Annotated in this window: 54 protein-coding genes and 1 tRNA gene (2 of these 55 cut by a window edge); 37 read left to right on the top strand and 18 right to left on the bottom strand. The window is 63.0% G+C overall.

Annotated features, from left to right (window positions below):
• Nucleotides 1-603 carry the 3' portion of a two-component system response regulator KdpE gene (gene kdpE / locus B058_RS0106795; RefSeq protein ID WP_018507726.1) on the top strand. The gene continues 102 nt to the left of window position 1, outside the view, so the window shows 603 of its 705 coding nt (coding positions 103-705); the start codon falls outside the window, past its left edge; its stop codon occupies nt 601-603.
• A 130-nt stretch (nt 604-733) separates the two neighbouring features.
• Here kdpE and B058_RS0106790 read toward each other — a convergent pair whose 3' ends face one another.
• The 4 genes from B058_RS0106790 to recQ all read right to left on the bottom strand — a co-directional run bounded on the left by B058_RS0106790 (nt 734) and on the right by recQ (nt 4138).
• Nucleotides 734-1192, bottom strand: a complete 459-nt coding sequence (locus tag B058_RS0106790; protein ID WP_018507725.1) for an SRPBCC domain-containing protein — start codon at nt 1190-1192, stop codon at nt 734-736.
• 43 nt (nt 1193-1235) lie between these two features.
• Complete coding sequence (locus tag B058_RS0106785) at nt 1236-1742, bottom strand: SRPBCC family protein (RefSeq protein ID WP_026240711.1); 507 nt, start codon at nt 1740-1742, stop codon at nt 1236-1238.
• Nucleotides 1702-2226, bottom strand: a complete 525-nt coding sequence (locus B058_RS17505) for an ArsR/SmtB family transcription factor (protein WP_281166667.1) — start codon at nt 2224-2226, stop codon at nt 1702-1704. Before B058_RS17505 ends, B058_RS0106785 begins: the two co-directional genes overlap by 41 nt.
• A gap of 115 nt (nt 2227-2341) precedes the next feature.
• On the bottom strand, nt 2342-4138 hold the full coding sequence (gene recQ / locus B058_RS0106775; RefSeq protein WP_018507722.1) for a DNA helicase RecQ: 1797 nt from the start codon (nt 4136-4138) through the stop codon (nt 2342-2344).
• A gap of 194 nt (nt 4139-4332) precedes the next feature.
• Between recQ and lysS the strand changes: the two genes are divergently transcribed.
• From lysS to acnA, 3 genes are all read left to right on the top strand, one after another.
• Entirely contained in the window at nt 4333-5889 is a 1557-nt protein-coding gene (gene lysS, locus B058_RS0106770; RefSeq protein ID WP_018507721.1) for a lysine--tRNA ligase, read from the top strand.
• 40 nt (nt 5890-5929) lie between these two features.
• Nucleotides 5930-6280, top strand: a complete 351-nt coding sequence (locus tag B058_RS0106765) for a DUF3147 family protein (protein WP_018507720.1) — start codon at nt 5930-5932, stop codon at nt 6278-6280.
• Between the two features lie 95 nt (nt 6281-6375).
• Nucleotides 6376-9180, top strand: a complete 2805-nt coding sequence (gene acnA / locus B058_RS0106760) for an aconitate hydratase (protein WP_018507719.1) — start codon at nt 6376-6378, stop codon at nt 9178-9180.
• 66 nt (nt 9181-9246) lie between these two features.
• On the opposite strand, the gene B058_RS0106755 is transcribed toward acnA, so the two are convergent.
• On the bottom strand, nt 9247-10530 hold the full coding sequence (locus tag B058_RS0106755; RefSeq protein WP_018507718.1) for a sigma-54 interaction domain-containing protein: 1284 nt from the start codon (nt 10528-10530) through the stop codon (nt 9247-9249).
• Nucleotides 10531-10708: 178 nt separating this feature from the next.
• Here B058_RS0106755 and cydP point away from each other — a divergent pair, with 178 nt between their 5' ends.
• The 6 genes from cydP (at nt 10709) to B058_RS0106725 (ending at nt 15495) form a co-directional block, all read left to right on the top strand.
• Nucleotides 10709-10927: a cytochrome oxidase putative small subunit CydP gene (cydP, locus tag B058_RS0106750; protein ID WP_157265634.1), complete on the top strand. Its 219-nt coding sequence runs from the start codon at nt 10709-10711 to the stop codon at nt 10925-10927.
• Nucleotides 10917-12509 carry a cytochrome ubiquinol oxidase subunit I gene (locus B058_RS0106745; RefSeq protein WP_018507716.1) on the top strand — a complete coding sequence of 531 codons (1593 nt, stop codon included), beginning with the start codon at nt 10917-10919 and terminating at the stop codon, nt 12507-12509. Before cydP ends, B058_RS0106745 begins: the two co-directional genes overlap by 11 nt.
• Nucleotides 12510-12518: 9 nt before the next feature.
• Nucleotides 12519-13655: a cytochrome d ubiquinol oxidase subunit II gene (gene cydB, locus B058_RS0106740; protein WP_018507715.1), complete on the top strand. Its 1137-nt coding sequence runs from the start codon at nt 12519-12521 to the stop codon at nt 13653-13655.
• 11 nt (nt 13656-13666) lie between these two features.
• A complete protein-coding gene (gene cydX, locus B058_RS17500) occupies nt 13667-13804 on the top strand; it encodes a cytochrome bd-I oxidase subunit CydX (protein ID WP_018507714.1) in 138 nt (45 codons plus the stop codon).
• A 28-nt stretch (nt 13805-13832) separates the two neighbouring features.
• Nucleotides 13833-14120, top strand: coding sequence for a cyd operon YbgE family protein (locus tag B058_RS0106730; protein WP_018507713.1), 288 nt, complete (start codon nt 13833-13835; stop codon nt 14118-14120).
• 103 nt (nt 14121-14223) lie between these two features.
• On the top strand, nt 14224-15495 hold the full coding sequence (locus B058_RS0106725; RefSeq protein ID WP_018507712.1) for an NAD(P)/FAD-dependent oxidoreductase: 1272 nt from the start codon (nt 14224-14226) through the stop codon (nt 15493-15495).
• 4 nt (nt 15496-15499) lie between these two features.
• Here B058_RS0106725 and B058_RS17255 read toward each other — a convergent pair whose 3' ends face one another.
• The 4 genes from B058_RS17255 to B058_RS0106705 form a co-directional block, all read right to left on the bottom strand.
• Nucleotides 15500-17710, bottom strand: coding sequence for a putative bifunctional diguanylate cyclase/phosphodiesterase (locus B058_RS17255; RefSeq protein ID WP_051082049.1), 2211 nt, complete (start codon nt 17708-17710; stop codon nt 15500-15502).
• A gap of 14 nt (nt 17711-17724) precedes the next feature.
• On the bottom strand, nt 17725-17988 hold the full coding sequence (locus B058_RS0106715; protein ID WP_018507711.1) for a hypothetical protein: 264 nt from the start codon (nt 17986-17988) through the stop codon (nt 17725-17727).
• Nucleotides 17989-18014: 26 nt separating this feature from the next.
• Entirely contained in the window at nt 18015-19118 is a 1104-nt protein-coding gene (locus tag B058_RS0106710; RefSeq protein ID WP_018507710.1) for an FIST signal transduction protein, read from the bottom strand.
• Nucleotides 19119-19179: 61 nt separating this feature from the next.
• On the bottom strand, nt 19180-19569 hold the full coding sequence (locus tag B058_RS0106705) for a hypothetical protein (protein WP_018507709.1): 390 nt from the start codon (nt 19567-19569) through the stop codon (nt 19180-19182).
• Nucleotides 19570-19807: 238 nt separating this feature from the next.
• Between B058_RS0106705 and pip the strand changes: the two genes are divergently transcribed.
• The 3 genes from pip to B058_RS0106690 are packed head-to-tail and all read left to right on the top strand — an operon-like array spanning nt 19808 to nt 22397.
• A complete protein-coding gene (gene pip, locus B058_RS0106700; RefSeq protein ID WP_018507708.1) occupies nt 19808-20770 on the top strand; it encodes a prolyl aminopeptidase in 963 nt (320 codons plus the stop codon).
• Nucleotides 20770-21633 carry a tetratricopeptide repeat protein gene (locus tag B058_RS0106695; RefSeq protein WP_018507707.1) on the top strand — a complete coding sequence of 288 codons (864 nt, stop codon included), beginning with the start codon at nt 20770-20772 and terminating at the stop codon, nt 21631-21633. Before pip ends, B058_RS0106695 begins: the two co-directional genes overlap by 1 nt.
• Entirely contained in the window at nt 21630-22397 is a 768-nt protein-coding gene (locus tag B058_RS0106690; RefSeq protein WP_018507706.1) for a DUF3025 domain-containing protein, read from the top strand. Before B058_RS0106695 ends, B058_RS0106690 begins: the two co-directional genes overlap by 4 nt.
• Nucleotides 22398-22432: 35 nt before the next feature.
• On the opposite strand, the gene B058_RS0106685 is transcribed toward B058_RS0106690, so the two are convergent.
• Genes B058_RS0106685 through B058_RS0106675 form a run of 3 tightly spaced genes read right to left on the bottom strand, consistent with a single transcriptional unit; the run spans nt 22433 to nt 24866 of the window.
• Complete coding sequence (locus tag B058_RS0106685; protein ID WP_018507705.1) at nt 22433-22801, bottom strand: SpoIIAA family protein; 369 nt, start codon at nt 22799-22801, stop codon at nt 22433-22435.
• A gap of 27 nt (nt 22802-22828) precedes the next feature.
• Nucleotides 22829-23695 carry a DMT family transporter gene (locus B058_RS0106680; RefSeq protein ID WP_211208646.1) on the bottom strand — a complete coding sequence of 289 codons (867 nt, stop codon included), beginning with the start codon at nt 23693-23695 and terminating at the stop codon, nt 22829-22831.
• Between the two features lie 58 nt (nt 23696-23753).
• A complete protein-coding gene (locus B058_RS0106675; protein ID WP_018507703.1) occupies nt 23754-24866 on the bottom strand; it encodes an aromatic ring-hydroxylating oxygenase subunit alpha in 1113 nt (370 codons plus the stop codon).
• A 278-nt stretch (nt 24867-25144) separates the two neighbouring features.
• On the opposite strand from B058_RS0106675, the gene B058_RS0106670 reads away from it, so the two are divergent.
• From B058_RS0106670 to folE2, 4 genes are all read left to right on the top strand, one after another.
• Complete coding sequence (locus tag B058_RS0106670; protein ID WP_018507702.1) at nt 25145-25387, top strand: exodeoxyribonuclease VII small subunit; 243 nt, start codon at nt 25145-25147, stop codon at nt 25385-25387.
• Nucleotides 25380-26267 (top strand): polyprenyl synthetase family protein, encoded by an 888-nt coding sequence (locus tag B058_RS0106665; RefSeq protein WP_018507701.1) that lies wholly within the window; start codon nt 25380-25382, stop codon nt 26265-26267. Before B058_RS0106670 ends, B058_RS0106665 begins: the two co-directional genes overlap by 8 nt.
• Before the next feature lies 1 nt (nt 26268).
• On the top strand, nt 26269-28125 hold the full coding sequence (dxs, locus tag B058_RS0106660) for a 1-deoxy-D-xylulose-5-phosphate synthase (RefSeq protein WP_018507700.1): 1857 nt from the start codon (nt 26269-26271) through the stop codon (nt 28123-28125).
• Between the two features lie 63 nt (nt 28126-28188).
• Nucleotides 28189-29001, top strand: coding sequence for a GTP cyclohydrolase FolE2 (gene folE2, locus B058_RS0106655; RefSeq protein ID WP_018507699.1), 813 nt, complete (start codon nt 28189-28191; stop codon nt 28999-29001).
• Nucleotides 29002-29140: 139 nt separating this feature from the next.
• On the opposite strand, the gene B058_RS0106650 is transcribed toward folE2, so the two are convergent.
• Nucleotides 29141-29788 carry a retropepsin-like aspartic protease family protein gene (locus tag B058_RS0106650; RefSeq protein WP_245539272.1) on the bottom strand — a complete coding sequence of 216 codons (648 nt, stop codon included), beginning with the start codon at nt 29786-29788 and terminating at the stop codon, nt 29141-29143.
• 1 nt (nt 29789) lies between these two features.
• On the opposite strand from B058_RS0106650, the gene B058_RS0106645 reads away from it, so the two are divergent.
• From B058_RS0106645 to B058_RS0106600, 10 genes are all read left to right on the top strand, one after another.
• On the top strand, nt 29790-30500 hold the full coding sequence (locus B058_RS0106645; protein ID WP_018507697.1) for a type 1 glutamine amidotransferase: 711 nt from the start codon (nt 29790-29792) through the stop codon (nt 30498-30500).
• Between the two features lie 122 nt (nt 30501-30622).
• The gene (locus tag B058_RS0106640) at nt 30623-31036 is read left to right on the top strand and encodes a hypothetical protein (RefSeq protein WP_018507696.1); all 414 of its coding nucleotides are present in this window, start codon (nt 30623-30625) and stop codon (nt 31034-31036) included.
• Nucleotides 31037-31201: 165 nt separating this feature from the next.
• Nucleotides 31202-32410 carry a sulfate adenylyltransferase gene (gene sat / locus B058_RS0106635; protein WP_018507695.1) on the top strand — a complete coding sequence of 403 codons (1209 nt, stop codon included), beginning with the start codon at nt 31202-31204 and terminating at the stop codon, nt 32408-32410.
• Between the two features lie 182 nt (nt 32411-32592).
• Nucleotides 32593-33066, top strand: a complete 474-nt coding sequence (gene aprB, locus B058_RS0106630) for an adenylyl-sulfate reductase subunit beta (RefSeq protein WP_018507694.1) — start codon at nt 32593-32595, stop codon at nt 33064-33066.
• 21 nt (nt 33067-33087) lie between these two features.
• Nucleotides 33088-35109, top strand: coding sequence for an adenylyl-sulfate reductase subunit alpha (gene aprA, locus B058_RS0106625; RefSeq protein ID WP_018507693.1), 2022 nt, complete (start codon nt 33088-33090; stop codon nt 35107-35109).
• Nucleotides 35110-35349: 240 nt separating this feature from the next.
• Complete coding sequence (locus B058_RS0106620) at nt 35350-36261, top strand: YkgJ family cysteine cluster protein (RefSeq protein WP_018507692.1); 912 nt, start codon at nt 35350-35352, stop codon at nt 36259-36261.
• 8 nt (nt 36262-36269) lie between these two features.
• Nucleotides 36270-36746, top strand: a complete 477-nt coding sequence (locus tag B058_RS0106615) for a DUF4124 domain-containing protein (protein ID WP_018507691.1) — start codon at nt 36270-36272, stop codon at nt 36744-36746.
• 14 nt (nt 36747-36760) lie between these two features.
• Entirely contained in the window at nt 36761-37573 is an 813-nt protein-coding gene (locus tag B058_RS0106610; protein ID WP_018507690.1) for a CbbQ/NirQ/NorQ/GpvN family protein, read from the top strand.
• Nucleotides 37573-39693 carry a nitric oxide reductase activation protein NorD gene (locus B058_RS0106605; RefSeq protein WP_018507689.1) on the top strand — a complete coding sequence of 707 codons (2121 nt, stop codon included), beginning with the start codon at nt 37573-37575 and terminating at the stop codon, nt 39691-39693. Before B058_RS0106610 ends, B058_RS0106605 begins: the two co-directional genes overlap by 1 nt.
• Entirely contained in the window at nt 39690-39962 is a 273-nt protein-coding gene (locus tag B058_RS0106600) for a hypothetical protein (RefSeq protein WP_018507688.1), read from the top strand. The genes B058_RS0106605 and B058_RS0106600 overlap by 4 nt, the downstream gene beginning before the upstream one ends.
• Here the strand turns inward: B058_RS0106600 and cgtA are convergent.
• From cgtA to rplU, 3 genes are all read right to left on the bottom strand, one after another.
• On the bottom strand, nt 39959-41023 hold the full coding sequence (gene cgtA / locus B058_RS0106595; protein ID WP_018507687.1) for an Obg family GTPase CgtA: 1065 nt from the start codon (nt 41021-41023) through the stop codon (nt 39959-39961). The two genes, B058_RS0106600 and cgtA, sit on opposite strands and share 4 nt — an antisense overlap.
• A 95-nt stretch (nt 41024-41118) precedes the next feature.
• A complete protein-coding gene (gene rpmA, locus B058_RS0106590; RefSeq protein WP_018507686.1) occupies nt 41119-41382 on the bottom strand; it encodes a 50S ribosomal protein L27 in 264 nt (87 codons plus the stop codon).
• Between the two features lie 12 nt (nt 41383-41394).
• Nucleotides 41395-41706, bottom strand: coding sequence for a 50S ribosomal protein L21 (rplU, locus tag B058_RS0106585; RefSeq protein WP_018078920.1), 312 nt, complete (start codon nt 41704-41706; stop codon nt 41395-41397).
• Nucleotides 41707-41876: 170 nt separating this feature from the next.
• Here rplU and ispB point away from each other — a divergent pair, with 170 nt between their 5' ends.
• From ispB to B058_RS0106535, 10 genes are all read left to right on the top strand, one after another.
• On the top strand, nt 41877-42845 hold the full coding sequence (gene ispB, locus B058_RS0106580; RefSeq protein WP_018507685.1) for an octaprenyl diphosphate synthase: 969 nt from the start codon (nt 41877-41879) through the stop codon (nt 42843-42845).
• Nucleotides 42846-42919: 74 nt separating this feature from the next.
• Nucleotides 42920-42996: transfer RNA gene (locus B058_RS0106575), tRNA-Pro, on the top strand.
• A gap of 248 nt (nt 42997-43244) precedes the next feature.
• Nucleotides 43245-43847, top strand: coding sequence for a TetR/AcrR family transcriptional regulator (locus tag B058_RS16555; RefSeq protein ID WP_081616746.1), 603 nt, complete (start codon nt 43245-43247; stop codon nt 43845-43847).
• Complete coding sequence (locus B058_RS16550) at nt 43844-44938, top strand: efflux RND transporter periplasmic adaptor subunit (RefSeq protein WP_051082047.1); 1095 nt, start codon at nt 43844-43846, stop codon at nt 44936-44938. The genes B058_RS16555 and B058_RS16550 overlap by 4 nt, the downstream gene beginning before the upstream one ends.
• Before the next feature lies 1 nt (nt 44939).
• The gene (locus B058_RS0106560; RefSeq protein WP_018507682.1) at nt 44940-48041 is read left to right on the top strand and encodes an efflux RND transporter permease subunit; all 3102 of its coding nucleotides are present in this window, start codon (nt 44940-44942) and stop codon (nt 48039-48041) included.
• Nucleotides 48034-49446: an efflux transporter outer membrane subunit gene (locus B058_RS0106555; protein WP_245539271.1), complete on the top strand. Its 1413-nt coding sequence runs from the start codon at nt 48034-48036 to the stop codon at nt 49444-49446. Before B058_RS0106560 ends, B058_RS0106555 begins: the two co-directional genes overlap by 8 nt.
• Before the next feature lie 91 nt (nt 49447-49537).
• Nucleotides 49538-49789 carry a CDGSH iron-sulfur domain-containing protein gene (locus B058_RS0106550; protein ID WP_018507680.1) on the top strand — a complete coding sequence of 84 codons (252 nt, stop codon included), beginning with the start codon at nt 49538-49540 and terminating at the stop codon, nt 49787-49789.
• Between the two features lie 16 nt (nt 49790-49805).
• Entirely contained in the window at nt 49806-50408 is a 603-nt protein-coding gene (locus B058_RS0106545) for a DUF924 family protein (protein WP_018507679.1), read from the top strand.
• Nucleotides 50409-50475: 67 nt separating this feature from the next.
• Nucleotides 50476-52554: a methionine--tRNA ligase gene (gene metG / locus B058_RS0106540; protein WP_026240708.1), complete on the top strand. Its 2079-nt coding sequence runs from the start codon at nt 50476-50478 to the stop codon at nt 52552-52554.
• Between the two features lie 4 nt (nt 52555-52558).
• The gene (locus B058_RS0106535) at nt 52559-52828 is read left to right on the top strand and encodes an acylphosphatase (protein ID WP_018507677.1); all 270 of its coding nucleotides are present in this window, start codon (nt 52559-52561) and stop codon (nt 52826-52828) included.
• Between the two features lie 221 nt (nt 52829-53049).
• Here B058_RS0106535 and dnaE read toward each other — a convergent pair whose 3' ends face one another.
• Together dnaE and efp are read right to left on the bottom strand one after the other, a co-directional pair.
• On the bottom strand, nt 53050-56475 hold the full coding sequence (gene dnaE, locus B058_RS0106530) for a DNA polymerase III subunit alpha (protein WP_018507676.1): 3426 nt from the start codon (nt 56473-56475) through the stop codon (nt 53050-53052).
• Nucleotides 56476-56641: 166 nt separating this feature from the next.
• Nucleotides 56642-56976: the 3' portion of an elongation factor P gene (gene efp, locus B058_RS0106525; RefSeq protein WP_018507675.1), read on the bottom strand. 226 nt of this gene lie beyond the right edge of the window; 335 of the gene's 561 nt are visible here — the last part of the coding sequence; its start codon lies beyond the right edge, outside the window — the gene reads right to left on this strand; its stop codon occupies nt 56642-56644.

The following is a 56976-nucleotide window of genomic DNA, read 5'->3' as shown; positions in this document are numbered from 1 at the left end:
GTGGTGGAAGCCGGCGAAGGGGAACGAGGACTGGTTGAGGCCGGCACGCGCAAGCCCGACCTGGTCATTCTCGACCTGGGCCTGCCGGACCGGGACGGCGTCGACGTGGTACGCGACCTGCGCAGCTGGTCTGCCGTTCCCATCCTGATTCTGTCCGCCCGCGTCGACGAGACCGACAAGGTGGCCGCCCTCGATGCCGGGGCAGACGACTACCTGACCAAGCCCTTTGGCGTGGCGGAACTGCTGGCACGGGTGCGCGCGCTGTTGCGGCGCGCCCGCCTGGCCGGCGGCGAAGGGCCACTGGTCACATTCGGCGAGGTCACGGTGGACCTGGCCCGCCGCCAGGTCCACCGTGGCGACTCGGAGGTCCATCTCACGCCTATCGAATACCGGCTGCTCGCCCTGCTCATCGCCAATGTCGGCCGGGTGCTCACTCACCGGCAGCTGCTGCGGGAAGTCTGGGGCCCCAGTCATGCCGAGGATACCCACTACCTGCGCGTCTACATGACAGGGCTGCGTCGCAAGCTGGAGGCGAACCCGACTCTGCCTCGCCACATCCGCACCGAATCCGGCGTGGGCTATCGCCTCGTGGCCGACACATAATTGGAATGTATTTCCACTACTCGCCATGCTCGCGCAGACCGAGCGACCCGCAGCCGGAAAGTGGACTGTAGCGGCGACTATCCTGATCCGCCACTCTCGGTTGCACCCAGCCATAATTGGCTGCAACGTTTCAAACCCTGTTCGCCCCGAGATAAACCTCAAGCTTCGCCAGGTGCTGCTTGCCCCCCTCGATGGCACCGTATTTCTCAACCACTTCGTCGCGGGATTCCCTGCTGGGGAAAAGCTGGCGCAGCGTGATCAGGGTACCGCTGCCGGTTTCCTGCAGGGTGATACAGGTCTCGAACCATATCCGCTGGCCATCGCCGTGGTCGAAGACCAGCCTGGACGGCGGGGTGATTTCCTTGAATACGGCGTGGTTGGGGTAGCGGGTGCCCTCGGGTCCGACCATCTCGAATGTCCACGCGCCGCCGACCCGGAAATCCATGGTCACGTTTTCGTTCCTGAAGCCGTCCGGACCCCACCAGCGGTTCTGGTGTTCGGGCACGGTCATGGCTTTCCAGACCCGTTCCCGGGCAAATGGTACTTCGCGCTGAAGGACCAGCTCGCGTTCGTTTTCGCTCGGTTTCATCGTTTATTTCCTTAAAAGATCCGGATCGTGCGGGGCCGCATGATCAAATGCCTCGCTTGACCATGGCGACCAGTTGGTCGAGCGCCACGCCCCAGCCTGCTTCAAAGCCCATGGCGGCGTGCGTCCGGCACCCTGCCTCGTCTGCATGAATGACGGTGGCGCGGTAGCGGGTGCCGTTTTCGCCATGTGGGGCCATTTCAACCTTGGCGGTGAACATGAATTCGGCGGATTCATCGCCGCAGGGGGCGTTCATCAATGCGGGCCGGAAGCCGGGCAACAAGGCATTGGTCCAGACGAGTTTTTCGTTTTTGACCGTCTCCAAGTAGCAGCCGGTATTGGGAAACGCCTTGCCCTCGGGCGACTGCATGGTGGTGCGAAAAATGCCGCCGGGGCGCACATCGACTTCGGCATCGATCGTCTTCCATGGCAAGGGGCAGAACCATTGCTTGATCAACTCGGGTTCGGTCCAGGCGCGCCAAACCAGCTGGGGCGGCACATCGACGATGCGCTCAAAAGTCAAATCCAATTTGCTGTTGAAGTTCGTTGTCATCTGTTTTCTCCTTGGTTGTGGGCTGGTTGCCTGCGGATCGTAGGGCGTGCTCGGGTTGTTTAGGGCTTGAGGCAGATTGGGATCGCTTGCCGGCACTTCTTTTGGCCTTGCCCGGCGTATCGATGGGCTTGCCTGCATCGGGGTTGGAAGCCGTTTCCTGTGCCGGCCTGGCCGCGGATCCACTGGCGTGCAGTTCCTGCAGATAGGCATCCAGACGGTCCAGGCGTCCTTCCCACAGTTGCCTGTACTGCTCGATCCAGTCAACCGCCTGCTTGAGTTGCTCGCCATCGATCTTGCAGGGGCGTTGTTGCGCATGGCGGGTCTTGATCAACAAACCTGCTTTTTCCAGCACCTTGATGTGTTTCGAGACGGCGGGCAGGCTCATCTTGAAGGGCGCGGCAAGCTCGTTCACCGAGGCCTCGCCCTGCACCAGACGCGCCAGCATTGCCCGCCGGGTGGGGTCTGACAGGGCCGCAAAGGTCATGCTCAAGGTGTCGGTTGCAGGGCTCATCGTACTTTCTCGCAAGGTTAATTAACCTTTTGGTTAACTATAGGACGAAGGAAGTCATTCGTCAAAGGCCGCGGCCAGCGGCCGGGGGTCAGCCCTCCGCCACCACCCCCAACACCGCCTCCCCATACGCTTCCAGTTTCTTCGTCCCCAATCCCGATATCTCGCCCAGTTCCGCCAGCGTGGCGGGGCGGCGGGCAGCGATTTCGCGCAGGGTGGCGTCGTGCAGGATGACGTAGGCGGGCACTCCCTTTTCGTTGGCGGTTTCGCGGCGCCAGGTGCGCAGGGCAAGGAAGAGCGGATCTTCGTCGTCGTGGACGCCTGCGCCGGAACTGGGGGCGAGACGCGACTTCCTGCGGGACGACGCGGCGGCAATGGCGCGCAGCATGACGGTTTCTTCACCCTTCAGCACAGGCCGGGCGGCGGCAGTGAGTTTCAAGGCGCCGTAGGTAGTGTGGTCCACTTCGAGCAGGCCGCGCACGACGAGTTGCCGCAGCACGGCGCGCCAGACCTTGTCGGTCTGGCCGGCGCCGATGCCGAATACGCTCAACTGGCCGTGGCCGAAGCGCTCGATTTTCTCGGTGGTCTTGCCGAGCAGCACGTCGATGACGTGGCCGGCGCCGAAGCGCTGGCCGGTTCGGTAGACCGTGCTCAAGAGCTTCTGCGCGGCTTCGGTGCCGTCCCACAGCGTCGGCGGGTTGAGGCAGACATCGCAGTTGCCACAGGGCTGGCTGGCTTCGCCGAAGTAGCTCAGCAATGCGACGCGACGGCAGCTGGCGGCCTCGCACAGGCCGACCAGGGCATCGAGCTTGGCATGGCCGATGCGCTTGTGCGCGTCCTCGGCCTCGCCCTCGTCGATGAAGCGGCGCTGGGTGACGACGTCCTGCAGTCCCCACGCCATCCACGCTTCCGCCGGCTCGCCATCACGACCGGCGCGGCCGGTTTCCTGGTAGTAACCCTCGACCGAACGCGGCAGGTCGAGGTGCGCGACGAAGCGCACGTCGGGCTTGTCGATGCCCATGCCGAACGCGAGGGTGGCGACCATGACGACGCCGTCCTCGCGCAGGAATTTTTCCTGGTGGCGGCGGCGCGTGTCGTTGTCCATGCCGCCGTGGTAGGGCAGCGCGGTGAAGCCGGCCTGCTTGAGTCCGTCCGCCGTCTCCTCGACCTTCTTGCGCGTGCTGCAATAGATGATGCCCGCCTCGCCTTTGTGCTCGTCCAGGAAATCCAGCAACTGCCGGCGCGGGTCGGATTTTTCGGCAATGCGATAACGGATGTTGGGGCGGTCGAAGCTGGCGACGAACACGCGTGCGGCGCCGAGATCGAGCCGGGTGAGGATTTCGGCGCGCGTCGCGGTATCGGCCGTGGCGGTGAGCGCGATGCGCGGCACGGCGGGAAACCTCTCGTGCAAGGCCGAGAGGCCGAGGTATTCCGGGCGGAAGTCGTGTCCCCATTGCGACACGCAATGCGCCTCGTCAATGGCGAACAGCGACACGCGGGCCTGTTCGAGCAGGCTTTGAAAGCGCGGGGTAAGGAGGCGCTCGGGCGCGACATACAGGAGCTTGAGCTGCCCGGAAACGAATTCGCGTTCAACTTGCGCGGCCGTTGCGCCCTCCTGGCTGGAGTTTAAAAACTCGGCGGCGATGCCCAGTTCTTTGAGCGCCGCGACCTGATCCTGCATCAGCGCGATCAACGGCGACACCACCACGGCACAGCCGTCGCGCAGTAGCGCCGGAATCTGGAAGCACAGCGATTTGCCGCCGCCGGTGGGCATCAGCACCAGGGCGTCGCCGCCCGCCACAACGGTGTCGACAATGGCCGCCTGCTCGCCGCGAAATGCGGGGTAGCCGAAGATGCGGTTGAGCAGGCTTAAAGGGGTATCGGGCATGTAGGAAACGGGCTTGCGGACGGGCGATTCTGACCGCCCAGCTGGGAAATCAGGGAGTTACATCGGATATAATTGTGTCACGTTTTGCTCGGTTCTTTGCCGTGCCCCAAGGTTTGCCACGAAGAAAACCCCGCACCGAGGCTGCTGTCCTTTCCGGCTTCAACCTCCATACCGATACCCACTCAGACCCCGACATGAACACCGAAACCAACGCCCCTGCCCTCGACGTAAACGGAGTTTCGACGAAACCGGCAAATGCCGAATCAGAAAACCTGAGTCAAAACCAGATCATCGCCGAGCGCCGCGCCAAGCTGGCCGCGATTCGCGAGGCGGGCGTCGCCTTCCCCAACGACTTCGAGCGTCACGACTACGCCGGCAAGCTGGCCGCTGCCCACGGCGACAAGTCCAAGGAGGCGCTGGAAGCCGAGGCCATCCAGGTCCAGCTCGCCGGACGCATGATGCTGAAGCGCGTGATGGGCAAGGCCAGTTTCGCCACACTGCAGGACATGAGCGGTCGCATCCAGGTCTATGTGTCGAACGACCTCACCGGGCTTGATGCGCACGATGCCTTCAAGCACTGGGACCTCGGCGATTTCATCGGCGCCACCGGAACCCTGTTCAAGACCAACAAGGGCGAGTTGACCATTCAGGCGAAGTCGATCCGCCTGCTGTCGAAGGCGCTGCGCCCGCTGCCGGAAAAATTCCACGGTCTCGCCGACCAGGAACAGAAATACCGTCAGCGTTACCTCGACCTCATCACCAACGACGACGCGCGCGAGACCTTCAAGCGCCGCTCGAAGATCATCCAGGCCATTCGCGCCTTCATGGTCGAGCGCGACTTCCTCGAAGTCGAGACGCCGATGATGCACCCCATCCCCGGCGGCGCGGCGGCCAAGCCTTTCGCCACGCACCACAACGCGCTCGACATGGAACTGTTCCTGCGCATCGCACCCGAGCTGTATCTCAAGCGCCTGGTGGTCGGCGGCTTCGAGAAGGTGTTTGAGATCAACCGCAACTTCCGCAACGAAGGACTGTCGACACGGCACAACCCCGAGTTCACCATGATGGAATTCTATGAGGCCTATCGCGACTACCGCTACCTGATGGACCTCACCGAGTCGCTGATCCGCGCCGCCGCGGTCGCCGCCACCGGCTCGACCACGGTCACCTATCAGGGCAACGAAATCGAGCTCGGCAAGCCGTTCGATCGCCTCACCATCGTCGAGGCGATCCAAAAATACAATCCTCACTACACGGTCGAACAGTTGAACGACCGCGATTGGCTGGTCTCGCAGTTCACCGCGATGAAAGCCAAGTACCGCCCGCAGGACGGCATCGGCGGCCTGCAGCTGTCGTTCTTCGAGGAAACCACCGAGGCGCTGCTGATCCAGCCCACCTTCATCATCGACTACCCGGCCGAGGTCTCGCCGCTGGCGCGTCGCTCCGACAGCCAGCCCGACATCACCGAGCGCTTTGAACTGTTCATCACCGGGCGCGAAATGGCCAACGGCTTCTCCGAGCTCAATGACGCCGAAGACCAAGCCGAGCGCTTCATGGAGCAGGTGCGGCAGAAGGAAGCCGGCGACGAGGAGGCGATGCACTACGACGCCGACTTCATCCGCGCGCTGGAGCATGGCCTACCACCCACCGGCGGCTGCGGCATCGGCATCGACCGCCTGGTGATGCTCTTGACCGACTCGCCCTCCATCCGCGACGTCATCCTCTTCCCGCAAATGCGGCGGGAAAGTTAAATGAGCCCGCAGATGCGGCGCGAAGGCTGATCCAGCCGCCATGTGGCAATACGCGCTCAAGATCGGCCTGTCCGCGCTGATCCTCGTCGCAGTGGCCGAAGTGGCCAAGCGCAGCACCTTCTGGGCAGCCGCCTTGGCCTCGCTGCCGCTCACCTCGCTGCTGGCCTTTGTCTGGCTGTATCTCGACACCGGCGACGTGCAGAAGGTCGCCACGCTTGCCGGCGGCATCTTCTGGCTGGTGTTGCCCTCGCTGCTGCTGTTCGTGCTGCTGCCCATTCTGCTGCGCCTCGGGTGGGGATTCTGGACGAGCCTGGCCGTGTCCAGCGCCGCCACGGCGCTGGCCTACGTCGGCATGATCAGACTGCTGAGCCTGTTCGGCGTGCGGCTGTAAAGCGAGTCTGCAGGCGCGTCCGTGCGTGATCGCTTCCGGTAAAATCAAGCCTCCAAACCTTTTCGCAGCCATTCATTTTTACGAGTCGCCCCAACATGACCGACGTCTTCAATTCCAATGATTCCTTTTCCACCGGCACCGGGACGGTCCGCTTCGCCTCGCTGAAAAAGCTGGAGGCCGCGCTCGGCATGTCGGTGGCACGCTTGCCGGTGTCGCTCCGCGTCGTGCTGGAGTCGGTGCTACGCAACTGCGACGGCGTCAAGGTCACGCCCGAACATGTCAAGCAGCTGGCGGGCTGGAAGCCGAACGCCGCGCGCACCGAAGAAATCCCCTTCACCGTCGCGCGGGTGATCCTGCAGGACTTCACCGGCGTGCCGCTGCTGGCCGACCTTGCCGCGATGCGCTCGGCTGCGGAAAAAATGGGCAAGAACCCGAAGAAGATCGAGCCGCTGGTTCCGGTCGACATGGTGGTCGACCACTCGATCCAGGTCGATGCCGCGGGCACGCATGACGCGCTCGACCTCAACATGAAGATCGAATTCGAGCGCAACCGCGAGCGCTACCAGTTCCTCAAGTGGGGCATGCAGGCGTTCGACACGTTCAAGGTCGTGCCACCCGGCGTCGGCATCGTGCACCAGGTCAACATGGAATACCTGGCACGCGGCGTGATGGAAAAGGACGGCATGGCCTACCCCGACACACTGGTCGGAACCGATTCGCATACCACGATGATCAACGGCCTCGGCATCGTCGCCTGGGGCGTCGGCGGCATCGAGGCGGAAGCGGCGATGCTCGGCCAGCCGGTGTATTTCCTCACCCCCGATGTCGTCGGCGTCAACCTCAAGGGCGCGGCCAGGCCCGGCGTCACCGCCACCGACGTGGTGCTGACCGTCACCGAGATGCTGCGCCGCGCGAAAGTCGTCGGCAAGTTCGTCGAGTTCTTCGGCGAGGGCGTGGCCGCCATGTCGGTGACCGACCGCGCAACCATCGCCAACATGGCGCCGGAATACGGCGCGACCATGGGCTTCTTCCCGGTCGACGAAGCCACCTGCCAGTACTTCGCCGCCACTGGGCGCCCGGTCGCACAAGTGGACACGATCCGCGCCTACTACCAGGCGCAGGGCCTGTTCGGCATCCCCAAGGCGGACGACATCGATTATTCGCAGGTGCTGGAGCTCGACCTCTCAACCGTTGAACCCAGCGTCGCCGGCCCCAAGCGGCCACAGGATCGCATCGCGCTGGCCGGCCTGAAATCCGCATTCGCCAGCCTGATGGATAAGGCTGTGGGCGACGGCGGCTACGGCAAGGCCGGCGAACTGGGCCGGCGCCATGCCCTGCCCGCCTCGAGCCACAACCTTGTTGATCTCGCCGGCGGTGGCAACCAGGACGAAATCGCCCCGGTACCGGCGGCGGAAGAGGAAATGCTGGACAGTCACCCCTCGCCCGACCACGTCGTGGCCGACCCCACCACCGTGTTCAAGGACGGCAACGACAGCCTCGGCCATGGCGACGTCGTGATTGCCGCGATCACCTCCTGTACCAACACCTCCAACCCCGGCGTGATGCTGGCCGCCGGCCTGCTGGCGAAGAAAGCCGCCGCACTCGGCCTGAAGCCGCCCGCGCACGTCAAGACCTCGCTCGGCCCCGGCTCGCGCGCGGTCACCGAATACCTGAACAAGGCCGGGCTGATGGACGCGCTTGAGGAGGTCGGCTTTTCCGTGGTGGGCTACGGCTGCACCACCTGCATCGGCAACTCCGGCCCGCTGAAGCCGGAGATCGACAAAGCCATCGCCGACAATGACCTCGTCGTCGCGTCGGTGCTGTCGGGCAACCGCAACTTCGAGGCGCGCGTGCACCAGGCGGTCAAGGCCAACTTCCTGATGTCGCCGCCGCTGGTCGTCGCCTTTGCGCTGGCCGGCCGCGTCGACATCGACTTCGAGAAAGAGGCGCTCGGCACCGGCAAGGATGGCCGGCCGGTGTACCTGAAAGACTTGTGGCCCAGCGCCGCCGACGTCGCCGCGGTGATGGGCGCCGCCACCGATGCCGCCGCCTACCGCAGGATCTACGCCGACGTCGGCGCCGACAATCCGCTGTGGGATGCCGTCTCCGCCCCCACCGGCACGGTCTACGAGTGGGACGCGAAATCGACCTACATCCAGCAGCCGCCGTTCTTCGCGGGCAGCAAGGCAGCCAGCGGCGGCATCCGCGGCGCCCGTGCGCTGGCGATCTTCGGCGATTCGGTCACGACCGACCACATCAGCCCCGCCGGCGGCATCAAGCCGACCTCACCGGCCGGCGTGTACCTCACCGGGCACGGCGTGCAGAAAGTGGATTTCAACAGCTACGGCGCGCGCCGCGGCAACCACGAAGTCATGATGCGCGGCACCTTCGCCAACGTGCGCATCAAGAACCTGATGATCCCCGGCTCCGAGGGCGGAATCACGCTGAAAGGCAGCGAACAGAAACCGATCTACGACGCCGCCATGCAATACCAGGCTGAGGGCATGCCGCTGATGATCTTCGCCGGCGAGGAATACGGCACGGGCTCTTCCCGCGACTGGGCGGCCAAGGGCACCACCCTGCTCGGCGTGAAGGCCGTCGTCGCCAAGAGCTTCGAGCGCATCCACCGCGCCAACCTCGCCGGCATGGGCGTGCTGCCCTGCCAGTTCAAGGACGGCACCGATGCGGCCACGCTCAAGCTCGACGGCAGCGAAACCTTCGATCTCGAAGGCACCGAGGCGGGCATCACGCCACAGCAGGACGTGACGCTGGTGATCCACCGCGCCAACGGCAAAATGGAACGCGTCGCGCTCACGCTGCGCATCGACACGCCGATCGAAGTCGAGTACTACAACAAGGGCGGCATCCTGCCCTTCGTGCTCGAACAACTAGTGGGATAAATCCGGTATGCACAGCTCCCAAGGACAAGGGGCCGCCAGCGAAATAAACTGGCCCAGTGACACGCGTCACTGGGCCAGTTTTCGGTAAAGCGTCCGTTCACTGATCCCCAGTTGCGCGGCCAGCGATTTTCGATCGCCGCCATGGTGCGCCAGCGCCCATTGCAGATAGCGCAGTTCCGCCGTTTCCAGCGGCACGATGTCGTCCACGCCCGGCATGCCTGTCTCGTCGCTTTTCAGTTCGGGCGGCAGATGCTCCTCCAGCAGGGTATCGCCGTCGGCCATCAGCATCGCGCGTTCGATGATATTGCGCAGTTCGCGGATGTTGCCCGGGTAATCGTAGTCCTGCAGCCGGGCCCGTGCGGCTTCGCTCAGCGTGTAGGCCCGCCCCGGCGCCAGCCGGGCCAGCAGGGTGTCGGCCAGCAGGCCGATGTCGCCGCGCCGCTCGCGCAAGGCAGGCAGGTGAATCGGGAACACGCTCAACCGGTAATACAGATCGCGACGGAAACTGCCGCGTTCGACCATGGTCTTGAGGTCACGGTGGGTGGCGGCGATCAGACGAAAATCCGCACGTAGCATCTCCACGCCCCCGACCCGGCGAAAGGTCCCCGTTTCCAATAGACGCAACAGCTTGACCTGCAGGCTGAGTGGAATATCGCCTACTTCATCCAGAAACAGCGTCCCGCCCGACGCCGATTCGACCAGGCCGATCTTGCGCTGATTGGCGCCGGTGAACGCACCCTTCTCGTAACCGAACAGTTCACTCTCGAACAGGGTTTCGGTCAGCCCCGAACACTCCACCACCACGAACGGCCCGTGCTCGCGCCTGCTCTGCTGGTGAATGGCCTGCGCGACCAGTTCCTTGCCGGTGCCCGATTCGCCCAGCAACAGGGCGGCGGTGTCCGAAGGCGCCACGCGCCGGACCAGTTCGAGCATGCGATTGAAGGCTGACGATTTGCCGACCAGGCCGCTTTCGGCCGGGAAACTGCTGGCCTCGCGTACCGTCAGCATGCGTTCGACGAAATACTCGGTCTTTCCCGACGTACCGACGATCGGCGTCAGTTCGACGTCGACATGCTCCTCGCCGCGCGGCGTATGGTGCAGATGCAGTACACGCCGCGGCTCGCCGCTGACCCGGCTGGCAGCGAGCGGGCAGGATTCGCCGCATTCGTCGCAGGGCCGGTTGTAGCCATGCGATATCGCGTAGCAAAACTGCCCGACCACATTCCGTTCGCCGGCATACACACGGCGATAGGCCGCATTGGCCGCCAGAATCCGGTAGTCGATCCCCATGACGATCTGGGGGTCGGGATGGGTCTCGAGAAAACGGATGAGTTCGTTGGCAGGTGGCATGGCCTTGTGCCACTTATGTCATTTACGTCACAGAACATTAGCAGATTTTGTCATAAATGGCAGTCAGCGTTTCCAGTGCCTGCCGCAAAATTGATCTATTCTTTTGAAACCAAAGAGAAATAAAAGCCCCGCCTATCCCAGGGAGTTGGCACGGCACTTGCGAATATTCGGAGTACTCATGAAACCGCCCATGCCCACTTTCCTGCACCATCCGCTGGCCAAAGAAATCTCGCTCGCCATCGCGATCAAGCTGCTGGTGATCGCGGCCATTTTTTATGCGTTCTTCGACGGCCATGCGCTGCACCCCGACGCCGATGCCGTAGCCGAGCGTCTGGCCAACCCCAATCAACCCGCCCACACATCTCAATCCTCACCCGGGAGCCCCCATGCTGACTGAAGAACTCGTCGATCTGTCGCGGCTGCAATTTGCAGTCACCGCGCTTTATCACTTCCTGTTCGTACCGCTCACGCTGGGGCTGGCGTTCATCCTGGTCATCATGGAACTGACCTACGTCATCACCGACCGCACCATCTACAAGGACATGGTGCGCTTCTGGGGCAAGCTGTTCGGCATCAACTTCGCGCTCGGCGTCACCACCGGCATCACCATGGAATTCCAGTTCGGCACCAACTGGGCGTATTACTCGCACTACGTCGGCGACATCTTCGGCGCGCCGCTGGCGATCGAGGGGTTGATGGCCTTCTTCCTCGAATCGACCTTCATTGGCCTGTTCTTCTTCGGCTGGGACCGCTTGAACAAGTGGAAGCACTTCATGGTGACGGTGCTGATGGCCGTCGGCTCCAACCTCTCGGCGCTGTGGATCCTGATCGCCAACGGCTGGATGCAGGATCCCGTCGGCGCGACGTTTTCCTTCGTCACCATGCGCATGGAAATGAGCGATTTCTGGGCCATCGTCTTCAACCCCACGGCGCAGGCCAAGTTCGTGCATACGGTGTCGGCCGGCTACGTCACCGCCTCGCTGTTCGTGCTCGGCATTTCCAGCTACTACCTGCTCAAGGGCCGCGACCTCGACTTCGCGCGGCGTTCCTTCCGCATCGCCGCCGGCTTCGGCTTTGCCTCCGCATTGTCGGTCATCGTGCTGGGCGACGAATCGGGCTACACCGTGAGCGAATCGCAGAAGACCAAGATGGCGGCGATCGAGGCGATGTGGGAAACCGAACCGGCCCCGGCGGCATTCACCGTGTTCGCCGTGCCTAACGAAAAAGCCGAGCGCAACGATTACCAGCTGCAGATTCCCTATGCGCTTGGCCTGATCGGCACGCGCTCGCTCACCAAGACCATGCCCGGCATCAAGGAAATCAAGGCCAGGAACCGCGAGCGCATCGAAAACGGCATCCACGCGGTAATCGCGCTTGAGCAGTTGCGCAGGAACCACGACGACAAAACGGCGCTCGCGCAGTTCGAAGCACACAAAGCCGACCTCGGCTTCGGCCTACTGTTGAAGAAATACATCGTCGACGTGTCGCAGGCCACGCCCGAGATGATCCAGCAGGCGGTCGACGACACCATCCCGCGCGTCGCCCCGCTGTTCTGGAGTTTCCGCATCATGGTCGCGCTGGGTTTCCTGTTCCTCGCGCTGTTCACGCTGGCGCTGTTCTATTCGGTGAAAGGCAGCTTCATCGAGAAGAAATGGCTGCTGCGCTGGGCGCTGTGGTTCATTCCCATGCCCTGGGTCGCCGCCGAGCTCGGCTGGGTGGTCGCCGAATACGGCCGCCAGCCGTGGACGATCTACGGCGTGCTGCCGACGCACATCTCGGTGTCCAACATCAGCGTCGGCAATATCTACGGTTCGCTGGCCGGCTTCGTCGGCTTCTACACCGTGCTGCTGATCGTCGAGATGGTTCTGATGACGAAGTACGTGCGGCAAGGCCCGGCCAGCCTCGGCACCGGCAAGTACCACAACGAGAAGGCAGCTGGCGGCGCACTGCCCGCCCACGCGCCGGCTAACCGGATCTAAGGAGCAAGCATGGACTACGAAACCCTGAAACTCGTCTGGTGGCTGCTGATTGGCGTCCTGCTTGTCGGGTTCGCCATCATGGACGGCCACGACATGGGCATGGGCGTACTGTTGCCCTTCGTCGGCCGCAACGACCTCGAGCGCCGCGCCGTCATCAACACCGTCGCGCCGCACTGGGACGGCAACCAGGTCTGGTTCATCACCGCCGGCGGCGCGGTCTTCGCCGCCTGGCCGATGGTCTATGCCACCGCCTTCTCGGGCTTCTACTGGGCGATGATGGCTGCACTCTGGGCGCTGTTCTTCCGCCCGGTCGGCTTCGACTATCGTTCCAAGATCCAGAACCCGACCTGGCGCAGCACCTGGGACTGGGGCCTGTTCATCGGCGGCGCCGTGCCACCGATCATCTTTGGCGTCGCCTTCGGCAACCTGTTGCAGGGCGTGCCCTTCCAGTTCAACGACATCCTGATGTCGACCTACACTGGCAGCTTCTGGCAACTGCTCAACCCGTTCGCGCTGCTCGCCGGTGTCGTCAGCCTCGGCATGATCACCTTCCAGGGCGCGAATTACCTGATGATGCGCACCGAGGGCGACATCTACCGCCGCGTCCGCACCGCCAGCCTGATTTTCGGCACCCTGACCTTCGTCACCTTCGCGCTCGCAGGCTGGTGGGTGGCGACCGGCATCGACGGCTACGTGATCACCAGTGCCGTCGACCCCAACGGCCTGCCCGACCCGCTCGCCAAGACTGTGGCAACCGCTGCCGGCGCCTGGATGACCAACTACCACACCTACGCGTGGACGAAGTGGGTACCGATCGCCACGTTCGCCGCCCTGGCCGCAGGTATCCTGTTCGCTCGCCTCGGCAAGGCCGGGCTGGCGTTCTGGTCCTCCTCGCTGGCATGCGCCGGCATCATCGGCACCGCCGGCGTGTCCATGTTCCCCTTCGTCATGCCGTCGTCGAGCGATCCGCGTTCCAGCCTCACCGTCTATGACGCCGTGTCCTCGCAGCTCACGCTCGGCCTGATGCTCGGCGCCACGGTGATTTTCATGCCGCTGATCATCTTCTACACCTCGTGGGCGTACAAGGTGATGTGGGGCAAGGTCACGACGGAATTCATCGCCGCCAACGACAAGTCGGTTTACTGAAAGGAATCACCATGTGGTATTTCGCCTGGATCCTCGGAGTCACCATGGCCGTGCTGCTCGCCTCGATCAGCGCGATGATGTGCGACGCCAAGGAATGCGCGCTCGACGAAGCGCGCGCCAAGGCCGCGAACGACACGCGGCAGGGCTGACCTTCCCTCGGGGGAAACGAACCCGCGCATGAACCGCGTTCTCGACAGCGGCTGGGCGCGCGGCGTATCGCTGGTCTCGGCGCTCGCGCTGATGATCCTCGTCACCGTATTCCCGCGCGGGCTGACCGTCGCCGACGGCAGGGCGATCAGCCACGGCGTGCTCACGTTCATCATGTGGGGCATGTCGGCGGGATTCGTGCATGGCGTCGGGTTCGTCCCGCGAAACAACGTCCTGCGGGTGCTGCTCGGCCCGGTCGTCGCCTGGGTGCTGATGGGCGTGGCCTTGATTTTTTATGTCCAGTATTTTTTGAGGTGATCTCACGTAAGTTCTGCCCGGCTGCACAGCCATCCCGGACGCTCGCGCGCCCCCCCGTTGAGGCCTGAGTCTTTCCTGTTCTTGTTTTTTCAGATACACATCCATGACACACATCGTCATCCTCGGCGCAGGCACGGGCGGCACGCCCGCAGCCTATGAAATGCGCCACCTGCTCGACAAGTCGCACGTCGTCACCCTGATCAATGCGTCGGACACCTTCCAGTTCGTGCCGTCCAACCCTTGGGTCGCGCTGGGCTGGCGCGAGGCCCGCGAGACCACGTTCAAGCTGCGGCCCTACCTGGAAAAAAAGGGCATCCAGTTCATCGCCCAGCGCGCCGACACGATCGACGCGACCAACAACCGGATCCATCTGGCCAACGGCGACGTCGTCGACTACGACTACCTGGTGATCGCCACCGGTCCCCGGCTCGCCTTCGACCTGGTGCCTGGCGCGGGCCCGGACGGTGGACACACGGAATCGGTCTGCACGGTGGAACATGCCGAGCGCGCGTATGCGCACTATCTCGAATTCCTGAAAAATCCCGGCCCGGTGGTGATCGGCGCACTGCCAGGCGCGTCGTGCTTCGGCCCTGCCTACGAATATGCGATGGCGCTGGAAACCGACCTGCGCCGCCGCAAGCTGCGCCACAAGGTGCCGATCACCTATGTCTCGTCCGAGCCCTATGTCGGTCACCTCGGGCTGGGCGGCGTGGGGGATTCGAAGGGGCTGCTGGAAGCCGAATTCCGCCAGCGCCACATCAAGTGGATCACCAACGCGAAGACGACCCGGGTCGAAGCGGGGAAAATGCATATCGAAGAGATCGACGATTTCGGCGAGAAGCTGCGCGAGCACACGCTGGACTTCAGTTACGCGATGATGCTGCCGCCGTTCCGCGGCGTGGCGGCGGTCGCAGCGGTGGAAGGCCTGTGCAATCCGGGCGGCTTCGTGATCGTCGACGAACATCAGCGCAGCCCAAAATATCCCAATATCTACTCGGCAGGCGTGTGCATCGCAATCCCGCCGGTCGAGCAGACGCCGGTCGCCACCGGCACGCCCAAGACCGGCTACATGATCGAATCGATGGTCACCGCCATCGTCCACAACATCGCCGACGAACTGGCGGGCAAGGTGCCCGGCCATACCGGCACCTGGAGCACGATCTGCCTGGCCGACATGGGCGATACCGGCGCGGCCTTCGTGGCGATCCCGCAGATCCCGCCGCGCAACGTCACCTGGGCGAAGAAAGGCAAATGGGTGCATCTGGCCAAGGTGGCGTTCGAGAAATATTTCATGCGCAAGATGAAAACCGGCAACTCGGAGCCGCTGTACGAGAAATACGTCCTGAAGGCACTGGGTATCAAGCGCCTGAACTGAACGCTCAGGCCAGGGTGAAGGTCCGCGCAAACAGTTCGCTCACCTGGTCCGGCGGCAGCGGCTTGGCGATCACATAACCCTGAATTTCATCGCAGCCCCCGCTTTTCAGGAACGCCACCTGCTCGAGCGTTTCGACGCCCTCGGCCACGACGCGCAGATGGAGGGCGTGCGCCAGACGAATGATGGCGGTGGCAATCTCGGCATCGTCGCTGTCGGTCAGCACATCCGTGACGAAGCTCTTGTCGATCTTCAGCGCATCGATCGGCATACGTTTCAACTGGCCCAGGTTGGAATGTCCGGTGCCGAAATCGTCGATGTAGACATGCAGGCCGCGCTGGCGCAAGGCATCGAGCATGTCGAAAGTACGCGCCGGATTCTCCATCGCCGCGCTCTCGGTCACTTCCAGTTGCAAATACGATGACTCCATGCCGGTTTCCTTCAGAATGGCATCGATGTCATCGATCAGGCGCGCATCGGAAAACTGGCGCGGCGACAGATTGATGGCCACGGGTGGTGGGTTGAGGCCCGCATCGCGCCAGACGATCCATTGTTCGCAAGCCGCTCGTACCACCCAGCGGCCCAGCGGCATGATCAGGCCGGTTTCCTCGGCCACCGGAATGAACTGATCGGGCCAGATGATGCCGCCCGAACGGGTCAGCCAGCGCGCCAGAGCTTCCAGCCCCACCACGCGACCGCTGGCGAGATCGACTTTCGGCTGATAGGCCAGTGCCAGCTCGTCGCGCTCGAGCGCCTGGCGCAGGCCGGTTTCCAGGTTCAGCTGTTGCTGCGCCACGGTGTTCAATTCATCGCTGAAATATTCGAAGCCGCTGCGGCGTTGCTTGGCCTGATACATCGCCAGATCGGCCTGGCGCAGCAGCGTGTTGGCGTCGAGGCCATCGTCCGGATACACGCTGATGCCAATGCTGGCGCCGATGGCATAACGCCGCCGCTCGAGCTTGAACGACTCGGCCAGCGCCTTGAGCAGCTTGCGGGCCACGCGGCTGGCGGCCCGCGAAGCCGGCGGGTGCATCAGGATGACGGCAAATTCGTCCCCGCCCAGCCGTGCGACGAAGTCGTCGGCGCGCAATTGCTCATCCAGCCGGTTGGCCACGACACGCAACACCTGGTCGCCCACCTCGTGTCCCTGCGAGTCGTTGATGTGCTTGAAGCGGTCGAGATCGATGAACAGCAGCGAGATCTGGAGTTTCTCGCGCTGCGCGCGTGCCAGTGCATGACCGAGGAAATCCTGGAAATACGAACGGTTGGGCAGGCCGGTCAGCGGATCGTGGTTGGCCAGCATGTCGAGCCGCATCTCGGAATAGCGGCGTTCGGTCAGGGCTGCCGACACGAAGAGACCGCCCAGCGCCATGGTCATCATGCTGATCTGCAGCGCGAACACGTCGCGCGGCATCGTGGCGCTGGTCAGTCCGCCAAAGGAGACGAGCGAAACGCCCAGCACGATCAACGCCGCCAGGAATATGGCCACACTCGCCCCGGTCACCGAGAATCGCAGCGCCGCCCACAGCACGCCGGGCAGCAGGACGAACAGGACGATTTCGGCCGGCCGCAAGGGCTCGGCATACTCCATCATCACGCGCGTCAACAGAAGCATGCCGAGCACCAGCACCAGGCCCTCCAGACGCGCGCCCTTGTTGGTCGGCAACAAATCCCAGCGCGACGCCGTCAGGAGCAGCGGCGCAATCAGGTACACCCCAAGCAGTTCCCCCAGCCACCAGACGCCCAAGGTCCGCCACACCAGGTCGGAATGCAGATGGTCGAACAAGCCCAGGCTGAATACGCCCGCCAGCGCGCTCACCGCACATCCCAGCGGCGCAGCTACGAGCGAAAACTTGGCGACGCTGGAAACATAATCGAGGGTGGAACTGAAGGGCGGCAGGTAGCGCGGCAGATACCCGATCACAGCGGCCCCCGCGGCCGCGCCGAGCGCCAGGCGGAATGCCGCTTCCGGCGGCAGGATCTGGCTGTTGAGCGCAAACGATCCCAGCAGCACCCCCACGACGCCTGCCATACCGAAACGCAGGCTCGCCATGGCGCCGATACCGGCTGCCAGCCAGACCACGGCCACCACATTGGCGGCATACGCCGTGATCTTGAGGCTGGTCCACCCCGCCAGGGCGTAGGCCAGCGCCGTCAGCCCGACAATCAGCGCAATGCGCCTGACTTCGGTCAGGGCTGGCAATGCCGGAAGGGCCAAGACGTTAAATCCGGCTACTGAGCGGGGTCGACCTCGGCGCGCACGGACTCCAATGCGTCCTTGAGTGTCTCCTCGGACAAGCCGTTGAGTTGTTCGGCCAGCATCTCGGCAGCATCGATGGTGTCGGCTTCATCGGGCAGGCTGTCGGTATCGAGGTTGGCGACGAATACCGCCGCCGCGCCGGTCACCTGCAAGAGCTGGCGGCGCTCGTTCATCAGCATGTCGATTTCATCGCGCAGCAAGCGGATTTCATCTTCTTTCATGGCGTGCAGGGTCATGCGTATCTCCGTGTTTCTTCATCTGGTCAGCCAAACAGGGTCAATACCCCGGTGTAGCCATATAAACGGTTGTGGGAAATTTCCCCGTTGGCAAAAAATCCCACCAACGGAAAGTCTCCGAGGGTGTCGCGAATCAATTCCAATTCCCGGTTCGGCGCACCGAACATATGCTGGCCGCGCCCCAGGCAGGAATAATATACGCCGCCCCGGATCGGTACGCCCAGTTGCGCCCCGATGGCCGAGAGCATCCGCAACAGGTCGTCTTCGGCGGTTTGCTGGTCGCGGCGACAGAACAGCAGTTCGTCTCCCGGCTCGACATACTCGCCGACCGCCACGAGATCGTTCTGCGGATCGACGCCGAGAATGTTGCGTACCAGATAATCCCCGGTATCCGAACCGCGAACCGGCAGACCGACGAAAATATAGCCGGCCGCACGCCGCAGATCGCGCGCCAGCACGTCGCCGATTTCCTCCTTCATCACATCCAGCGCCGGACGGTGATCGAGACTGCCGATGACGTTCTTGTTCGCTGTGGTGATGCGATGGCGCGGTCCCAGCGGCGAGATGCCCTGCGTCAGCCGCGTCGCCAGCTTCACCCGTTCGCTGAACAGCACGCCTGACAAGCCGCCGCTCACTACGCCGTCGCTGATCTGCGCCGTCGTCTCGCCACGCGAACTCGACAACCCGCCGACGACAAATCCGCTCGATACGTGTGCGGAAAGACTGTCGATCAGTTCCTGCATGCGGCTGTTTGCCGGGTCGCCATGCGCCACGGCGAAATAGGCTTGCGCCGGTTGCGTCTCGATGTCCTGCGGCGAACGCAGCACCGGCAGCATGCTGAAGTCAGCAGGATCGAATTCCGCCAGCATCACGACCAGTGCCGGTTCTTCCAGATACTCCACGCCCGTGGCGCAGACGCCGACCCCCACGCTGCCGGTCCAGTGGGGCACGCCGGTCGCGCTTTTGAAGAACGCCAGGATCGCATCGAGTTCGCCGGCAAAGGCATCCGACACATACAGGAATCCCAGCGTCGCTCCCGACGGGATCGCACCCAGCTGGCCCATGCAGGCCTGGGCCGCCTGGGTCCAGTCGGGATTCGCGGCGTGGGCGAATTTGAAGGGCGATGTCATGTCTTTAAGACAGGGAATGCATCAGCGCGGCGCGCCGGCCTTTCGGCCGGCAAGGCCTGCATCAGTAGCCCGTCTGGCCGCTGCTCGGCAACTCGCCTTCGCCGAAGAAGTTCCACAGCAGGTGGGCGACCACCTCAGGGGCGATCACGGTGTGCTGGTTATGGCTTTCCTGCAACGCCACCCGCAGCTTCTTGCGCAGTTCGGGATCTCCGGTCAGATCGAAAATGATGTCCACCTTCGCACCCATGGTCACCACTTCCATCGCATCCTTGAACACCGGCACCTTGCTATGGCTGAACCCCAATGCAACGGGCGATTCCAGATTGCGGTGCGCGACGGCGACGATCTCCACGTTGACGCCCTCTTCCTGGATCTTCTCCAGAAAATGCTCGGCAAATTTCTCCCCGACTTCACCCAGTCCCAGCAGGGCAACCTTGACGACATGACTCATGAAAGAACTCCTCGTATCAGTTATGGTGGAAACAGTGGACCTGTTTTTTTATTCGCTCATGCGATCCGGATGACCCGGTCGCCTGTCGGCGCATTGTTTGCGCACGGGTAGCATACGGTCCCAGCCCGCGCCTGTCGATACTGCGACCACCAGTCCATACGACGCATCGCACAAGCCTCACCTGTTCACGCCCCATGGGCCGGGGATATGATTCGGCTTATCATTCAAGGCGTCCGTCATGCCCGACATTGCTTCGCTCCACCCGTTCATCACCCCCTATGCCAGCGGCATGCTGGAAACGGCAGGTCGCCATCGCATTTACTGGGAAACGTCCGGCAACCCGGATGGCATCCCGGTGCTGTTCGTGCACGGCGGGCCCGGCTCCGGCACGTCGCCTGTACAGCGGCGGTTCTTCGATCCGGCACGCTACCGCATCGTTTTGTTCGACCAGCGCGGCAGCGGCCGCTCCACACCGCACGGCGAACTGGCCGACAACACCACGCCGTATCTGATCGCCGACATGGAAGCGCTGCGTCGCGAACTTGGCATCGCATCCTGGCTGGTCTTCGGCGGTTCGTGGGGCTCGACCCTGGCGCTCGCCTACGCCGAGGCGCATCCCGAGCGCTGCCGCGGGCTGGTGCTGCGGGGCATTTTCCTCTGTCGCAAAAGCGAGATCGACTGGTTTCTCCACGGTATTCGCACCCTGTTTCCCGAGGCGCAGCGCCAACTCGCCGAATTCATCCCGGAGGACGAACGCCACGATCTGCTGACAGCCTACCATCGCCGCCTCGTCAATCCCGACCCCACCGTGCACCAGCCCGCCGCCCATCATTGGGCCGCCTTCGAGGCTTCGTGCTCGACCCTGCTGCCCAATCCCGAACTCGTCTCCGCGTTCGGTGACGACAAAAGAGCCCTCTCGTTGTCACGGATCGAAGCGCACTATTTCGTCAACAACATTTTCCTGCCCGACAACAGCCTGCTCGCCAACGTCGATCGCATCCGCGGCATTCCGGCGATCATCGTGCAGGGACGCTACGACGCCGTCTGCCCCATCGTGTCGGCCGATGAACTCGCGCGCGCCTGGCCCGAAGCCCGCTATGTCATCGTGCCGGATGCAGGGCATTCGGCGTTCGAGCCGGGCATCGCCCGCGAACTGGTTGCCGCCTGCGGCCGTTTCGCCCAGACCGGAGCATTCGACTGATGGCCCTGTCGCCTTACGTCTTCGATGCCAGCGCGGAAAACTTCAACCGGTTGGTGCTGGAAAACTCGCACAAGGGCCCGGTGCTGGTGCATTTCTGGACCCCCAAGGCCGGCCCCTGCTTCATCCTGATGCCGCGGCTGATAAAGCTTGCTGCCGAATACGGCGGCAAGTTCCTGCTCGTCATGCTGAACGCCGACGAGTTGCCCGAACTGACGCGCCGCTTCAGCGTGAATTCGGTGCCGACGGTGAAGTTTTTCTGGCGCGGCGAGGTCGCCCACACCATCCATGGTGCCGATCCCGACAGCAGCTTCCGTGAAGTGCTCGACCGCTTCATTGCGGGCGACGCCCATCGCGCCCACGCGCTCGGCATCGCCGCATGGCAGGCAGGCAACGTGCAGCAGGCGCGCATGCTGCTCGCCAACGCGGCGATGGCCGAGCCCGACAATCTGGCCATCCCGCGTGACCTCGCCAAATTGCTGTGGGCAGAAGGCGACGGCGAGCAGGCGCTGAAGTTGCTCGACAGTCTACCGCCGGAAGCACGGGCAGAGCCCGAGATCGCCCGCCTGCATGCGCACCTGAACCTGGCCGAAACCGCTCGCCAGGCGCCATCGCTGTCCGAACTCGACGCCCGCCTTGCGCAGCAGCCGGACGACCTGGATGCGCATTTCCAGCGCGCGGCCCAGTTACTGGCGGCAGACCAGTTTGCTGCCGCCATGGACGAGTTGCTGTGGGTCGCCCGAACCGATCGCAGCTACCGCCATGACATCGGCCGCAGCAGCCTGCTCGCCCTGTTCGATCTGCTGGGCAGCGCGCATCCGCTGACACGGCAATACCGCCAGGCACTCTCCGAATCGCTGCATTGAAGTTCGACCACCCTGCGTTCGCACCTTATCTGGCGCTGATCGATGCGCTGGGCCTCGCACGAGCCCAGCCCACACCCGGCCCGGATTGCCTCGATGCGCTCAATGCCCAGGCCATCCGCCGCGATACACGTAACGCAAGCGGCCTGCCGCTGCGTTTTTTTATGCCCGACGGCCGCCTGTCCGCGCGCGATTACGAAACGCATATCCTGCGGACCGGCGAGGTACCGACCCGCGCCGAGACTTGGCACGACGTGCTGAACGCGCTGGTCTGGCTGCGGTTTCCGCGCTTCAAGGCTGCATTGAATGCGGCGCATGGCAATGCGATTGTCGGCGAGACCAGCCCAATCCGGGGCCGCCGTCGCGATGCGTTGACCGTGCTGGACGAGTCCGGTGTATGGGTGATCAGCCGCAATCCGGTGTGGCCGGCCCTGCTGGCCGAACGTGCCTGGCGGCCGCTGTTCTGGGACCACCGGCATGAGGTCGAAACCACGATGCAATTTGTAGTGGTCGGCCATGCGCTGCTGGAAAAGCTGCTCGACCCCTACCCGGGAATGACCGGAAAATGCCTGACGCTGATTGCAGAGTCGCTCGATCCCGATGTTGTGGAGGGATTGTCGGTTCGTACGCTCGCCGGGATCGACTCGCCACGCCAACTCGCACCCTTGCCGGTGCAGGGCATCCCCGGCTGGGACCCGGCCAACGCAAACGCGGCGTATTACGCCAACCAGGACGTCTTCAGGCCGGCGCGCCGCATCCCCTCATGACATGAACGGTACACGCCCGCCGTACGCGGCTCGCCTCAGCCTGCCGCAGCCGGCCACTCGCCGCCCGTCACCCAGGCCTGGGCCATGTCCAGATCGTCGAACAGACGGATATCCGCCGACATGAACATGCGGTTCACCCACATGCTCCACGCCACCCACTGGTCGCCGGTCAGAATGGCGATACGGCCGAAATCGGTTTTGTGCTCGCGCGAAAACTTCAGCTCCTCCCACGCCACGTCGACACTGAACGACAGCATGTCACGCAGATCGAACAGCAGGTTGACCGTACCCTGGAACTGGATGCCATAGTTCACCGCCTGTTCAAACTCCTGATAATCGGCCAGCGTGAATTGGCCCATTACAGTGACGGCGATCTGGTTACCCTTGACGTTCAGGCTGATCATGGTGCGCTCCTCTGGAAAGTGCTTTCACTATAGCGAATCGGGCGGGGTTGAGGTTGACGCACGTACTGCCCAGATGCCTGCGACTGCCACGACTGCCATGCCCACCCACGCCATCAGCGACAGTCGTTCACCGAACAGCAGCACACCGTACAAGGCGGAAAATCCGACCGTGGTGTAGGCCAGCGAGCCGACCGTGAGCGTGCGGCCGCGATGATATGCCCGCGTCAACGCCAGTTGCGCGACTGTGGCGGTGGCGCCGATGCCGATCAACCACGGCCAGTCGGCCCGCTGCGGAATGTGAGACCCGGCCAGCACCATCCAGGCGGCGCCGCCCGCGGTCGATAGCAGCGTGAAGTAAAACACCACACGCCATTCGGACTCGCCCAGCCTGCCCAGATTCTTGACGTTGACGTAGGCCACCGCGGCCAGCATCCCCGACGCCAGGCCGGCCAATGCAGGCAGCCAGGCCTGACCCTGAACCTGCGGCCGCAACAAGAGCAATACGCCGACGAAGCCCATCAGTACCGCGCCGACGAGGCCACGTCCGTGGCGTTCGCGCAACCACCAGGCCGACAAGGCGGCAAGAAACAGCGGAGCCGTGTAATTGAGGGTGACCGCGGTGGCGAGCGGCAGTTGCGACAATGCGTAGAAGAACAGCACCAGCGCAGTGAAACCCGCCAGTCCGCGCCACAGATGGGCGTTGAAACAAGGCGTGGCAAGTGGGGCCCACAACTGGCGATGGCGGATGGCGATTGCCGCCCAGATCGCCATCAGGCCGAATGCCGAGCGATAGAACACCAGTTCGGCGGGCGAGAAGCTTGCGGATGCGTGTTTCACCAGCACGCTCATCAGTGCGAACAAGGCAGCCGCCACCAGCATCCAGCTCGATTTCATGGCGGGCAGACGAAAAAAACGGGCGGCATCGGCCGCCCGCTCGGAATGCTCACCCCTCTCATTTGAGATGCGGCTCGATCTCGCGCCGCAGGAAGGAATGGAAATGCATCATGCCGTCCTCCAGCGGGGACTGGTACGGCCCGGTCTCGGAAATGCCCTGCTGGTATAGCGCGCGCCGCCCCTTGTGCATGCGCTCGCAGATATCCTCGTCCTCCATCGCAGTCTCGTGGTAAGCCGCCTGCTCGGCCTCGATGAAGGCGCGTTCGAACAAGGCGATGTCCTCGGGATAGTAGAACTCGACGACGTTGGTGCACGACTCGACGCCGGTCGGTACGATCGACGACACCACCAGTACATGCGGATACCACTCAACCATCAGGCCAGGGTAATAGGTCAGCCAGATCGACCCGTGCGCCGGCACCGTGCCCCGGTCATACGCCAGAACCTGCTCATGCCATTTCTGGTAGACCTGCGAGCCCGCCTTGGAGAGCCCCCGGTTCACGCCCACCGTCTGCACCGACCACCAGTCGCCGTATTCCCAATTGAGGTCGTCACAGGTGACAAAATGGCCGAGGCCTGGGTGATATGGCGCGACGTGGTAGTCCTCCAGGTACACTTCAATAAAGGTCTTCCAGTTGCAGGCGTAATGCGTGACCTGCACGCGATCGAGCATGAAGCCCGAAAAATCCAGTTCGCGCGCCGCCTGCATACCGGCCAGATCGGCCTGTACATCGCGCTTGCCGGCAAACAGCAGGCCCTGCCAGTTTTGCAGGCCGGTACGGTTCAGGTTCAGGCAGGGATTGCCGGGGAACTCCGGCGCCCCCATCAACTGGCCCTGGCTGTCATAGGTCCAGCGATGGATCGGGCAGACGATGTTGTTGGACGGCAGCTTGCCGCGACCGGTCAGCATCAGCGCCTGGCGATGACGGCACACATTGGACAACAACGCGATATTCGTTCCGCCGTTGACCAGCATTTTCGCGCCGTCGAACATTTCCAGCGCGTGATAGTCGCCCGGCTCGGGCACCATCAACCGATGGCCCGCATAACCGGGACCCTGCTTGAACAAATGCTCGAGCTCCAGCGCATAGATGGCTGGATCGAAGTACCAGGAAACTGGCAGCTGAGGCGAAGTTAGCGACAAGGCGCTGGATTCGGCGAGATCGCTCATGGCGTACCCTACTCAAAACCAAGCCCCCTCCAGTAATGACACTGGAGCGGCAAGTAAATGACCCACCGGATTTAGAGCGTGGTTGCTGGCGCTTTAGCGTCTTGACAATCACGGCCTACCCCGCCCCTTGAGGGGTGCGGGTACGGATGACCCCCTGTCAGACGAAAGCACCGTCAGGCAGGGAAAGCGCAAAATTCTAGCATAGCCGTATACCCGGGGAGGCGCCTCAACGCTGAATTTGTTAAAGTATCGTCCTTTCTCCGCCGGGTTCGATATTCATGGCCAAGTCCCGCGCCACCACACCCCCCAAAGATTACGAGTCCGCACTGGCCGAACTGGAAACTATCGTGGCCGAAATGGAATCCGGCCAGTTGCCATTGGAAACCTCGCTGACGGCCTACAAGCGCGGCGCCGAGCTATTGCAATACTGTCGCCTGCAGCTTGCCGATGCCGAGCAGCAGGTGAAGATTCTGGAAAATGGGGCCTTGCAGCCTTTCAAGACCGAAGACACCGATGACTGATTTTTCCGCCTGGACCCAGGCATGCCAGACGCGCATGGAAAGCGTGCTGGCCGAGTGGCTCCCGCCATCCAGCATTGCCCCGCAACGCCTGCACGAGGCCATGCGCTATGCCGTCCTGGGCGGCGGCAAGCGCGTGCGCCCGCTGCTGGCATTCGCCGCCGCCGACGTCACGGGCGCCACCCCTGAACGCGTCCAGCACGCCGCGGCGGCAGTCGAACTGATCCATGCCTACTCGCTGGTGCACGACGACATGCCGGCGATGGATGACGACGCGCTGCGACGCGGCAAACCCACGGTGCACGTCGAGTTCGACGAAGCCACCGCACTGCTGGTGGGCGATGCCCTGCAGAGCCTGGCGTTCGACATCCTCGCATCGCGGGCGCTCGCCGACGATGCGGCGACGCAACTGAAGATGGTGCAGCTACTGGCGCAAGCAGCCGGCTCGCGCGGCATGGCCGGCGGCCAGGCGATCGATCTGGCCAGCGTCGGCAAACCACTCGACCTGACCGAACTCGAATTCATGCACATCCACAAGACAGGCGCGCTGATCCGCGCCTCGGTGCTGTTGGGTGCGCAGTGCGGCACGCTGTCCGACACGACCGCCGCAGCGCTCGACCATTACGCCAAGTGCATCGGCCTCGCCTTCCAGGTGGTCGACGACGTGCTCGATGCCGAGGCCCCCACTGCGACGCTGGGCAAGACCGCGGGCAAGGACGCGGCCAACAACAAACCGACCTACGTCAGCCTGCTCGGGACAACACGCGCACGCGAACTCGCGCAGGAACTGCGCGCCGATGCCCACGCCGCACTGGCCGAGCTTGGGCCGCCCGCAGCACGCTTGCGCCAGCTGGCCGACTTCGTCATCGAGCGGACGTTCTGACATGCCCACGTCCCTGCTCGACACCATCAATTCGCCGGACGAACTGCGCGCACTCTCGCCTACCGATCTGCCCAAACTCGCCAACGAACTGCGCGAATTCCTGGTCAACTCAGTTGGCCAGACCGGCGGCCATCTCGCCTCCAATCTCGGCACGGTGGAACTTACGATCGCCCTGCACTATGTATACGACACCCCGCGCGACCGCATCGTATGGGACGTCGGCCACCAGACCTACGCCCACAAGATTCTGACCGGTCGTCGTGCCGGGATGGCCGGCCTGCGCCAGCCGGGCGGCATCGCCGGATTCCCGCGCCGCGCCGAAAGCACGTTCGACGCCTTCGGCGCCGGCCACTCCAGCACGTCGATCTCGGCGGCACTCGGCATGGCCGAAGCCTTTCATCAACTGGGTAGCAGCCAGCGCGCCGTGGCCATCATCGGCGATGGCGCGATGACCGCCGGCATGGCGTTCGAAGCGCTCAACAACGCCGGGGCGACCGACCTCCCCCTGCTGGTGGTGCTGAACGACAACGACATGTCGATCTCGCCCAACGTCGGCGCGCTCAACAACTATCTGGCTCGGCTGATGTCGGGCAAGTTCTATGCTGCGGCACGCCGCGCCGGCGAGAAAGTGCTGTCCGTCGCCCCGCCGATCCGCGAACTCGCCAAACGCGCCGAGGAACACATGAAGGGCATGGTGACGCCGGGCACATTGTTCGAGGAATTCGGTTTCAACTACATCGGCCCGATCGACGGCCATGACTTCGATGTACTGCTGGACACGCTCTCCAACATCAAGCAACTCAATGGCCCGCAATTCCTGCATGTGGTCACCCGCAAAGGCAAAGGCTACGCGCCCGCTGAAGCCAATCCCTGCCTGTATCACGGCGTATCGCGTTTCGACCCCGCTGCGGGCGTCGCGGAGAAAACCGGTGGCAAGCCCACCTACACGCAAGTGTTCGGCGACTGGCTGTGCGACATGGCCGCCGCCGACACGCGACTGGTCGGCATCACCCCCGCGATGCGCGAGGGCTCCGGCCTGGTGCGCTTCTCGCAGGATTATCCCAAGCGCTACTTCGATGTCGGCATCGCCGAACAGCATGCGCTGACCTTTGCCGCCGGCCTCGCCTGCGAAGGCATCAAGCCGGTGGTGGCGATCTACTCGACCTTCCTGCAGCGCGCCTACGACCAGTTGATCCACGACGTCGCCCTGCAGAATCTGCCGGTGATGCTGGCGATCGACCGTGCGGGTCTGGTCGGCGCAGACGGCCCCACCCATGCCGGCAGCTTCGATCTCTCTTTCCTGCGCTGTATCCCCAACATGCTGATCGCCGCGCCATCGGATGAGAACGAATGCCGGGCACTTTTGACCACCGCCTTCCTGCACGAAGGTCCTTCGGCTGTGCGCTATCCGCGCGGCAGTGGAGTCGGCGCCACGATAGACGCCGGGCTCGATGCTGTCGAGATCGGCAAGGGCGTGCTGCGGCGACGCGGCCATGACGTGGCGCTGATCGCCTTCGGCAGCCTGGTCGCGCCCGCCCTTCAAGCTGCTGGAACACTCGACGCCAGCGTGGCCGACATGCGCTTCGTGAAGCCGCTGGATCTGGATCTGCTGCGCGAACTGGCGCACGGCCATCGTCTGCTCGTCACGCTGGAGGAAAACGCGGTGGCGGGCGGCGCCGGCGCCGGAGTGGCCGAGGCGCTGGCCGAACTCGGAGTCATCATGCCGATCCTGCATTTGGGCCTGCCCGACACCTTCATCGAACATGGCGACCCCGCCAGAATGCTGGCCGACTGCGGACTCGATGCCGCGGGCATCGAGCATGCCGTCCGCCAACGGATAACCCTATTACCCGAGTAGTTTACTCAACTATTCCGGCAGTTTATACTTAGTCTAAACTGCATCGATACCAAGGAGCCTGCCATGAACCAGATTTGCGATACCGCCGTTTGCATGCCGGACGTGCAAAGCTCGGCCGACACGCGGCAAATCGCCATCAACAAGGTCGGCATCAAGAGCATCCGTCACCCGGTTCGCGTGGCGGACAAGAGCGGCGGCGTCCAGCACACCATCGCCACCTTCAACATGTACGTGTTCCTGCCGCACAACTTCAAGGGCACGCACATGTCGCGTTTCATCGAGATCCTCAATACGCGCGAGCGCGAGATTTCGGTGGAAAACTTCGAAGGCATGCTGCGCCAGATGGTCGAGCGCCTGGAAGCCGAATCGGGCTACATCGAAATGAGCTTCCCCTACTTCGTCAACAAGGCCGCGCCCGTCTCCGGCGTGCAGAGCCTGCTCGATTACGAGGTGACCTTCATCGGCGCAATCGAGAACGGCCAGTACACCCACACCACCAAAGTACTGGTGCCGGTGACCAGCCTGTGTCCGTGCTCAAAGAAGATTTCCGAGTATGGCGCGCACAACCAGCGCTCGCACGTCACCGTCACCGCGAAGACCAACGGCTTCCTGTGGATCGAGGATCTGGTGCGCAAGGTCGAGGATCAGGCCTCGTGCGAGCTGTTCGGGCTGCTGAAGCGACCGGATGAAAAATACGTCACCGAGCGCGCCTATGACAATCCCAAGTTCGTCGAGGACATCGTGCGCGACGTCGCCGCCGCGATGAACGCCGAGCCGCTGATCGATGCGTATGTGGTGGAAGCCGAGAACTTCGAGTCGATCCACAATCACAGCGCCTATGCAGTGATCGAACGCGACAAACGGGGTCAGGCGTAAGGCGCCGGACCCGCTTGCGACGCAGGCCAACGCAAGCGAAGCGACCGGAGCCACGCGCGGAAACCGGCCCGACCTCAACCCGAACCATCAAAACAAAAGGCCTGCAATGCAGGCCTTTTGTTTTGATGCCTACGAATAATCAGTAACGCTGCGTCAGCGTCATCGTCTGGCCATCGCGCTTCATTTCCATCCGGTTCAGAAAGCTCATCCCCAGCAACGGCATGTTCAGACCGGTTTCCACCACCATCCCGTCCACCTGGTTAACCGAGATCCCACCGACCTTGACCGTATTGAACTTGACGCGCCACGCAGGCACCACACCCGCCGCCGTCCCCACGCCGACCGCCTGGCCCGACCGGTAGTCGAGTCCGATACGCTTGGCCTCGGTTGCACTGATGGCGATGGCGGTAGCACCCGTATCGACCAGAAAAGTCATCGGATATCCGTTGAGCGCGCCTGCCGCCGCAAAATGACCACGCGCGTCGGCCGTGAGGGAAATGCTCGGGCGGCTGTCCGTCGCCGTCCCGCCCGCGAACGACTGGCCCATGCCCAGAGTCCGGCGCTTGCCCTCAATATCGAAGCTGGCGCTGTCGGAATCCGCAGAGACCAGTTTCACGCCCTGGACCATTTGCCCCGCGCTGAGGGTGCGCGGTTTTCCGCCATCGATGCTGACGATCGCCTTGTCCTTGAACAGGCCCACCACCGATATGCTTGTTGACCATGCGGTTGTGCAGGCCAGCCCGCCAGCAGCTATCATCATCGCGACTGTTTTTTTCCTGAGAGACATCATGCGTCCTGTTCTGGTTTTCCGTCATTCGCCTACCGAGGGGCCGGGGTATTTCACCACATTCCTGGATCGTCACGGCATTCCCTGGCAACTGGTGCGTATCGACGCTGGCGACAGCGTGCCTGAAAACCTTAACGGCGCTTCAGGCGTCTGCTTGATGGGCGGCCCGATGAGCGTCAACGACGATCTGCCCTGGATCCCGCCCCTGCTGGCGCTGATCCGCCAGGCGGTCGCATCGGACATTCCGGTGATCGGCCATTGCCTGGGCGGCCAGCTTATGTCGAAAGCGCTGGGCGGCACGGTCGGCGCCAATCCGGTCAAGGAAATCGGCTGGGGCGACGTTCGCATCACCGATGCCGACGCCGCGCGCTCCTGGCTGGGCGACACCACGCAGCCCATGCTGGCGTTTCACTGGCACGGCGAAACTTTCAGCCTGCCGCCAGGCGCCACGCGTCTTCTCGACAGCGCCTTCTGCGCCAACCAGGCCTATGTGCTCAACGACCGCCATATCGGCATGCAATGCCATGTCGAAATGACGCCCGAACTCATCGCCAGCTGGTGCGACAACGGCGCCGCCGAAATCGCCGCCAGCGACAGTCCCGGCGTGCAGTCGCCCGATGTGATCCAGGCGGATTTGCTCGCCCGCACCGCCCGTCTGCATGAACTGGCGGACAAAATTTATTCCCGCTGGATTCAAGGGCTTAGAAAATAATCGCAAGACCGTCCCGGGAAGACGCTGGACAGCCGCATCGCGCGGCGTAGGATAGGCGGCGGAGTCATATCCAGTCTTACAGCATCACCCGAATACCTGAAACAGGAAATATTGGAGGATTTATGCAGAACGTGGATTACGCCAATTTCGATTTCGGCGAGCGCCTGAACGGTTTCATCAACGAAGTGATGAATTTCGGCGGCGCGCCGCGAACCGAGGCCGACCTCACTGAAGGCCAGAAGGTCTTCGTCCGCGCAGTCAAGCGCGAAATGGTCAAATATGCCGACCCCAACCGCCACGGCTACCCGCATAACCTGCTGGAGCAGATGGAATCCTTCACCCGCACCGTCGGCGACCTGCATAACTCCTACTTCGATTCGGGCATGCGCAAGGTCAGCGATTGTCTCTACAACCGCTGGAAGATGCTTTACGAAGAGACCAAAAAACTGGCCGCGGCCGGCGGCGACACCAAACCCGCCTGGGTCGACGTCATCAAGACCGAGCAAACCGACATGCCTGCCTTTTTTGACGCATAACGATTTGTTTTTGAATGAAAAAGCCCGGATTATCCGGGCTTTTTCATTTTCGCGATTAATATCAAACCTGCTTATCCTCAAATAAAAATAAAGGATTATTCAGGCGCCACCCCCAGTGCTATCCTGCCCAGACTCTAATACCCCCATAAAGTCTGAGGAGACAGCATGTCCAAACTGGTACGCCCCCATGGCGGCGGTGAACTCAAACCCCTGCTACTGACGGGCGACGCACTCGCCGCCGAAAAAGCCCGCGCAGCCTCGTTACCCAAGCTCAAGATGAGCTCGCGCGAAACCGGCGACCTCATCATGATGGGTATCGGCGGCTTCACCCCGCTGGACGGATTCATGACCAAGTCCGACTGGCAGGGCGTGTGCGACGGCTACAAGATGGCGAACGGCCTGTTCTGGCCCATCCCCGTCACCCTGTCGACCGACGACGAGTCCATCAAGGACGGCGACGAGATCGCGCTGGTCGACGGTGAATCTGGCGAGATCATGGGCACCATGAAGGTGACCGACAAATACACCATCGACAAGGCTCACGAGTGCATGCAGGTCTACAAGACCACCGACCTCGAGCACCCCGGCGTCAAGATGGTCATGGCACAGGGCAAGTACAACCTGGCCGGTCCGGTCAAGGTCCTGTCCACCGGCACCTTCAAGGAAGAATACGGCGATCAGTTCATGACCCCGGCCGAGACCCGTGCCAAGTTCGAGCAGATGGGCTGGAGCAAGATCGCTGCCTTCCAGACCCGCAACCCGATGCACCGCTCGCACGAATACCTGGCCAAGATCGCCATCGAGACCATGGACGGCGTGCTGGTCCACTCCCTGCTGGGCGCACTGAAGCCGGGCGACATCCCCGCCGAAGTGCGTTCCGAAGCCATCAGCGTGCTGGTCGAAAACTACTTCGCCCCCAATACCGTCATCCAGGCCGGCTATCCGCTGGACATGCGGTATGCCGGTCCGCGCGAAGCCCTGCTGCATGCCCTGTTCCGCCAGAACTACGGCTGCTCGCACCTGATCGTCGGTCGCGACCACGCCGGCGTCGGCGACTACTACGGCCCGTTCGACGCCCAGAAGATCTTCGACGAAATCCCGAAGGGCTCTCTGGAAACCGTCAACATGAACATCGACTGGACCTTCTGGTGCAAGAAATGCGGCGGCATGGCCTCGCAGCGCACCTGCCCGCACACCAAGGACGATCGCATCCTGTTGTCCGGTACCAAGGTCCGTTCGATGCTGTCCGAAGGCCAGGATCTCCCAGTCGAATTCAGCCGCCCGGAAGTCGCGAAGGTACTGCAGAAGTACTACGCCGGACTCTCGGCCGAACAAAACGTCAAGATCGAATTGAAAGGCCATTCGGCCGCATGATTTTCCTGTCCGGCAGCGATGCCGGAGGGGTATGCCCTGATCGCAGCAGATGCCGGCAGGGTAAGGGTTTTAGGACACGAGCCTACCGGAAGCGGATTCGCGAGACGCCCCGGCCAAGGACGGGTTCAGTTCTAAGCGGACCGCGACGTACGCGGATTGTTAGCTAACTTTAGGAGACTGTAATGCCAACCTATGTTCGTACCGACAAGTGCGACGGCTGCAAGGGTCAGGACAAGACCGCTTGCATGTACATCTGCCCGCACGACCTGATGAAACTGGACAAGGACGGTTCGGAAACCGGCCACGCCATGCGCGCATTCAATCAGGAACCCGAGCAGTGCTGGGAGTGTTATTCCTGCGTCAAGATCTGCCCGCAACAGGCAATCGAAGTCCGCCACTATGCCGACGTCGTGCCGCTGGGCGGCATGGTTCAGCCCCTGCGTGGATCCGACTCCATCATGTGGACCATCAAGTTCCGCAACGGTACGTTGAAGCGCTTCAAATTCCCGATCCGCACCACACCCGAAGGCTCGATCGATCCCTACGGCAACAAACCCATGCCGAAAATGGCTGATATCGAGGCCACGGGTTCGTTCACCCGGGACATGATGGGCGGTTACCGTGCAGGCAACCCTGCCGAACTGATTCGTAAGTAATAACTTAAAGAGGTAAACGAAATGGCTGGAGAATTTGGTAATCCCGAAGTTGTCCAGGAGGAAGTGGACGTCCTCCTGATCGGCGGTGGCATGGCATGCTGCGGCGCCGGTTACGAAATCATGCGCTGGGCTGACGCCGCCAAGACCGAGCTGGGCATCGACCTGAAGATCAAGCTGGTCGACAAGGCGGCTATGGACCGCTCCGGCGCCGTGGCGCAGGGTCTGTCTGCAATCAACACCTACATCGGCTCCGAGCAGGATCCCGCCGATTACGCCCGCATGGTCTCCAACGACCTGATGGGCATCACGCGCGACGACCTCGCCTACGATCTGGGCCGGAACGTGGATGATTCCGTGCACCTGTTCGAGGAGTGGGGCCTGCCGATCTGGAAGACCGACGAGAACGGTGAGCGTCATGACGGTGCCCAGGGCCTGCCCACGCTGAAGGATGGCGGCAAGCCCGTGCGCTCCGGCAAATGGCAGATCATGATCAACGGCGAATCCTACAAATGGATCGTTGCCGAAGCCACCAAAAAAGCACTCGGCATGGATCGCATCGAAGAGCGCATCTTCATCGTCAAGCTGGTCAATGACAAAAACGATCCCAGCCGCATCGCCGGTGCGGTCGGATTCTCGACCCGTGATCATAAAGTGGTCGTGTACAAGGCCAAGGCCATTCTGCTGGCTGCCGGGGGTTGCGTGAACATCTTCCGTCCGCGCTCCGTCGGTGAAGGTACCGGCCGCGCATGGTATCCGGTGTGGAACGCAGGTTCGACCTATGCGATGGCAGCCGAAGCCGGCGCCGAACTGACCATGATGGAAAATCGCTTCGTGCCCGCCCGCTTCAAGGACGGCTACGGCCCGGTCGGCGCCTGGTTCCTCCTGTTCAAGGCCCAAGCTGTCAACGCCTACGGCGAAGTCTACATGCAGAAGAACAAGGAGTTGCTGAACGACTACCCCCCCTACGGCCAGGCGGCCGTGCCGGCATCGTGCCTGCGTAACCACCTGATGTTGAAGGAAATGAAGGAAGGCCGCGGCCCCATCTACATGGACACCGTGACAGCCCTTGCCAAACTGCGTGAAACGCTGACCCCGCGCGAAGTGAAGCACCTCGAAGCCGAAGCCTGGGAAGATTTCCTAGACATGTGCGTCGGCCAGTGCGGCATCTGGGTGGGTGAGAACGTCGAACCGGAGAAGAAAAACTCCGAACTGATGCCGACCGAGCCCTACCTCCTGGGTAGCCACTCCGGCTGCTGCGGCATCTGGGTGTCGGGTCCGACCGATCTGGGCGCGCCGACTGACGAAGCGCACGCGGACAAGGACAAGATTCCGGCCCACCTGCCGAAAGGCTGGAGCTGGGGCTACCGTTCGATGACCACGGTCAAGGGCCTGTTCACCGCCGGTGACGGCGTGGGCGCCTCCGGCCACAAGTTCTCCTCGGGCTCTCACGCTGAAGGCCGCATGTGTGCCAAGTCCATGGTCAAGTACTGCATCGACAACAAGGATTGGAAACCCGAACTCGACACCTCCGTCGAGCAGCTGGTGGAAGACATTTACAAGCCGGTGCGCACCTTCCTGGAGCACAAGGACTACACCACGGCGATCGACGTCAACCCTAACTACATCACACCCAAGATGGCGCAGTTCCGTCTGCAGAAGATCATGGACGAGTATGTTGCCGGTGTTGCGACTTACTACACCACCAATGCCAACATGCTGGGCGTGGCTGAAGAGAAGCTGAACATGCTGAAGGAAGACGCGGAGAAGATGCGTGCGAAAGACCTGCACGAACTGCTGCGTGCGTGGGAAAACTACCATCGCATCCTGACGGCCGAAGCCCACATGAAGCACATCCAGTTCCGCGAGGAAAGCCGTTACCCCGGCTTCTACTACCGCATGGACAAGAACTTTGTCGATGAGGAAAACTGGCACTGCTTCGTGAACTCGGTCTACGACAAGAACTCCAAACAGTGGAACTGCTTCAAGCGCGCCCACGTGGATCTGGTCGACAAGTCCAAGCTGTTCAAGCCCGCTGCTCATTGATTCATTGAGTCGGCTGTAAACTCCGGGCGCCCTCGAGGCGCCCGGTTTTTTGGGCGCCACCTGAATTGGCTCAGCGGCCCAGTTTTTTGGACGACGCCTTGCCATTACAGCGCGCCCGTTTTCTTCAAATAGCTAAAACTGCAAGACCAACAAGGTTTAGCATCCAGCCGAAAGCGCGTAACCTTGCGCTTTCGTGTGTGTGTTACAGATGTGGGGCACGGCCCCGGAAGGTAGTGTGAAATGAACGAAAATGAATTCAAGGACTTGATCGAAGACTCCCCCTTCGCCGGCAACCCGGTCAAACCCATCATGCTGGCGGAAAACGCGACGCTGCAATTCCGCTGCCATCGCGACGTCAAGTGCTGGAATGCCTGTTGCAGCAACATCGACATTCCGCTGACGCCCTACGACATCCTGCGCCTGAAAAAGCGTCTGGACATGTCGTCTGGCGAGTTTCTCAATCAGTATTCGGTGCCGTTCGAGATGGACAAGGACGGCATGCCCGGCGTCAAGCTGAAGCCGATCGAGGGCGGCACCGCCTGCCAGTTCATGACCCCGGAAGGCTGCGGCGTCTATGAAGACCGTCCGACCGCCTGCCGCTACTATCCGGTCGCCTTGCTGACGATGCGCCGCTCGGATGAATATATCGATCGCAGCGCCTACGCAATGGTGAGAGAACCGCATTGTCTCGGCCATCTCGAAGACAAGACGCAGACCATCGAGCAATATCGTGCCGAACAGGGTGTGGCCGAATACGACGAGAAGGCGCATGCCTGGCGGCAACTGGTGGTCAAACGTAAATCGGCCGGCCCCGCTATCGGCAAGCCCACCCCCATTTCCAACCAGTTGTTTTTCATGGCGAGCTACGATATCGACCGCTTCCGCGCCTTCGTTATGAGCCCAAGCTTCAACGACACCTACGACATCCCTGTCGACGTCATGGCGCTGCTGATCGCCGACGACGAGGCCCTGCTCGACTTCGGCCTGAATTTCCTGCGCCATACCCTGTTCGGCGAAAAATTCGTCGACGAGCGGCCGGATGCCTACGAAAAGCGCCTGGCCCGCCACCGTGCCCTGGCCGAGCAGCAGAAAGAGGCCGATTTCCAGCAGAAGATGGCGCTGGAGGATGACAAATACTCGGGCGAGCATTGATTCCACCGATGCGAAGCCTGATTGGACTGACAGGGGTGCTCGTGCTGACGCTTGCTTCCTATGCGGAAGCTGCCACGCTCAACAAATGCATTGATGCCAAGGGGGAAGTCACGTATTCCAACCTCCCCTGCCACAATGCCCGGGAAGTCCATACCGTCGAAATCGATCCCCCTCCGCAGTCCGACCCTGTGCAAGCACTGTCTGCTCAGCCAGCTACTGTTCCATCAGCCAAGCCTGCCGCCACCAAGCTGAAGTCCCCCGCCAAAGAGCCTGCACCGATTCGCCTCGAAACCCGGCACGCCAGCGCACCCCCGCCCTCACGGACATCGGCGAGCAAATGCGACGCACTGACCAACAAGCTTGGGCAAGTGTTCGACAAGATGGACCAGGCGCGCCGCAAAGGGTATACGCAGAAGCAAATGGACGCGTGGAACCTGCAAGTCAAAGAGCTCGAACGCAAAAAGCAGCTGTCCGGCTGCTTCTGAAAGCCCCTCCGACCATGAATGCCCGTACCCTCGACCCTGCCCACCACCTCATCGAAAAAGAGCCCTACTACGAGGCCGTCGGGGAGGAAATCCAGTTGTTCGAGGCCGCCTACCGGCAACAGATACCGGTACTGTTGAAAGGCCCCACCGGCTGCGGCAAGACGCGCTTCATGGAGCATATGGCATGGCGATTGAAGCGTCCGCTCATCACGGTCTCGTGCCACGATGACCTCACCGCCTCCGACCTGGTTGGCCGCTACCTGGTCAAAGGCGGTGAAACCGTATGGGTCGACGGCCCACTCACCCGCGCGGTACGTTGCGGCGGCATCTGCTACCTGGATGAAATCGTCGAGGCACGCAAGGACACCATGGTGGTGATCCATCCGCTGGCCGACGACCGCCGTACCCTGCCAATGGAAAAACTCGGGCAGGTCGTCGAAGCCCCCCCCGAGTTCTGCCTGGCCATTTCCTACAATCCCGGTTATCAGAGCGTGCTGAAGGACCTCAAGCAATCGACCCGGCAGCGCTTCGTCGCACTCGAATTCGACTACCCGTCGGCCGCGCTCGAACGGCGCATCGTCGCCAGCGAATCCGGCGTATCCGACGCCATCGCCGACAACCTCGTCCGTTTCGCGCAGATGACGCGCAATCTCAAGGGCAGCGGGCTTGAGGAAGGCGCGTCCACGCGGCTACTGGTGCATGCGGGGAAGCTGATCGCTGACGGCGTGAGTCCGGTCACCGCCTGCAAAGCCGCCGTCGCCCAGGCGGTCACCGACGACGCCGACATGCTCAAAGCGATCCAGGAGCTGTCCTCCTCCATCTTCTGATGGCACAGCAACAACTGACAACAGCCGAGATGGAGGCCAGCCTCCACATCTGGCTGGACACCGAATTCACCTATTTCAAGGTCGAGCAGCTCGCAGCCGAACTCGCCACGCTGACGCGCGACGAGCAGGATTTCATCCTCGGCTGGATACGCCGCATCGCTTCCACCCATATCACGCTAGCCTGGCAATTCGGCCGCCGCGCGCCGGCTCTGCTGTCGCGCATGGAGCGGCGCCTGCTGGAGGCATGGGCGGTGCACACCTGCGATGTATTCGACCGTACGGGCCTGCAGACCGCGCTCAGGGTGATGGAGGAAGTCGACAGCTTCGACGAGACCCAGCACCGGAACGATGCGGCCGGCGCACTGTTCGATGACATCTCCCCCATCCTGGGGACTTTCGTCTGCGGCCTCTCGGGGCGACGCTTGCACATCGAGGAGGGCGACGACGCCTGGACCGATGGCGAACGGATCGTATTGCCACCGCTGATCGCCGCGTTGCCGGACCTCGACGACAACTTCCAGCTGGCCAAGATCACCGTCGCACTGCTGTGGGCACAAACCCGTTACGGCACCTTGCGCGCCGACCTCGCTGGCGTCGCTGCGAGATATGCCGATCCGGAGCGCGCGCTCGCCCGACTGTATGCATTGGAAACCCTGCGCCTGAGCGCGCGCATCGCTCGCGAACTGCCCGGCCTGTACCGGCAGATGCAGCGCCTGCGCGCACAGCTCGATCCTGCATTGCCGCCGACCTGGCAGCGGTTCGAGGCCAGGCTTGCCGCCGACCAGGCCACGCTGGACGACAGCCTGGCCCTGCTCGATGCTGCGTACGAGGATACCGACTGCCCGCAATGGAGCGATCAGGGTTGCCTGCGGCCGGATGCCATTGCCGCCGCCCGGGCGGCCCGGCTGGACAAGGAGAAAGCGCGACTGCGCATCAAGCTGGCCGAACTGCTGGAGGAACACACGGCCGCGCAGCCCGACCCGCCCTCCGCTGCTGAAACACCGCCTGAGCTGAATGTGACGCCGCGCGATGAAAACGGCCTGCTCGACTTCGAGGTCACCCTCGACGACGCCCCGATCGCGCCGCCCGACGGCGTCAAACAGCTGCTGACCTCGGTCTATCTCGATTTCGGCGAGATCCCGCCGGACTACCTGACCCCTGCAGGTGACGGTGAATACGACCCCAACCTCGTCTTCGACCAGCCCGAGGATCCCGATGCCGTGTGGCACGGCACCTATCACGAGAAGGGTGCCGAGTTGTATCCCGAGTGGGACCACGGCCGCCAGCATTACCGCAAGAACTGGTGCGTCATGCGGGAAAAGACCGTCACCCCGGCCTACGACGACTTCTACCGCGACACGCTCGACAAATACGCCGGCGTGGTCAAGCACCTGCGCCGGAAATTCGAAGCGCTGCGCGACGAGAACCGGATCGAAAAGCGACAGGTCCAGGGCGACGAGATCGACATCGATGCGTTGATCGAAGCCCTCGCCGATGCGAAGGATGGCAGCGAAATGAGCGACCGCCTGTTCGTGCGCCTGCATCGTGCCGAACGCAACATCGCCGTGGCCTTCCTGGTCGACATGAGCGGCTCGACCAAGGGCTGGATCAACGAGGCCGAGCGCGAAGCGCTGATCCTGCTGTGCGAGGCGCTGGAACTGCTGGGCGACCGATATGCGATCTACGGATTTTCCGGCACCACGCGCAAGCGCTGCGAACTGTTTCGCATCAAGACCTTTGACGAGCGCTACGACGGCGAGGTGAAGGCGCGCATCTCCGGCATCCGCCCGCAGGAATACACCCGCATGGGCTTTGCCCTGCGCCACATGACCAAGCTGCTGAATCAGGTCGAGGCGAAAACCCGCGTACTGGTCACGCTCTCGGACGGCCGTCCGGACGATTATTTCGACGTCTACCGCGGCCAGTACGGCATCGAGGACACCCGCATGGCGCTGCTGGAGGCGGCACGCACCGGCATCCATCCCTTCTGCATCACGCTCGATCGCGACGCACGCGACTACCTGCCGCACATGTACGGCGCAGCGCGTTACATCATTCTGGATGACGTGCGACAATTACCAGTGAAAGTCACCGACATCTACCGCCGCATCACGACATGAGCCTCGACGAACTGAAAGTGGGATTCTTCTACAGCAACGGCGCATACGGCCGCACCTGGGGCGTGCGTCAGCTCGCCCAAATCGCCACCGATACCGCAACCGGCGAAACGGTCTACCACTTCAAAGGCGTCGCCGGCACCTGTCGCCGCAAGAAGGGGCATTGCAGCCCGCTGGAATTTGCGCGCTGGGCCAAATACCAAGTGGCACTACTGGAGAACGACTGGAAACGTGTGGGCGGCGACGCGCCCGCCGACCTGCTAGGCGATTAATCGGCAGCGGGTTCCACCGGGACGTGGGTCGCCGTCTCGGCAGGTACGCGCGCCTGCGTTCCCAGATACTCCATCACCGCATAGGTCAGCGCGCTGCAGCCGGTTCCGTCGAGTGCCGAAATCACGAACACCGGGCCTGTCCAGCCATAGTCGGCGACAAATTTCGCCACCACCGCCTCGCGCTCGGCCTCGTCCACCATATCGATCTTGTTCAGCACCAGCCAGCGCGGTTTGTCATGGAGCTGCTGGTCGTACTTGCGCAACTCCTCGACGATGGCACGCGCTTCGTGAACCGGGTCGCCGGCTTCCCAGCGCGGCGAGATGTCGACCAGATGCAACAGCAGATGCGTGCGTTGCAGATGGCGCAGGAACTGGTGTCCCAGCCCGGCACCTTCCGCCGCACCTTCGATCAGACCGGGAATGTCGGCGATGACGAAGCTGCGCTCGCTGTCGACCCGCACCACGCCCAGATTGGGGGCCAGCGTGGTGAACGGATAATCAGCCACCTTGGGACGCGCCGCCGACACCGCGCGAATGAAGGTCGATTTTCCCGCGTTGGGCATCCCCAGCAGGCCTACATCCGCCAATACCTTCAGCTCCAGCGCCAGTTCCCATTCCTCGCCCGGCTCGCCCAGCGTGTGCTGGCGCGGTGCGCGGTTGATGCTGGATTTGAAATGCAGGTTGCCGAGGCCGCCCTTGCCGCCCTTGGCCAGGCACACCCGCTGGCCGTTCTCTGCCAGGTCGGCCACCACTTCGCCGCTATTGATATCTGTGAACACCGTGCCCACCGGCACGCGGATGGTCAGGTCCTCGCCGCCCTTGCCGTAGCACTGCGCACCGCGTCCGCTCTCGCCATTCTGCGCCTTGAAATTGCGCTTGAAGCGGAACTCGACCAGCGTGTTGATATTGCAGTCCGCCACCGCATACACGCTGCCGCCACGGCCGCCGTCGCCGCCATCCGGCCCGCCCTTTGGGATGTATTTTTCACGGCGAAACGATGCGCTGCCGTCGCCGCCCTTGCCCGCCAGCACCTGGATTTTCGCTTCGTCGATGAATTTCATAGTGGAGTGATCCTAATTAACCCCGCACAAACAAAAAAGCCCCATCCGGCGGACAGGGCTTTTTGGCGAACGAGTCGGACTCAGTTCAAATCGACTCAGGCTGCGACCGGCTCGATGCGAACGACACGGCGACGGGCAGCGCCTTTGACCTCGAACTTGACCGTGCCGTCGGCCTTGGCGAACAAGGTGTGGTCCTTGCCGATACCGACGTTGTCGCCAGGATGAAACTGGGTACCGCGCTGACGCACGATGATGTTGCCAGCCAGAACCAGTTCGCCGCCGTAGCGCTTCACGCCCAGACGCTTCGACTCCGAATCGCGACCGTTACGCGAACTGCCGCCTGCTTTCTTGTGTGCCATATTATGTACTCCTTATGCGGTGATGCCGCCGATTTGCACTTCGGTGAAGTACTGGCGATGGCCCTGGCTCTTGCGATAGTGCTTGCGGCGGCGCATCTTGAAAATCTTGATCTTGTCGCCGCGTGCCTGGTTCAGCACGGTGGCCGTGACCGTGGCGCCACGCAGCATGGGGGCGCCCATCTTGATGTCGGCGCCGTCGCCCACCATCAGGACCTGGTCAAAGGTGATCTCGCTGCCGATCTCGGCCTCGAGCTTTTCGATTTTAAGTTTGTCGCCGGCGCTCACGCGGTATTGCTTGCCGCCGGTTTTGATGACTGCGTACATGGGGGGTCTCCAACCAATACGAACCCAGGAAAGCGCGAGATTTTAGCGGCGAACCCATAGCAAGTCAAACGATTTGACGCGCGCCATGCATGATTATCCCAGCGCAAGCGATGAAAAACCACGGACAGACTGCTACCATTGCAGGATTTTCCCAACAACCAGCCCCTATCGTGTCCCTGGAGAGCCTGCAATCCTTTCTGGCCGACGACATGCGCGCCGTCGATCATGTCATCCGCCAAAGCCTGTATTCCGACGTGGTGCTGATCCGCCAGGTTTCCGAGTACATCATCAACAGCGGCGGCAAACGCCTGCGGCCGGCCCTGGTCCTGCTGTCGGCCGGCTGTTTCAATTATTCGGGGCGCGCACACCACGAGCTCGCCGCAGTGGTCGAGTTCATCCACACTGCCACGCTGCTGCACGACGACGTCGTCGACGAATCCGAATTGCGACGCGGCCGCGAAACCGCCAATGCACTCTTCGGTAATGCTGCCAGCGTGCTGGTCGGCGATTTCCTGTACTCGCGCGCCTTTCAGATGATGGTGGCCGTCGACAACATGGAAGTCATGCGCATCCTGTCCGACGCCACCAACACCATCGCCGAAGGCGAAGTGCTGCAGTTGCTCAACTGCCACGACCCTGACATCGACGAAGAGAATTACTTGCGCGTCATCCGCTACAAGACCGCCAAGCTGTTCGAGGCCGCAGGCCGGCTGGGCGCCGTCATCGGCGGAGGAAGCGAAGCGGAAAAAGAGGCGCTGGCACGCTACGGCATGCATCTGGGCACCGCATTCCAGCTGATCGACGACGTGCTGGACTACTCCGGCGATTTCCTCAAGACCGGCAAGAACATCGGCGACGATCTCGCCGAAGGCAAACCCACCCTGCCGCTGCTGTATGCGATGAAGCATGGCACGGCGGAACAGGCCGCCAGTATTCGCCAGGCGATCGAACACGGTGGACTGACCGAGTTCCAGAGCGTGCTCGCTGCAATCAAGGACACGCGCGCTCTGTACTACACTCGCGAAGTCGCGCAGCAGGAAATTCAAACGGCAAATAATGCAATTTCTGCATTACCGGATTCAAAATCCAAATCAGCTTTGCTACAATTAGCGGCTTTCGCGGTTGACCGTAGTTTCTGACCGCGTAGTTTTTTGATTTCCCGGTAGTCTTCAAAAAGGGAACTGGACGCCAGTCCGGCACCCGCCATCTGCCTCGGGGTGTAGCTCAGCCTGGTAGAGTACTGCGTTCGGGACGCAGGAGTCGGAGGTTCGAATCCTCTCACCCCGACCATCGGTCATTCCATCTCCATGTTCGACTGCGCCAGCGTCTAAAGCCTGTATCGCCAGCCGGCGGAACCGGCTAACGCGCTTCGCCCAATTCGGCTGACGGGACATTCCCGTTCCGGTATCGCCCTGCAAAACAAAACGGGCATACCCCCCTGATACTCACCGCACTTCCCTCGAACCGGAGCACATTCGGCCCTTGCGCGCGTTCCGGCAGACAGATAGACTGCCCAGTCTATTTTTGAATGGATCGGCATGTCTCCTGAGCTTGACCCTCCTCACGGCCCCCGCGAACGCTTGCTGGCCGCTGCCTGCGAAGCCTTCCGCGAAGAGGGCTATCAGGTCAGCATCGACCGCATCGCTGCCCGCGCGCAGGTCGCGCGGCAGACGCTGTACAACCACTTCCATAGCAAGGACGCGCTGTTCGGCGAAGTGGTGCGCCATTCCATCCAGTCGGTGCTGGTGACCCTGGACGGGGACGGCGACGTACTGGCCACGCTGCTGGCCTTTGGCGACGCCTATCGCGTACGCCTGTTGAGCCCCGAGGGACTCGCGATCTTTCGCACCATGGTGGCGGAGGCCCCGCGTTTTCCGGAACTGGCGAAGCAGTTCTTTCGCCAGGGCCCATACACCACCCGCAAGCGCCTCGCCAAGTATCTGGCCCAGGCCATGGAGGCGGGCGAATTGCGGAAGGACGATCCCGATTTCGCCGCCGAGATGCTGACCGCCGCGCTGATCGATTTGGATCGCTTGCGCGGGCTCATCAATTTACAGACCGATTTGCTCAAGCCCACGAAAACGGCGCAGGTAGTGGATTGCTTCCTGCGCGCCTTTGCCCCTGAAAAGGACACACCATGAAACGCTTTGCTCTTCTTGTTGTTCTGCCGCTACTCGCCGCCTGCGGCCCCGATGGCAAGTCAGCGCCGGAGGCGGGCGGCCCGCCGGGGGGGATGCCGCCGCCGGAAGTGGCCGTGGTCCAGGTGGGAAGCAAGGCCGCCACGCTCACCCAGGAACTGCCGGGCCGCGTGGAAGCCGTGCGCACCGCGCAGGTCCGGGCCCGCGTCGAGGGCATCGTGGAAAAGCGCCTGTTCACGGAAGGCAGCGACGTGCGCGCCGGCCAACCGTTGTTCCGGCTGGATGACCGCACCTACCGTACTGCCGCGCAGGCGGCGGAAGCCGACGTGGATGTGAAACGGCTCAATCTGAGCCGTGTGGAGTCGCTCCTGCCCATCAAGGCGGTCAGCCAACAGGAAGTGGATCTGGCCCGTGCCGCACTGAAACAGTCCGAAGCCCAACTCGCGCGTGCCCGCCTCGATCTGGAGAACACCACGGTGCCCGCCCCCATCTCCGGCCACATCGGCCGCACCGTGGTGACCGAAGGCGCGCTGGTTGGCCGGAACGACGCCACCCTGCTCGCCACCATCGAGCAACTCGAGCCGGTCAACGTGTTGTTCACCCAGCCCAACGCCGATGTATTGCGCCTGAAAAGCGCGCTCGCCGCCGGCCAGTTGAAGGCAACGGACAGCCGCATCGTGGAACTCATTCTGGAAAACGGCCAGCCCTATCCCTACAAGGGCCGGCTCTTCTTCAGCGACATGAGCGTGGACCCCAGTACCGGCGCCGTCACGCTGAAAGCGGAATTCCCCAATCCGAAACGCCTGCTGCTGCCGGGCACTTTCGTGCGGGTACGGCTGCCCCAGGCCGTCGCGGAAAACGTGATTACCGTGCCACAACGCGCGGTGATGTCCGGCCCCCAGGGCCAGTTCGTCCTGCTGGTGGGACCGGAAAACAAGGTGATGCCGCGACCGCTGAAAGTCGGCGCCATGTCAGGGACCGATTTCGTTGTCGAAGACGGTCTCAAGGACGGCGAGACCCTGATCGTTGACGGCGTGCAGAAGGCCAAGCCGGGCTCGGTGGTGAAACCCGTCCTCCAGAAACAGGGCAACTGACATGGCACGTTTCTTCATCCACCGGCCCATCTTCGCCTGGGTCATCGCCATCCTGATCCTGCTGGTCGGGGGCATTGCGCTGAAAAACCTGCCGGTGGCGCAGTATCCCCCGGTGGCCGCGCCGCAGATCGCGTTCAACGTGACCTATCCCGGCGCATCCGCCCAGGTGGTCGAGGACACGGTCATCAAGCTGATCGAACAGCAGATGAACGGCATCGAGCACCTCCTCTACATGGAGGCGTCGTCCGAGTTGGGCGCCGGCACCCTGACACTGACCTTCGAGCCGGGTACCAACGTCGACATTTCCTCGGTGGAGGCACAGAACCGTTACAAGCGCGTCGAAGCGCGCCTGCCGGAAGACGTGCGGCGGCTCGGCGTGCCGGTGACCAAGCCGCAGCGCAACTACCTGATGTTCGTCGCCATCTTCTCCAAGGACGGCAAGCGCAACGCAACCGACCTCAGCAGCTACGCCGCCGCCAACGTGCTGGACCCCCTGCTGCGGGTCCCCGGCGTCGGCGAAGCCATCCTGTTCGGCAGCGAATACTCCATGCGCATCTGGCTCAAGCCCGAGCAGCTCACCGCGTACGGGCTCACCCCGGCGGACGTGAAGACGGCCCTGCAGGCGCAGAACGTGCAGCTCGCGACCGGCGAACTGAACCAGGCGCCGGCCTCGGCCGGTGCGCAGGTGAACGCCGTGATCGTGACGCGCGGACGCCTCAAGACCCCCGAGGAATTCGGCAACGTCGTGGTGCGCGCCTTGCCCAACGGCGCCACCGTCAAGGTCAAGGACGTGGCGCGCGTGGAACTCGGCGCCGAAAGCTACGATCGTTACGCCCGCATGAACGGCCAGCCGATCGCCGCCATCGCCATCCGTGTCGCGCCGGGCGCCAATGCACTCGACGTCGCCAAATCGGTGAAGTCGCGCATGGCGGAACTCGCCCGCTTCTTCCCCGAGGGTGTCGACTGGGCGGTCCCCTACGACACCTCGCGCTTCGTGGAAATCTCGATTTTCGAGGTGGTGAAGACTCTCGGCGAGGCCATGATCCTGGTGTTCATCGTGATGTACGTGTTCCTCGGACACTGGCGCACCACGCTGATCCCGGCCGTCGTGGTGCCAGTGGCGCTGGCGGGTGCGACCGCAGGCCTGTATGCCTTCGGCTTTTCCATCAACGTGTTAACCCTGTTCGCCATGGTGCTGGCGATCGGGGTGCTGGTGGATGACGCCATCGTGGTGGTGGAAAACGTCGAGCGCATCATGCGCGAGGAACGCCTGTCGCCGCTGGCTGCCACCGTCAAGGCGATGGACCAGATCCTCGGCGCGATCCTCGGCATCTCCGTGGTGCTGTCCGCGGTATTCATGCCGATGCTGTTCTTCGGCGGCTCCGTCGGCGCCATCTATCGCCAGTTCGCCGCCACCCTGATTCTCACCATGGCGTTCTCCGTGCTGATGGCGCTGTCGCTCACGCCCGCCATGTGCGCAACGCTCCTCAAGCCGGGCGAAGCGGAGGAAGACGAGAAACGCGGATTCAACCGTTTCTTCGGCAAGGTCACCACGCGCTATCACGGCCTCACGGCGCGCATCCTTGCCCGTAGTAGCCGCTGGATGGTGATCTATCTCGCGATCGTGGTCGCCGCCGGCTGGCTGTTCGCCAAGCTGCCCGGCAGCTTTCTGCCGGACGAAGATCAGGGCTATTTCATCACCCTGGTGCAACTGCCGGGCGGCGCCACCCAGGAACGCACGGTGAAGGTGCTTTCCCAGGTGGAACAGTTCTACCTGAAACAACCGGAAGTGGAACGGGTCATCGGCGTGGTGGGCTTTTCCTTCTTCGGCCGCGGGCAGAACGCGGCGCTCGTCTTCACCCGGCTCAAGGACTGGGACGAGCGCAAGGGGCCGGAACATTCCGCACAGGGCGTCATTGGCCGGGCCATGGGGAATTTCATGCGCATCAAGGAAGCCGTGATCTTTGCGGTAAACCCGCCGCCCATCCCCGAGCTGGGCGCGGTCGGCGGTTTCGATTTCCGCCTGCTGGACCGCGCTGGACAAGGACGCGAAGCACTCATGGACGTGCGCAACATGGTGTTGGGCATGGCCGGCCAGGACAAGCGGTTGACCGGCGTACGACCTGAAGGCCAGGAGCCCGGACCCCAGGTCTTCCTCAACATCGACCGCGAGAAGGCCCAGGCGCTGCAGATCGACATGGCCACTCTCAACGACACCCTGAGTTCGGCCATCGGCGTGTCCTACGTCAACGACTTCGTGCGCGATGGTCGCATTCTCCGCGTGCAGATGCAGGCGGATGCGGACCTGCGCAAGACGCCCGACGACCTGCTGAAACTGCCGGTACGGAACCGTCTCGGCGATATCGTGCTGCTGGGAGAAATCGCGAAGCCCAAATGGATCGTGGGCCTCCCCAAGCTCGATCGCTACAACGGCAATCCCTCGATGAAAATCGCCGGCACGTCCGCGCCCGGACATTCCACCGGCGAAGCGATGCAGGCCATGGAAGATATCGCCGCGAAACTGCCGCCAGGTTTCGGCTTCGCATGGTCGGGCACCTCGTTCGAGGAACGGCTTGCCGGAACCCAGGCACCCATCCTCTTCGCCTTGTCGCTGCTGGTGGTGTTTCTCGCCCTGGCAGCACTGTACGAGAGCTGGGCCATTCCCTTTTCGGTGATCCTGGTCGTGCCGCTGGGCATCCTCGGGGCCGTGCTGGCCGTATACCTGCGCGGCCTGCCCAACGATGTGTTCTTCAAGGTCGGGCTGATCGCCATCATCGGTCTGTCCGCCAAGAACGCCATCCTCATCATCGAGTTCGCCCGCCAGCTGAACGATGAGGGCATGGATCTCGTCTCCGCCACGCTGGAGGCCTGCCGCCTGCGCTTGCGGCCCATCCTCATGACCAGCTTCGCCTTCATCCTGGGCGTGATGCCGCTCGCCATCTCGACCGGCGCCGGTGCGGCCGGCCGTCACGCGGTGGGAACCGGCGTGGTCGGCGGCATGATCGCCGCAACGCTGCTGGCCATTTTCCTGGTACCGGTGTTTTTCGTGGTGATCCGGAAACGCTTCCCCACCAAGCCTCGGGAGGAAACGAAACATGACTGAACACAAATTTAAACCTGGGCACGTGTCCCGCGCATTCCGGGGCGTAATGCTCGTCACGCTGGCATGGCTGACGGGCTGTTCGCAGATCCCGGCCTACCAGCGGCCCGCCGCGCCCGTTCCGCAGCAGTTCGCCGCGGACAGCCCGGCAACGGATGCAACGGCCCTGCCTGACTGGCAGGCCTACTTCCCCGATCCGGCGCTGCATACGCTGATCGAGGCGGCACTCGCCAACAACCGCGACATGCGAATCGCGCTGGCACGCGTCGAGGAGGCGCGCGCCCTGGCGGGCGTCGCCCGGGCCGACCGTTTTCCGACGCTGGAGGCCCAGGCGGATGCCAACCGCACCCGGACACCGGCCGATCTCTCCGGTGTCGGCGTGGCGCGCACCACCAGCCGCTACGACGTTGGCCTGGGCGTGACCGCGTTCGAGCTCGACTTCTGGGGCCGGGTGGCGGCGCTGAACGAGGCCGCCAGAGCCCAGTATCTGGCGAGCGATGAAGCGGCCAGAAGCTTCCGTGTCAGCCTCATCGGCGATGTCGCCGGCACCTGGTATCAGCTTATCGAACTCACCGAACGCACGCAGCTTGCCGACGGCACGCTGAAAACCCGGGAGGAAAGCCTGGCCCTCATCCGCAAGCGGGGCGAGGCCGGTCTGGCGACCGATCTCGACGTGCTGGCTGCCGACAGCCTGGTCGAATCGGTGCGTGCCCAATGGGCGGACTTGAAGCGCCAGCGCGCGCAAACGGAAAACGCCCTGCGCCTGCTGACCGGCATGGCCGTTCCGCTCCCCGAGACCCCCGGAGCAACGAACCAGACGGTTCTGGCGGGGCTGGCGCCCGGCCTGCCCTCGGACGTGCTGTTGCGGCGCCCCGACGTGCGTGCCGCCGAGCAGCGGCTGATCGCCAGCAATGCCAATGTGGGCGTCGCCCGTGCCGCCTTCTTCCCCCGTATCGCGCTGACCGGCAACCTCGGCACCGCCAGCAGCGCCCTGTCCGGCCTGTTCGATGCCGGCAGCCAGGCCTGGCTGTTCCAGCCGATCCTGACGCTGCCCCTGTTCGACGCCGGCCGCAACCGGGCCAATCTGGAAGTGGCGGAAGCGCGCAAGGTGCAGGCGGTGGCCGATTACGAGAAAGCCATCCAGCAGGCGTTCCGCGAAGTCGCCGACGCGTTGGCTGCCCGTACCACCTATGCCGAGCAACTGCGCGCACAGGAAGCCAATCTGCGCGCCATCAATGCCCGGCTCGAACGGGTAAAAGCCCGTGAGCGGGCCGGCATCGCCAATTATCTGGAAGTACTGGATGCCAGCCGCGACGCCTTCAGCACCGAACAGGCGCTGGTCACCTCACGGCTGCAGGTGCTCGGCGCCCAGGTCACGCTCTACAAGGCACTGGGGGGCGGTGCCTGACGGGCCGCGCAACGGAATTGCCCCATGAACCGTACGGATTTGCCGACGGTCAATGCGTCTAGAATGGCGCTTTTCGCTCAGGAGTCAAAGCATGTCCGAACCCGTTGTGTATGACCGCAATCCCGCCGAACTCGAACTCGAACCGGGCGAGTACTGGTGGTGTTCGTGCGGCCGCTCGATGACGCAGCCGTTCTGCGACGGCTCGCACGAAGGCACGGGGCTGGAGCCGATGCCATTCGTCATCGGGGAAAAGACCACGGTTTGGCTGTGCAACTGCAAGCACAGCAAGGACAAGCCGTTCTGCGACGGCAGCCACAACGACCTGCCCGACGACATCTTCTGAACCGACTCAACCCGCCGTGGACGTTCTGCCTGAAAACGTGCTCGACTTCTGGTTCGGCCCCCCCGGCAGCGCGGCCGAAGTCGCCGGACGGAAAAACACGCTGTGGTTCGGAAAATCGCCCGAAAACGACCGGGCGGTGATTGACCGCTTTGCTGCCACGCTGGTCGACGCGACAGCAGGCCGGCTGGACCGCTGGACATCCACTCCGCGCACGCGCCTGGCACTGGTGATCGTGGTCGACCAGTTTCCGCACCATATCCATCGCGACCAGCCACAGGCCTTTGCCACGGATCCCCAGGCACTGGCCTTGAGCCTGGACGCGCTCGCGGCCGGCGAAGACCGGCAGCTTGCACCGATCGAGCGTGTGTTCCTGTATCTGCCGCTGGAACATGCCGAGTCGCTGGCCATGCAGGACCGATCCGTCGCGCTGTATGAAACCCTGGCAAGCGAAGCTGCGGCCGACGAACGCACGCTGTTCGACAATTTCCTGGACTACGCACGCAAGCACCGCGACGTGGTGGCGCGCTTCGGGCGCTTCCCGCATCGCAATGCGATCCTGGGACGTCACTCCTCCGAAGAGGAACTCGAATTCCTCAAGCAGCCCGGCTCGCGTTTTTAGCAGGGCATTGAAGAGCGGCGCGGCCGCTCGCGTTAAAATGGCGGCTTTTGCGCCTTCCGGCCTGTCCATGTCCCGCCAGATCCTCGTCACCTCCGCCCTGCCCTACGCCAACGGCAGCATCCACCTCGGCCATCTGGTCGAATACATCCAGACCGACATCTGGGTGCGCTTCCAGAAGATGCGCGGCCACGACTGCCGCTACATGTGCGCCGACGACACCCACGGCACCGCGATCATGCTGCGCGCGGAAAAGGAAGGCATCACGCCGGAGACGCTGATCGGCCGGGTGTGGGACGAGCACACGCGCGATTTCGCCGGCTTCCACATCGGCTTCGACCATTACTACTCGACGCATTCCGACGAGAACCGCGCGCTGGCATCCAAAATCTACCTGGCACTGAAAGACGCCGGGCTGATCGACGTCAAGACCATCGCCCAGTTGTACGACCCGGTGAAGAACCTGTTCCTGCCCGACCGCTTCATCAAGGGCGAGTGTCCCAAGTGCGGCGCGCTGGATCAGTACGGCGACAACTGCGAGGTGTGCGGCGCCACCTACAGCCCGACCGAGCTGAAGAATCCGGTATCGGCGGTGTCGGGCGCGACGCCGGTGCACAAGGATTCCGAGCACTACTTCTTCAAGCTCGGTGCGTGCGAGGCCTTCCTGCGCGAATGGACGACCTCGGGCACGCTGCAGGCCGAAGCCGCCAACAAGATGCAGGAATGGTTCGCCGCCGGCCTCAACAACTGGGACATCAGCCGCGACGCGCCCTATTTCGGCTTCGAGATTCCCGGCGCGCCCGGCAAGTATTTCTATGTCTGGCTGGACGCGCCGGTGGGCTACATGGCGAGCTTCGCCAAATATGCCGCCGACAACGGTCTCGACTTCAATGCCTGGTGGGGACCTGAGTCGAAGACCGAACTGGTGCATTTCATCGGCAAGGACATCCTGTATTTCCACGCCCTGTTCTGGCCGGCGATGCTGAAGTATTCTGGCCATCGGCTGCCGACTGCGGTGTACGCGCACGGCTTCCTGACGGTGAACGGGCAGAAGATGTCGAAGTCGCGCGGCACCTTCATCACGGCCGAGAGCTACCTCGCGCAAAAGCTCAATCCCGAGTGGCTGCGCTATTACTACGCGGCCAAGCTCAACGGTTCGATGGAGGATATCGACCTCAACCTCGACGACTTCGTCGCGCGGGTGAACTCGGACCTGGTCGGCAAGTTCATCAACATCGCCAGCCGCACGGCCGGCTTCATCCACAAGAACTTCGAAGGCAAGCTTGCCGACGGCGTCGCCAATATCGAACTGATCAACGACTTCCAGGCTGCGGCCGGCACGATCGCCGCGCATTACGAGGCGCGCGACTACGCCAAGGCCTTGCGGGAAATCATGGCGCTGGCCGACCGCGCCAACCAGTATGTCGCCGACGAAAAGCCCTGGGAACTGGCGAAGAAACCCGAGGCGGTCTATCGCCTTCACGAGGTCTGCACGGTGGCGCTGAACTGCTTCCGCCTGCTGACGCTGTACCTGAAGCCGGTGCTGCCGAAACTGGCCGGCGAGGTCGAGGCCTTCCTCGACATTCCGCCGCTGGCCTGGGACGACGCACAAAGCCTGTTCATCCGGCATCGCATCAACGCCTACACCCACCTGATGACCCGTATCGACCCCAAATCCATCGAAGCCATGGTAGACGCCAACAAACAGAACCTCGAACCGACCCCTGCCCCCGCACCGGCACGCCACGCCGAAGCGCAGGCGCACGCCGCCCAACCGGTGTCTGCCGCTGCGGCCGTGGCCGATACGATCAGCATCGACGACTTCGCGAAGATCGACCTGCGCATCGCGCGCATCGCCAATGCCGAGCATGTCGAGGGCGCTGACAAGCTGCTCCGGCTGACGCTCGACCTCGGCGAACTCGGCACGCGCCAGGTGTTCGCCGGCATCAAGTCAGCCTATGCCCCGGAAGCGCTGGTGGGTCGGCTGACGGTGATGGTCGCCAACCTCGCGCCGCGCAAGATGAAGTTTGGCATGAGCGAAGGCATGGTGCTGGCGGCGTCGCACCCTGACGGGCATAAAGGCGACGCGCCCAGCCTCTTCATCCTGTCGCCGGATAGCGGCGCGCAACCGGGCATGAAAGTGAAGTAAGGCCATGAAAACGCATCGCCTGCGTATCCATGGCCGGGTGCAGGGCGTGTGGTTCCGCGAGTCGATGCGGATGGAGGCCGAACGTCTGAACGTGGCCGGCTGGGTGCGCAACGCGCCGGATGGCACGGTTGAAGCCGTGATCCAGGGACCGGCCTCGGCGGTCGAGGCCCTGATCAAGTGGGTTCACACCGGCCCGCCCCTAGCGCGAGTCGACCGGGTCGAGATCGGCGAAGCGGATGGCGTATACCGCGAATTCCTGAAGCGGACCGACTAGCGGTTGGGCGTCCGCCCGGAACACGGCCAAAAAAATGCCCGGCTCAGTGATGAGCCGGGCAGAGTATCCACCAAAGGAGGAGGATTGGAGGAGACAACACCAACTGCCATTGCGGCGACATCAGTGTTATTAGAAGTTTCTAATATTATGTAATTCATGTCAATACTTTGTTAAAAGAAAAACCCGGATCGGTACGATTGTTCCATCCGATCCCAGGCTTTTCAGTAAATCACGTTCACCGCCTCGGGTTTGAGCCAAGTGCCCAAAGACTCCAGCAGGCGGTCATCCAGCCGCACCCGCCAGTCTTCGCCCAGCCGCACCCGGCAGCGCGCACTGGGGTTGTGATACTCGACCCACACCGGGCAACCGCCCTCCTGCGCCTTGTAGGGCGCGAGCAATTCCGCCAGCTTGCGCCCGTTCGACTGCCCGTTACAGGCCAGCCGCAGCCCTTGGGCAAACCGGGTACGCGCCCCTGCCAGGTCGTAAATCCGCTCCGCCGTCACCCGCACCCCGCCTGAATAGTCATCGCGGTTGACCTTGCCTTCGATGACCAGCAGCGCGTCGTCCTTCAGCAAATGACGGCTCTGCTCGTAGAGTTCATTGAAGATCACGACTTCGACCTGCGCCGTCGCGTCGTCCAGTAGCAGGATCAGCATCTTGCCGCGCCGCGTCATCTGGGTGCGCAGCGAAACGGCAATGCCGGCCAGCATGACCAGGTCGCGCGAAGGCTCCAGGCTGTCGAGTTGGCGTTTGGCAAAGCTCGACACCTCGGACAAGTACGAGGTGAAGGGATGGCCGCTGAAGAAATAGCCGAGCGCGGACTTCTCCTGCAGCAGTTTTTCCTGCTCCGGCCACACCGGCACGTCGATCAGGTCTTCGCCGCCGCCGTCGAGCGCCTCGCCGAACAGGCCGACCTGGCCACCGCTGCGCGCGGCGCGGTCGGCGGTTTCCAGCGCCGCGCCGACCGAGGCCATGAGGCTGGCACGATGACCGTTGATGGCATCGAACGCACCCGCCTTCACCAGTGCCTCGAGCACGCGGCGGTTGAGATAGCGCTTGTCGACACGCCGGGCCAGGTCGAACAGGCCCTTGTAGGGGCCGTTGGCCTCGCGCTCGGCGACGATCGCGCCGATTGCCGCCTCGCCGCTGCCCTTGATCGCGCCCAGACCGTAGCGGATCTCGGTTTGGCTGACCGGCTCGAAGCGGTAGCCCGACAGGTTGATGTCGGGCGGCAGCATGCTCAGCCCGTTGGCGCGGCAGTCTTCATAGAACACCCGCACCTTGTCGGTGTCGGACATTTCCGACGACATCGTCGCCGCCATGAATTCGGCTGGATAGTAGGCCTTGAGCCAGGCGGTGTGATACGCCACCAGCGCATAGGCGGCCGAATGCGACTTGTTGAAGCCGTATTCGGCGAATTTCTCCATCAGGTCGAACAGGCGCTCGGCGACCTTGGTGTCTGCCCCGCGCTTGGCTGCGCCGGCGAGGAAAATTTCCCGCTGCTTGGCCATTTCCTCGGGCTTCTTCTTGCCCATCGCGCGCCGCAGCAGGTCGGCGGCGCCGAGGCTGTAGCCCGCCAGGATCTGCGCCACCAGCATCACCTGTTCCTGGTAGACGATGATGCCGTAGGTCGACTTCAGCACCGGTTCGAGATCGGGATGGAAATACTCCGGCTTCTGCTTGCCCTGCTTGCGCGCGATGAAGTCGTCCACCATGCCCGAGCCTAGCGGGCCCGGACGGTTCAGCGCCATCAGCGCGATGATGTCCTCGAAGCAATCGCCCTTCAGCTTCTTCTCCAGGTCCTTGGCAGAGCGCGATTCGGACTGGAACACCGCGGTAGTGTTGCCGTCGGCAAACAGCTTGTAGACCGCCGGATCGTCGAGGGGCAGGTCTTCCAGCCGGAAATTCTCCCGCCCCGGATGGCGCTGCACGAAACGCACCGCCTCGGCCAGGATGGTCAGCGTGCGCAGGCCGAGGAAGTCGAACTTGACCAGGCCGATCGCCTCGACGTCGTCCTTGTCGAACTGCGACACCGCCGCGTCGGAGCCTTCGGCCTGATACAGCGGGCAGAAATCGGTGAGCCGGCCCGGCGCGATCAGCACGCCGCCCGCGTGCATGCCGACGTTGCGTGTGATGCCCTCGAGTTTTTCCGCCAGCGGCAGCAGTTCGGCGAGTTCTTCCTCGTTGCGGGCACGCTCGTCGATCTGCGGTTCTTTTTCACGCGCCTCGGCGAGCGAGATTCCCAGTTCGTTGGGCACCAGCTTGACGAATTTGTCGACGAACAGGTACGGCAGGTCGAGCACGCGGCCGACGTCTCGCAGCACCGCCTTGGCAGCCATCGTGCCGAAGGTGGCGATCTGCGACACCGCCGCATGGCCATACCGCTCCTTCACGTACTGGATCACGCGGTCGCGCCCGTCCTGGCAGAAGTCGATGTCGAAGTCGGGCATCGACACCCGCTCGGGATTGAGGAAGCGCTCGAACAGCAGGTCGTAGGCCAGCGGATCGAGGTCGGTGATGCGCAGGCTGTAGGCTACGAGCGAGCCGGCGCCGGAACCCCGCCCCGGCCCAACCGGCACGCCATTGTTCTTGGCCCAGTTGATGAAGTCCGCCACGATCAGGAAATAACCCGGGAAGCCCATCTGGATGATGGTCCCGAGCTCGAACTCCAGCCGCTCGACGTACTCGGGCAGCTTGGCCGCACGTTCGACCTCGTCGGGATAAAGGTGCGCCATGCGTTCGTGCAGCCCCTCGAAGGAACGCTGCCGCATGTAGTCGTCGAGGCTCATGCCATTCGGCGTCGGAAAATCGGGCAGCCTGCTCTTGCCGAGTTCCAGCGTCAGGTTGCAGCGCTTGGCGATTTCGACGCTGTTGGCCAGGGCTTCCGGCAGGTCGGCAAACAGTTCCGCCATCTCGTCCGGCGTCTTGAAATACTGCTCGGCGGTGAACGGCCGCGGCCGGCGTGGATCGCCCAGCATCATGCCCTCGGCGATGCAGACGCGCGCCTCGTGTGCCTTGAAATCGTCCGGCGCGATGAACTGGATCGGATGCGTGGCGACTGCGGGCAGGTTCAACGCCGCACCGATGTCGAGCAGGCCGTCGATCAGGCGTTCGGTGTGCGGCTGGCCGAAGCGCTGCAGCTCCAGGTAATAGCGGCCCGGGAACAACTCGGCCCATGCTTCCGCGGCGGTGCGTGCAGCGTCAGGCTTATCGTCGAGGATGGCCTGCGCGACGTTGCCCAAGTCGCCACCCGACAAGGCCAGCAAGCCGTCGGTGCCTTCGACCAGCCAGGTGGGATCGATCTCGGCACGGCCGCGATGGACATTCTCCTGATAGGCGCGCGTGAGCAGTTCGCACAGGCGGCGATACCCTTCGCGGTGCTGCACCAGCAGCAGCAGGCGGGAGGGCCGGTTTCTATCCGTGGCGTTGGTCACCCACACGTCGCAGCCGAATATGGGTTTGATCCCGGCCCCCCGGGCCGTTCGATAGAACTTCACCCAGCCGAACGTATTGGACAAATCGGAGAGGCCCAGCGCCGGCATCGCAACGCCCTTCGCTCTCTTGACCGCGTCGGCCACCCGCACCAGACCATCGGTGACGGAATACTCGGTATGCAATCGGAGGTGGATGAAACGTGGATCGGTCATGGGGAAGCGACGGAGAAACGAGTCGCTATTTTAACGCCGCTGAACAGTCGCCAAAAACAAAAGGCAGCCGAAGCTGCCTTTTGTTTGAAACCAACACCGGAATCCACCCGCAAGCCCCCTGAAGGGCAGGCCGTGGTTGTTGCCGATTAATCGGCAACAACCACGCTCAGTTTGCGCGGCGCTTGAATTCGTTGGTGCGGGTATCGATCTCGATCATGTCGCCGATTTCGACGAACGCGGCCACCGGCAGTTCGAATCCGGTGGGTTTGATGCGCGCGGGCTTCATCACCTTGCCCGACGTATCGCCGCGCACGGCGGGCTCGGTGTATTCGACTTCGCGGATGACCGTGGTGGGCATTTCAACCGAAATCGCCTTGCCTTCATAGAACACCACTTCCAGCGGCATGCCATCATCCAGGTAGTTCAGTGCGTCGCCGAGGTTGTCGGCTTCGATCTCATACTGGTTGTAATCGCTGTCCATGAACACATAGAGCGGATCGG

It is taken from the genome of Thiobacillus thioparus DSM 505 (genome assembly GCF_000373385.1).
Lineage (GTDB): Bacteria > Pseudomonadota > Gammaproteobacteria > Burkholderiales > Thiobacillaceae > Thiobacillus > Thiobacillus thioparus.
Note: the sequence above shows the minus strand (reverse complement) of the source record. Positions and strands in the feature narration are given on the sequence as shown.

Bases quoted from the DNA above. Each gene is read 5' to 3' on its own strand.
- B058_RS0106790 (WP_018507725.1), bottom strand. From the start codon at position 1,192: ATGAAACCGAGCGAAAACGAACGCGAGCTGGTCCTTCAGCGCGAAGTA.
- B058_RS16550 (WP_051082047.1), top strand. From the start codon at position 43,844: ATGAAACGCTTTGCTCTTCTTGTTGTTCTGCCGCTACTCGCCGCCTGC.
- B058_RS0106610 (WP_018507690.1), top strand. From the start codon at position 36,761: ATGAATGCCCGTACCCTCGACCCTGCCCACCACCTCATCGAAAAAGAG.
- cydX (WP_018507714.1), top strand. From the start codon at position 13,667: ATGTGGTATTTCGCCTGGATCCTCGGAGTCACCATGGCCGTGCTGCTC.
- rplU (WP_018078920.1), bottom strand. From the start codon at position 41,706: ATGTACGCAGTCATCAAAACCGGCGGCAAGCAATACCGCGTGAGCGCC.
- recQ (WP_018507722.1), bottom strand. From the start codon at position 4,138: ATGCCCGATACCCCTTTAAGCCTGCTCAACCGCATCTTCGGCTACCCC.
- folE2 (WP_018507699.1), top strand. From the start codon at position 28,189: ATGAACCAGATTTGCGATACCGCCGTTTGCATGCCGGACGTGCAAAGC.
- cydB (WP_018507715.1), top strand. From the start codon at position 12,519: ATGGACTACGAAACCCTGAAACTCGTCTGGTGGCTGCTGATTGGCGTC.
- B058_RS0106605 (WP_018507689.1), top strand. From the start codon at position 37,573: ATGGCACAGCAACAACTGACAACAGCCGAGATGGAGGCCAGCCTCCAC.
- B058_RS17505 (WP_281166667.1), bottom strand. From the start codon at position 2,226: ATGACCTTTGCGGCCCTGTCAGACCCCACCCGGCGGGCAATGCTGGCG.
- B058_RS0106650 (WP_245539272.1), bottom strand. From the start codon at position 29,788: ATGTCTCTCAGGAAAAAAACAGTCGCGATGATGATAGCTGCTGGCGGG.
- sat (WP_018507695.1), top strand. From the start codon at position 31,202: ATGTCCAAACTGGTACGCCCCCATGGCGGCGGTGAACTCAAACCCCTG.
- cydP (WP_157265634.1), top strand. From the start codon at position 10,709: ATGAAACCGCCCATGCCCACTTTCCTGCACCATCCGCTGGCCAAAGAA.
- B058_RS0106665 (WP_018507701.1), top strand. From the start codon at position 25,380: ATGACTGATTTTTCCGCCTGGACCCAGGCATGCCAGACGCGCATGGAA.
- B058_RS0106715 (WP_018507711.1), bottom strand. From the start codon at position 17,988: ATGACCCTGCACGCCATGAAAGAAGATGAAATCCGCTTGCTGCGCGAT.
- B058_RS16555 (WP_081616746.1), top strand. From the start codon at position 43,245: ATGTCTCCTGAGCTTGACCCTCCTCACGGCCCCCGCGAACGCTTGCTG.
- acnA (WP_018507719.1), top strand. From the start codon at position 6,376: ATGACCGACGTCTTCAATTCCAATGATTCCTTTTCCACCGGCACCGGG.
- pip (WP_018507708.1), top strand. From the start codon at position 19,808: ATGCCCGACATTGCTTCGCTCCACCCGTTCATCACCCCCTATGCCAGC.
- B058_RS0106710 (WP_018507710.1), bottom strand. From the start codon at position 19,118: ATGACATCGCCCTTCAAATTCGCCCACGCCGCGAATCCCGACTGGACC.
- B058_RS0106765 (WP_018507720.1), top strand. From the start codon at position 5,930: ATGTGGCAATACGCGCTCAAGATCGGCCTGTCCGCGCTGATCCTCGTC.
- B058_RS0106555 (WP_245539271.1), top strand. From the start codon at position 48,034: ATGACTGAACACAAATTTAAACCTGGGCACGTGTCCCGCGCATTCCGG.
- dxs (WP_018507700.1), top strand. From the start codon at position 26,269: ATGCCCACGTCCCTGCTCGACACCATCAATTCGCCGGACGAACTGCGC.
- B058_RS0106755 (WP_018507718.1), bottom strand. From the start codon at position 10,530: ATGCCACCTGCCAACGAACTCATCCGTTTTCTCGAGACCCATCCCGAC.
- lysS (WP_018507721.1), top strand. From the start codon at position 4,333: ATGAACACCGAAACCAACGCCCCTGCCCTCGACGTAAACGGAGTTTCG.
- cgtA (WP_018507687.1), bottom strand. From the start codon at position 41,023: ATGAAATTCATCGACGAAGCGAAAATCCAGGTGCTGGCGGGCAAGGGC.
- B058_RS0106670 (WP_018507702.1), top strand. From the start codon at position 25,145: ATGGCCAAGTCCCGCGCCACCACACCCCCCAAAGATTACGAGTCCGCA.
- B058_RS0106725 (WP_018507712.1), top strand. From the start codon at position 14,224: ATGACACACATCGTCATCCTCGGCGCAGGCACGGGCGGCACGCCCGCA.
- B058_RS0106680 (WP_211208646.1), bottom strand. From the start codon at position 23,695: ATGAAATCGAGCTGGATGCTGGTGGCGGCTGCCTTGTTCGCACTGATG.
- B058_RS0106675 (WP_018507703.1), bottom strand. From the start codon at position 24,866: ATGAGCGATCTCGCCGAATCCAGCGCCTTGTCGCTAACTTCGCCTCAG.
- B058_RS0106560 (WP_018507682.1), top strand. From the start codon at position 44,940: ATGGCACGTTTCTTCATCCACCGGCCCATCTTCGCCTGGGTCATCGCC.
- metG (WP_026240708.1), top strand. From the start codon at position 50,476: ATGTCCCGCCAGATCCTCGTCACCTCCGCCCTGCCCTACGCCAACGGC.
- B058_RS0106620 (WP_018507692.1), top strand. From the start codon at position 35,350: ATGAACGAAAATGAATTCAAGGACTTGATCGAAGACTCCCCCTTCGCC.
- B058_RS0106645 (WP_018507697.1), top strand. From the start codon at position 29,790: ATGCGTCCTGTTCTGGTTTTCCGTCATTCGCCTACCGAGGGGCCGGGG.
- B058_RS0106705 (WP_018507709.1), bottom strand. From the start codon at position 19,569: ATGAGTCATGTCGTCAAGGTTGCCCTGCTGGGACTGGGTGAAGTCGGG.
- aprB (WP_018507694.1), top strand. From the start codon at position 32,593: ATGCCAACCTATGTTCGTACCGACAAGTGCGACGGCTGCAAGGGTCAG.
- B058_RS0106785 (WP_026240711.1), bottom strand. From the start codon at position 1,742: ATGACAACGAACTTCAACAGCAAATTGGATTTGACTTTTGAGCGCATC.
- B058_RS0106600 (WP_018507688.1), top strand. From the start codon at position 39,690: ATGAGCCTCGACGAACTGAAAGTGGGATTCTTCTACAGCAACGGCGCA.
- B058_RS0106745 (WP_018507716.1), top strand. From the start codon at position 10,917: ATGCTGACTGAAGAACTCGTCGATCTGTCGCGGCTGCAATTTGCAGTC.
- B058_RS0106685 (WP_018507705.1), bottom strand. From the start codon at position 22,801: ATGATCAGCCTGAACGTCAAGGGTAACCAGATCGCCGTCACTGTAATG.
- B058_RS0106695 (WP_018507707.1), top strand. From the start codon at position 20,770: ATGGCCCTGTCGCCTTACGTCTTCGATGCCAGCGCGGAAAACTTCAAC.
- aprA (WP_018507693.1), top strand. From the start codon at position 33,088: ATGGCTGGAGAATTTGGTAATCCCGAAGTTGTCCAGGAGGAAGTGGAC.
- B058_RS0106730 (WP_018507713.1), top strand. From the start codon at position 13,833: ATGAACCGCGTTCTCGACAGCGGCTGGGCGCGCGGCGTATCGCTGGTC.
- rpmA (WP_018507686.1), bottom strand. From the start codon at position 41,382: ATGGCACACAAGAAAGCAGGCGGCAGTTCGCGTAACGGTCGCGATTCG.
- B058_RS0106615 (WP_018507691.1), top strand. From the start codon at position 36,270: ATGCGAAGCCTGATTGGACTGACAGGGGTGCTCGTGCTGACGCTTGCT.
- B058_RS0106550 (WP_018507680.1), top strand. From the start codon at position 49,538: ATGTCCGAACCCGTTGTGTATGACCGCAATCCCGCCGAACTCGAACTC.
- dnaE (WP_018507676.1), bottom strand. From the start codon at position 56,475: ATGACCGATCCACGTTTCATCCACCTCCGATTGCATACCGAGTATTCC.
- B058_RS0106535 (WP_018507677.1), top strand. From the start codon at position 52,559: ATGAAAACGCATCGCCTGCGTATCCATGGCCGGGTGCAGGGCGTGTGG.
- B058_RS0106640 (WP_018507696.1), top strand. From the start codon at position 30,623: ATGCAGAACGTGGATTACGCCAATTTCGATTTCGGCGAGCGCCTGAAC.